The following is a 55,233-nucleotide window of genomic DNA, read 5'->3' as shown; positions in this document are numbered from 1 at the left end:
CATCGAGCGAGACGCCATAGGTCGAACCGCGATACTGGTTCAGCAGCGAGACGCCCTTGGCGCCGTTCACATAACCACGCTCGGGATCGTCCCATTCCGGCTTGTGAGCCGCGACATAGTCGTCAAGCTTGATGATCCCTGCGGTTTCAGCGAGGTCACCGAGGCGGTTCCACTCGACGGCATAGATGTCGAATGCCCCACCCTTGGTGGAGATATCCTGCATCGTCTTGGTGAATTCCTGGCCGTTGGGGACACCGACGATATCAAGCTTGATACCGGTTTCCTTTTCCCAAAGATCCTTGATCGATGGCGCACCGGCCGGGAAAGGCTGGGTTAACTGGCCGATCGATCCATCCGAAAGGCCCAGCACGATCCGCTCCGGCGCCTTGTCGGCCGCCTTCAGCGCCTTGGCCGCCTCGATGGCACGTCCCTCGGGTGTTTCCGCGCCGTACTGATAGCGCTCGGCGCCATCAAATCCGGTCGGCCCTCCGATCATTCCCGGCGCCAGGGCATCGGCCGCAAAGGCACGGCCAGGTCGAATGAATTGCGGCGCAATACCGACTGCAGCCGTCAGTGCAAAGGTTTTTGCACCAGCGGCCAGCAGGCCACGGCGCGAGACCGTAAAAGTGTCGCTCATTGATATATCCTCCCTCGTCGACAGGCCTCCACACCTCGTCAACGTGAGGAGTAATGACGTTACGTTTGATTTATGTCAACATCAAAACACATCATATTACGTCTTTTGGCCGGACTATTTGAGCATTCTGTTGTTGGGAGCGCAGAAATCAAGTTTAAATGACGAAACTTGATGGCTTTAGGCCACCCTAGTTCGTTTTCTGAGGATAATAAGGAAGAAGCTCGGGGAAGCCCTTGTATTTGACCACCATCGAAATACATCATTTCCCATCATTTTGAGAAAGGACATGCCTTGCGTTCGACTTTGATGGACATTGCACGCGAAGCCGGCGTTTCCTTGGCGACGGTGGACAGAGTCCTCAACAATCGGGAGGGTGTGCGCGAGCGCACGCGCAAGGTCGTGCTCGAAACAGCCCGCAAGCTGGGCTACGTTTCGGAGCCGGAAAACCAGCCCGCCGGCGCGGATGCGTCCCTTCGGCTGGACTTCGTCCTGCCAGCAGGAACGAACACCTTCATTGCCAAGCTGCTAGAGCAGATCGCCAGCCAGGGCGAATTGCAGGAGGGTATCGATGTCCACACGCATTCGATCGAGGGCTTCAACCCCGACAGCCTTGCAAGACAACTCGATGCCCTGAGTGGCATTACGCAAGGCGTGGGCGTCATTGCGCTGGACCATCCGACGGTGCGCGAGGCGATGCGGCGGCTAGCGGCTTCAGGCGCCCCCATCGTGACGCTCGTTTCCGATATCCTGCATGTCCCGAGGCTCGGCTATGTCGGCATCGACAACCGCGCCGCCGGGCGGCTGGCGGGCTATCTGCTCGGGCGCCTTCTCGGCAGGGGAGCAAAACGCAAGATCGCCCTCTTTGCCGGCTCCCTCTCCTATCGAGGCCATGAGGAACGGGAGATGGGTTTCCGCCATGTCATCGCCGAGGAATTTCGTGATCTGGAGGTCGTCGAACTGCGCGAGATTCGCGACGACCGAAAGCGCGCCTTTGAAGAAACGAGGTCGCTGTTAAAGCGTCACCCTGATCTTTCAGGAATCTACAATATCGGAGCCGGCAATGCCGGCATCGGGCAAGCGCTACAGGAAGCGGGGCTCGCCCAGTCCGTCATTTTCGTCGGCCACGAATTGACCGAAAGCACCAAACGTTTCCTGCTTGACGGCACCATAGACGCCGTCATCGACCAGAACCCGCGGGTTGAAGCGCGAGAAGCGCTGTCTATGCTGAAAAACACGCTTTTGGGCCGAAAATTCGACTACCATCCACCACGCCTGCAGGTGATCTTCCGGGAAAACATACCGGAATTTTGATTCAGGCGATAACCTTGTAACGGCCTGCGGCATCCGCGATTACAAGAACCGCCGATCGGATGCGAATTCAACGACCTGTGAATCGGTGCGATCAAGATCCAAAATGCAGCTCTATCCTCAATCGACCTCGCCCCCCCCTTTCCGGCCAGACTCAATCTCGGATTTCAGAAATTCCTCCTGCTCTTCCATCGCGACCGACTCCTCGGCAATTTCGGCGACATATTCGCGCGGAATCTCCATAACCGCCTCGCTATCACCAAAGATGATGTCGCGTGGATAGGCCGCAAATGCCGCCGCAGGCGATCGTTGCCAATCCAGCGCGTCCCGGAGGGAGCTGCTAGCCAAGGGGACCGTCAACTTTCGGGAAGTCGATCTATCAGTACAAACAACCCACATGCAGGTGCGAAGCGGAAATAATTTCCGCTTTCAGTGCCGGCGGGTATGGGGCCGGGAGCGGTCACGCAGCCTTCCGCAAAAATAGGTGGACCTGACTCTAGCAGGTCTAGTTTGCGCAAAAGCTTGGCATTCAGTTAAAGCATTTCTGATGCTTCCGGCAGCCGCGTGTCCGGCGCTCGATGCTTTGGCGCATCGCTCAATCTTCAGTGATATCCCATCTGTCGTCTGGATTGAATGTCCGGATTCCTGCGGCGACCTCCTCGGTCTTGTCTCCGAGATCCGCTTGGCGGACCGTTCCGTTGGCGTTTACGGTAAAGGTGTGAACGCCAATTTCTCTATATCGTATCGGCATCGCGATCAGGGCGAAGTCCTCACTCATGTTGCCGTTAATCTGACGCGACAACTGCTTCAATATTGGCCGAACTCATTGTGGCCAACTTCGCGCAAAGGCGATGACTATGGCTACTCGCATTGGGAGCCAAACTATGCTCCTCCTACAACTTGAAACCGCTAAAAATGCCGAGAACAGGCCGAGGTCAAAAGGCAATCCGCTATAGAAATCAATCAGCAGCAACTCTTGGTTATCATGCGTCTCCTAATATTTCATAGAGTTGTTATATGCCGCAACCCTAGCTGGGTCGCGGCTGTTCCATCCGTCTTCGGCAAGCCTTCTTTATCGACTGCGCTTTTGAGCGTGAACACGGGAAATGGTGGTCGCTGAGCTTCGGTTATCTTCAAGGTCCCTCCAGTTGAGCTCGCAACGTCGCGTTTTCAGTTTCCAATCGCTGCAGTCTCTCACGAAGAGGAGCGACTGCGTGTTCAACCTCCTGTTCGGTGTAGCGGGGGGTGATGTGCTGAGGGCAGTTCCAATCGTACGCCTCAAGCCGAAGCCTGAAAATCGCCTCTGCCCTGCCTTTGTAGCTGTTATCGGACACGAGTGCGCTGAGACCCTCGTCAACACCGAGTGCGAGCCGCTCAACATGGACATATATCTTGAGCCGGGCCCGTCGCACGTAGTCCATCAAAAAGAGACAGGCCCGATCGTTGGTGGCGAAATTGCCGACACTTATATACTGACGATTCCCCCTGTAATCAGCAAAGGCCAATGTTTGCTGATCGACGACCTTGAGGAAGCCGACTTTTCCTCCACGATGTTGAACATACGGCCAGCCGGTTTCGGAGACGGATGCGATATAGAAGCTGTCACGTGAGGCAATAAAGGCGATTTCTTGTTCTGTGAAGGTCTCGGAAGGGCGGTTCTCTGCGCCCAACCAGATCTGGTCCACGCCCATTGCGGCCTGAGCGGCTCTGACGCTCGGCGTCACAGCAACCTCAAGGAAATGATAGGGCATGTCTGATCTCCGTGCTTCGTCAGGCCCGCGTCGGTGTCTCCCGGTGCGGGGCCTGATCTATCTTGGGCTGGCCGAACTCAATACCAGGAAAATTTCTAATTCGCGAAAAGCGGGCATTAGTCCTGCAATGCCCAGTCTGCGGCTTGCCAACGCATCTCCCCGCGATCTGCAGCGACCCGTCCCAGCCCGGGGAAAGGCATATGCGTGGCGGCGATGAGCGCACCCTCGGACGCTGCAAGCGGAAAGAAACGATCCCGCATAGCTTTAGCAGCGGCCTGGTCCTGCTCGAACAGGAAGAATACATCGGTTGCGGCCGGATGTACGACAGGGAAAATCATGTCCGAAACCATGATCAGGCTTTTGCCGCCATCTTCGATCCGCACACCGATATGGCCGGGCGTATGGCCGGTCAGGTCGACAATCGAAATGCCCGGCGATATCTCGCGCTCACCGTCGATCGCTTGCAGCCTCGGATACAACCGCACGACATCCTCCGCCATCTTGAAGCTGGGCTGCAGAAAATCAGGCGCCCCGTTTCGCTTTGCCGGATCCGTCCAGTGGGTGACGTCGCGACGATCGATATAGACCTCAGCGTTGGGATAGTTGTTTTTGCCTCCGAGAACCAGCCCGCCCATGTGGTCCTGGTGCATATGCGTCACGATGACAGCGTCGATCTGATCAGGCTTCAAACCAAGTGCGGCGAGTGCCTGGGGCAGTTGCCCCGTCTGCCCGATCGAACCCGCCGCCCCGGCATCGATCAGGACCCGGCGTTGACCATCCTCGACCAGATACTGGTTGAAGAGGAAGCGAACCCCACTTGGCCGAGCGGTAAACTGCGCGTTCGCGGCCTTTTCGACCTCCGGGGCTGAGCGTCCCGGAAAGTAGTCGTATGGCATATCAGCATATCCGTCCGTCAACGCCGTGACAGTGAAACGACCGATGCGGATCTGCGCAAACGGGGTTACCTCAACAGGCGCAGCGGCGGCGGCCTGCGTTGCAGCACGGGAGGAAGCGCTGCCTAGCAGGCTTCCACCAAAAACACTTCCTCCGATGAGGCCGAGAGGCAAAGCGCCGGCAAAAGCGCGGCGTGAGAGCTGAGGCATGACGTCATCCTTATGATCGATTTGTAATATCGTCAGCTTGCGCTTCTTCGGTCATATGCCGGCGCTCAAGCGCTGCTTCAGGCTATGGGTAGGTTGGTTCAAGCCCGCCCGCAATTGGGATCTAGGTCACAGGCAACTAGCCGAATGCACTGTAAAAATAGACTTTCGTCTATCAATCTCGCCTAACGCCTCGGCGAGAAAAGGCGTAGTTTCCGGTCAGTTGCAGGCGACGCGAATATCTGAGGGGATTGACTTGGAAAAACAGAGGGACTTCGACGCGATCATCGACCTGATCCCTGCAATGGCATGGTCGACAACGTCTGATGGTATGCTCGATTTCGCCAATCAGCACTTTCTTGAATATATCGGCATGCCGCTTGCCGAGATTGCCGGTGAAAATTTCTACCGGCTTTTTCACCCCGATGATGTCAGCCACCTGGGCTCAGAGTGGCGAAGCATCATGGTTTCCAAGATAGGAAGGGAAGTTGAAGGTCGGATCCGTCGTGCCGACGGCGACTATCGCTGGTGTAGCCTTCGACAGAAGCCTCGGCTCGATACTGAGAGAAACGTCGTGAAGTGGTATGGGGTCGTCCTCGATATCGAAGACCGAAAACAAGCCGAAAATGCCCTAAAAGAGACCAAGTCGGCACTTGCCGCCAGTGAAGAGAATCTGCGGCTCATCATCAATTCGCTTCCTGTTCTCGTATGGTCTGCGCGCCCCGATGGGAGCGCTGACTTCGTGAACCAGAGTTGGCTGGATTATGCCGGGCTACCGGCCGACAGTATCCTCGAATGGGGCTTTCTCGACCTTTACCATCCCGACGACATTCCGGAGATGGTGGAAATCTGGAAGCGCGACCTCGAACATTCTGACCACACTCACCTGAAAGGTCGCATTCGCGGTCGAGATGGGCGATACCGCTGGTTCTATTTCTCAGGCCGCAAGCTCACCGATGCCAACGGCATTGTTCGCTGGTTCGGCGTCAACATCGACATTGAAAATCTGCAGTACGCCGAAAATGCTCTGCGGGCGAGTGAAGCAGCTCTCAGAGAAAGCGAACACAAGCTCAACCTCATCATTAATACCATCCCCGCCATGGCCTGGTCCTGCACGCCGGATGGGCAGCTGGAGTATTGGAACAAAATCTTTATCGATTTCGTCGGCCTGCCTATCGAAGAGCTCCAGGGCTTTGGTTTTTATCGCGTATTTCATCCTGACGACGTCGAACGTATGCGCATAAGCTGGGAGGAGATCGTTGCCGCCAAACGCCCCGATCCAGTAGACGCCCGCATCAGGCGGTTCGACGGTGAGTACAGGTGGTTCAATCTGCAACAAAGCCCCTTGCTTGACGCTGAGGGAAATGTCGTAAGGTGGTACGGCGTTGTCGTTGATATCGAGGACCGAAAACGTGCCGAGGAATCCCTACGACAAAGCCAAAGCCACCTCGCGCAAGTCACCCGCGTTACAACGATCGGCGAACTGGCGGTCTCCATCGCGCACGAGATCAATCAACCTCTCATGGCAGTCGTGACCAATGCCGGGACATGTCTGCGTTGGCTGCAGGAAGGGCATATCAATCTCGATCAAGCCCGATTGGCTGCGGAGCGCGTCGTAAATGATGGGCACCGCGCCGGCGAAATCGTCGCCAGCATACGTGCAATGGCCCAAAAATCTCCTGTACGAATGGAGAAAACCGACTTCAAAAAAGCGTTTGGCGACGTGCTTTTTCTTTTGCGGGAAGAGCTGCAGTCCCGAGGCTTGCAGGTCGTAACGGATATCACGCCGGAAACTGTCGATGTCCTTGGTGATCGCACTCAGCTTCAGCAGGTTCTCCTCAATCTGATCATGAACGGCGCCGAGGCAATGCGTCGAGGCGCAGACGCAGTGATCAAGGTCGGCTGCGCGCTCGGCAACGAGGGCGAAATCGAGGTCAGTGTTTCCGATACGGGGCAAGGAATACCGCCCGAACAGCTCGACCGGGTATTCGAACCCTTCTTCACCACGAAGTCCGATGGGATCGGGATTGGCCTCTCTATCTGCCGTTCCATCATCGAAGCTCATGGAGGGCGCATCTGGGCAACAACCAATCATCCTAGCGGAAGCTCGTTCAGGTTCACGCTTTCTCGCTTCCAGGAGACAGCCGTTGATTGATGACAAGAAGAACAGGCGGCCAACTGTCATCGTGATCGATGATGACCAAAGCGTCCGCGAAGCTCTTAAAGGGCTGTTCGAGTCCGTGGGATTAATCGCTGAGACACATGGTTCTGTCAGAGAATTTCTGGAAGCAGATGATCCTGAGAAGGCTGGGTGCATCGTTCTTGACATACGCCTTCCCGGGCAAAGCGGGCTTGAATTTCAGGAGGCATTGGTAAAGAGCAATCTCCCTCGGTCCGTCGTTCTCATCAGCGCCCATGTCGATGTGCCGATGGCGGTACGGGCAATGAAAGCAGGCGCAATTGACGTTCTCACCAAGCCGGTTCGGGAGCAGGATTTGCTGGAAGCCGTCAACCGCGCGATCGCCAATGACGCCGCTCGTCGAGAAGAGCGAACCGCGAAAGCTGCCATTCGTTCGAGATACATCACGCTCACGGAGCGTGAGCGGCAGATTATGAAATTGGTGATCACCGGCAAACTGAATAAGCAAATTGCGACAGAGCTGCACCTTGCGGAGCCCACAGTGAAACTTCACAGGGGCCACATGATGGGGAAGATGAAAGCCACATCGGTCGCCCATCTGGTCAAAATCGCTGATGGCCTGTTTTAAGGGCTGCTCCAAGGGGAAACCCGGAAGTCACGGGATTAACACAGGGAGGCAAGCGTTTAGGGCCTTGTAGGACACGCGACACGCTCAGCGTCGCTTCAATCGGCAACTGATTATCTGGCGAAACATCATCTTGGGCGAACGTCCGTTGGATCGCCGCTACGCATGTAAAAGCAGCCTCTCATGGGTTGTGAGAGGCTGCGCTGGTTATTTTTATGCAGCCAGGGCGTGCATCTCGCGAATGAGATCGGATTTCCCCTCGAAGCCGATGCCCGGAATGTCAGGCATCATGATGTGGCCGTCCTCAACCTTCACCCCATCTGGAAAACCACCATAGGGTTGGAACAGGTCCGGATAGCTTTCGTTTCCGCCAAGGCCGAGGCCGGCTGCGATGTTGAGCGACATCTGATGACCACCGTGCGGAATGCAGCGCGAGGGCGACCAGCCGTGGGCCTTCAGCATGTCGAGTGTGCGCAGGTATTCGACCAAACCGTACGAAAGCGCGCAGTCGAATTGCAGCCAGTCGCGATCGGACCGCATGCCGCCGTGGCGGATAAGATTGCGGGCGTCCTGCATGCTGAAGAGGTTTTCGCCCGTGGCCATCGCACCCGGATAAAACTCGGCAAGTGCCGCCTGGAGCTGGTAATCGAGTGGATCGCCAGCCTCCTCGTACCAGAACAGGGGAAATTGGCGCAGCATCTTGGCGTAAGCGATCGCCGTCTCCAGATCGAAGCGACCGTTGGCATCCACGGCGAGTTGCGCTTGCGAACCGATCTCCTCAAGCACGGCTTCGATGCGACTGGCGTCATCGTCCACAGAGGCGCCGCCGATCTTCATCTTCACGACGTTGTAGCCGCGATTGAGGTAGCCGCGCATCTCCTGCCGCAGGGCCGAATTGTCTTTTCCGGGATAATAGTAGCCACCGGCTGCGTAGACGAACACCTTGGGATTGGCCTCGCGCCCTGCCCGTTCCGCCAGCAGACGAAACAGCGGCTTTCCGGCGATCTTTGCGACCGCATCCCACACCGCCATGTCTATGGTCCCGACGGCGACCGATCGCTCGCCATGACCGCCCGGCTTCTCGTTGGTCATCATCGCGGCCCAGACCTTCTCGGGCGAAATGTTGTCGCTGGCTTCGTCGAGCAGCGTTTGCGGATCGGCGCCGGTGATACGATCGGCGAAGCGCTCGCGGATCAGCCCTCCCTGGCCATAGCGGCCGTTGGAATTGAAGCCATAGCCGACGACCGGCTTGCCGTCGCGGATGACGTCAGTGATCACGGCGACCAGGCTTGAGGTCATTTTGGAAAAGTCGATATAGGCGTTGCGGATGGGCGACGAGATAGGCTTCGTCACCTCCCGGATTTCCACGATACGGGGCATTGATAAACTCCAGAGTGTCAGAAATGTAATGCCGATTACTCGCCGGCGTCGCGGCCGTCCTTGTGCCAGAAGACCAGTTTTCGCTGGATAAGGCTCACGGTACCGAACATGGCAAGGCCGAGCAGGCTGAGGTAGAGGATGAGCGCAAAGACGCGCGGCGTGTGAAGCTGCGATGCCGCAACGCGGATCATCTCGCCGAAACCCTTGCCTCCGCCGAGAAATTCACCGGTGATCGCGCCGGCCATGACGCCGAGCGACGCAATCTTCAGTCCGGTAAAGACATGCGGCAGACCTGCCGGCATTTTCATGTGCACCAGCGTCTGCCAGCGTGATGCACCCATGGTGCGGAAGAGGTTCAAGGCACTGCGATCGGCGCTGTTGAGGCCAGCCGCCGTGCCTACGAGGATCGGGAAAACGGAGACGAACGTGGCGAGTGCGACCTTCGAGGAGATGTCGAAACCGAGCCAGGCAACGAAGAGCGGCGCGAAGGCGATCTTCGGCATGGTGTCGATGGCAATGAGATAAGGCATCACGGCGCGTTCGCCAAAACGCGTCTCTCCAACCAGAACGCCAAGGCCTACGCCGATCAGCGTGGCGAGCACGAAGCCGATAAGTACCTCTTGCATGGTCACCCAAAGGGCCGCCAGCATGTAGCCCCCGGTCACGAGATTGGTGCCGACGAAAACAATCTCGCGCCATGTTTCCAGCGGCGACGGCAGGATGATGTTGGAAACCACACCGGTTGCCGTGGCAAAGTGCCAGATCAGCACGATGATGAGGCCGAGCCCGAGAATGGCGAGCGGCCGCGGTATGCTGTCGATCAAGGAAATCTCTTCCTTCCAGACCGTGCTTTCCACAGGAGCACCGGGGCCGTGCGCGTCAAACGTGCTCATGATTGGGATCCCTGGCTAAGAAGGTTGCGGATATGGATCACATAGCGGCCAAAGGCGGGGCTGGTGACCATGTCGAGCGTGCGAGGCCGCGGCAGGTCGATATGAACAGCCTCGATAATCCGGCCCGGCCGCGCGCCCATGACGAACACGGTATCGGACAGGATAACGGCTTCCGCGATCGAATGCGTTACCAGGAATGCGGTTGCCTCGCGTTCCATGCAAATGCGCTGGAGTTCCATGTTCATAAAATCGCGCACCAGTTCGTCGAGCGCGCTGAACGGTTCGTCGAGCAGCAGCACGGCGGGTTCGGTGATCAGCATGCGGCAGATTGCAGCGCGCTGCGCCATGCCGCCAGATAGCTCCGAAGGATAGGCCTTTTCGAAACCCTTAAGGCCGACCAAGTCAAGCAAGGCCTGGGCATCGTGCACCTTGGCGCGGGCAGCCATCTTGCCATCACGGATGCGGATCGGCAGCAGGATGTTGTCGATGGTCGTCAGCCATGGAAAGAGTGTGGCTTGCTGGAACATCATGCCGATATCCCGGCGTGGCCCCATGACCGGCTTGCCGGCCAGAACGACACTGCCCGCCGTTGGCGAGGTCAGTCCCGCCATGATCTTGAGCAGAGTGGACTTGCCACAACCGGACGAACCGATGACCGAGGAAAAACTGCCCTTGCGCAGGTCGAGGTTGACGTTTTCAAGGGCGACGAGACTGCGGCGCGCATAGATCTTGTCGACGCTCCGGAGACTATAGATGGAGGGCGCCAATGGCGCGCCCTCTTCCTTTACAAGTGGAGCCACCATCATTTCGCGTTCCAGGCTTCGACGAAACGGTTGGTGTAGATTGCCTCGAGATCCGGCAACGGCGCCTTGAGTTCACCCGAGGAAACCAGGCTCTCCTGCCACGCCTGCCAGGCCTCAAGATCCTGATAGCCATAGCCCTTGGCCAGATCGAACGGGGTCTGGCGAACGACGATCTGCTCGATCAGGGCCTTGGAGAAATCACGGTCTTCGCCCTCCTGCGGGTTTACGGCAGCAGCGTGATCGATGACCTTGTCGATATTGGCGGGATCGGTGGCAAAGTGCGCGCCTTTGACAACGGCCTTGCCGAAGCCCTCGATGACATCCGGGTTCTTCTCGATGTAGTCGGCCATGGCCGCAAAGCCGTTGCCAAAGAAGACGCGGAATTTCTCGGGCGTGATGTTGCGCAGCTTGAGGCCGCGGCTGTTGAGAATGGCCGCATCGCTGGTGGCAGCGACATAGGCGTCGATATCGCCACGCATGAAGCCGGCCGTCGCGAGACCGCCGTCACCGACGACGAGGAACGAATAGTCCTTGCCTTCCTCCATGCCAAGATCGCCAAAAACCGAGCGGGCGAAGGATGCTTCCGCACCGTCGGCCGTGCCGATGCCGATGACCTTGCCCTTCAACTCCTCAGGCTTCTGCGTGGCCGCTTCCTCCTTCACGACCATGCTCAGCGAGCTGTTGGGATTGAGACGGTAAATGAAGGTGATGTCGATGCCACGCGCGCGTGCGCCAAGGAACGGCCCGGCTGCGGGATTGCCGATCTGCCCCTGACCGGCGGTCAGCGCCTGCAACACGGCGCCAGAACCGTTGAGAGCCTCGACCTTAACGTTCAAACCCGCTTCGGCGAAGTACCCCTCTCCCATGGCGACCGCGACCGGGATGATGTTAACGGCCGAGGGATTGGCAATGACGAAGGTCACGTCTTTGGCTGCCTGAGCAGCGGCTGACGCCGCGCCCGATAAACCGATGATGGATGCAGCGAATAGGCATTTTACAAATTTCAGAGCGCGCATATTATATCCTCCTCCTTGATGTTCACAAATAATGTATTATGTGACTCAATGAATGTCAAAATGCATTTTTGACATTTTACGCGTATGTCTAGGGTAACCATGTCCAGAACCAACCAAGCAAAAACTGCCCCTCGTCCTGCCGGCGGCAAGATCACCGCAGCATCAGCCGTATTCGCGGCCATCAGGCTCAGTATTCTCTCCGGCGCCTTTCCGCCGGGATCGCGGCTGCGTATCGACTCGCTTTGCCAGATGTATGAAGCGACCATCAATCCGGTGCGCGAGGCCCTGAACCGCCTGACATCCGAAGGATTGGTGGTGCTGGAGGATCAGCGCGGCTTTTCAGTCGCGCCGGTCTCGATAGAGGAATGGCGCGAAATCGTGCGGAGCCGCTGCTTGATGGAGGCTTGCGCCCTGCGAGAAGCCATGCGCAACCGCACTGAACCTTGGGAGGAAGGGATAGTGCTCAGCCTTTACAGGCTTTCGCGGACCCCACGCTTTCTGGAGGGGGAAACGCAGACGCCAAACCCGGAATGGGAGCCCCGCCATCACGCCTTCCACAATGCGCTTCTAGTGACCTGCAACTCCCGTATCATATTGGAATTTTGCGAGGAATTACGCGAGCGCTCGGATCGTTACCGCCACATCGCCTCGATCTCCCCGCAGGCGCGACAGACCTATAGCGCCGAGCACAGCGAGATTGCGGATGCAGTTCTGGATGGAGATGCAGAAAAGGCGACGGCGCTTCTGACCGCGCACTATCAGCGCACGCTGACGGTCGTTGAGGCCTATTTCGAGAAGGCCGGCTGAACCGGCCCTTTCGGGCCGGCCAGTTTCTTGGATTTGGATCAGGCCGCCGCGACGACGCGGTTGGAGAGCGTCGGAATACCCTCGATTTCGATCTCGATAAGATCGCCGTCCTTCATGAAAACAGGCGGATTGCGCGCGAAACCAACGCCTGACGGCGTACCGGTGGCGATAACGTCACCCGGCTCAAGCGTCATGACCTCAGAGGCATAGGAGATGATGCGCGCGACGCTGAACATCAGATCTTTGGTATTGCCATCCTGCATGATCTGGCCGTTCAGGCGCGAGCGGATGGAAAGACCAACGGCGCCTGCCGGAAGTTCATCCGCCGTCACGATGACCGGGCCGTAGGGACCGGTCGCATCGAAGTTCTTGCCGGCCGTCCATTGGGTGGTACGGCGCTGGTAATCGCGCAACGAGCCGTCGTTGAAAGCGGTGTAGCCATAAACGCAATCCAATGCCTCGGCCTCCGAAACATTGTGAGCCTTCTTGCCGATAACCACCAGCAATTCCGCTTCGAAATCTAGCTTTTCCGAGACTTTCGGCAGAACGATCTCACCACCGGGAGGCAACAGACTGGTCTGAACGCGAAGGAAGAGGGTCGGGTAATCTGGAATGTCTCGGCCACCTTCTTTGACGTGTTCGAGATAGTTGAGGCCCATGCAGATGAACTTGCCGGGGCGCTCGATCGGCGAAAGAACCCTTACATCGTCTAACGCAATGCCCTCTGAACCAGTCAGAGCGGCATGCGCCTGTTCCAGCAGGGCTGGTCCAGCTTCCAGGACAGCGATCATATCGCCTGACGTTCCGGGCACCAGCATGGCCAAATCATACACTTTACCCCCGTCCACAATGCCTACGCGCGCTTGACCCGCTGTCTCAAACCTCAAAATTTGCATGCTTTTCTCCTCAAAATGTCTCCCGACAAGGAGTAAAACATTATGGCATCCATATCAACAAATAATGTATGATTTAATTACGCCCCATTCGGATCTACGCCTAGCTGCCAACAGGAGGCGCAGATCACGAGTTATCCTCTATGATCTGCCTATGAAAGATCCTGACCTTGCGAACAAACTGGATGCCGACGGCAGCACAGGCCCAATTCCTGCGACACGTTCCAGATACCGGATCGGTTACCAATTAGGTGCTGAAGCGCGACCCATACTTTCAAAATAGGCAAATCGTGGAAATATCTAAACCAGAGACGTCGCCGTAATTATAGAACGGTGTCGAGTTGATGTTCCGCCTTGCGCTTCGATAAAGCCATTTTATCACGTACGATGAGAGGTAGTATTCCCCCGGCTTTCAGCGTCTCCACCTCTGCCATTGTCTCGATTGCGGCTGTTGCGACGAAGGAGAGAACTCCGCGGCCAACGCGCCGGATCGTCACACGGATCGCGCTCCGGGGGAAAACGCGATCGATGTCCGCGTCGATTTCCAGAGTGTCTCCGGATTTAAGATCAAGCATCGATGGTCCGAACTCTGGAGCGAGCCGCAGCGGCAATATACCCATGCCAATAAGATTAGAGCGGTGAATGCGCTCGAAACTCAGGGCCAAGACGGCACTGACACCGAGGAGCGAAACTCCCTTGGCCGCCCAGTCCCGTGAAGAGCCCATTCCGTATCGATCGCCTGCAACGATGAAGACGCGCTGGCCTTCCACGGCATATCGCTGTGCCGCATTCCACAAGGGCAGGATTTCCTGCGATGGCCAGTGGATGGTGGAACCGGGTGGAATGTCATCTCCCAGCCTGTTTCGCACAGCCCGGTTGGTGAACAGTCCGCGGACCATGGCTTCCCAGTGGCCACGCCTGGAGGCGTAGACATTCAGGTCCTTCGGATTGTCGCCCATCGCGGTTAGATATCTGCCCGTTTCACTCGCGGCCGGGATCGCGCCGGCCGGAGAGATATGATCCGTCGTAATATCGTCGCCGAGGACGAGCAGTGGGTGGGCCGTGTAGTGTCCGAGCAGGCTGCCTTTGCCGAAGCTGGCAAAGGGAGGCCTGCGAATGTAGGTCGATTTGTCATCCCAGGGGAACAGCGTTGTTTCGGGCGCATCGAGGTCCCGCCACATGCGGCTGGCCTCTGCTTCGGCGTAGGCCGGCGTGACATCGTTGCTGTCGGTTGCAAGTGCGACTGCCTCGTCGATCTCCGCACTTTGCGGCCAGAGCATTGCCAGCGTGACTGCTTCGCCATCCGGCGAATAACCGATGACGTCGCTCATGATATCGATCTCGACGGTCCCGGCCAGGGCAAAGGCGATCACCATGGGAGGTGATGCTAGGAAACCGGCTTCGAGCTGGGGATGAACCCGGCCCGGAAAGTTGCGGTTTCCGGAGAGAACCGCAACAGGGAGGATGCCACGTTCACTCATTGCTTTGGTAACCGGTTCTGTCAGCGGGCCGGAATTTCCGATGCAGGTCGTGCAGCCGTAGCCGACGATGCCAAAACCGAGGGCTTCCAGATCCTCAAGCAGACCCACTCGGCGAAGATAGCGCTCCGCCGTCGGCGAGCCGGGCGCAAGCGAGGTCTTAACCCAGTGCGGCGGATGCAGACCATAGGCGCGGGCCTTTCGAGCAAGTAGCCCTGCCGCGATCACCAACCTCGGGTCGGATGTGTTGGTGCAGCTGGTGATGGCTGCAATCGCTACCGCGCCATCGTTTGGCTGGTCCTGAATGGAGATCGCATTCTTCTTCATCGAAGCGATGGCAGCTTTCGTGCCGCTCACCGGCAACCTGTCCTGCGGGCGGGTTGGCCCTGCCAAGCTGGGTTCGACACTGGCAAGATCGATCTCAATCGTGCTCGTGTACCTCGGCGCAGTGTTCGGATCGAACCACAGCCCGACCCGACGACAATAGCTCTCGACGAGATCAATTTGCTGCTCGGTGCGACCCGTTGTGCGTAGATAGGCAAGCGTCTTCTCGTCAACCGGGAAATAGCCGCTGTTGCCGCCGAATTCCGGCGTCATGTTTGCGACAACGGACCTGTCCCCAGCCGTCAGCGATGATACGCCCGGGCCATAGAACTCCACATACTTATCCTGCAGATCGGTCTTGCGCAGGATATGGGTCATCACAAGCGCAAGATCCGTTGCCAGCACGCCCTCTTTCAGCCGCCCCGTCAGCCGCACGCCCACCACATCGGGAACGCGCAGGGCAACCGGTTTTCCGAAGAAAACACTTTCGGCTTCCAAGCCGCCAACGCCCCAAGCAAGCACGCCGATGCCGTTGATCATCGGCGTATGGCTGTCGGTCCCGATCAGCGTATCCGGCATCGCCCAGTGCCGGCCGCCGCTGTCGCGGGTCGCCACCACCGTCGCCAGTTTCTCGAGGTTAAGGGTGTGCATGATGCCCGTGCCCGGCGGATGCACCCGGAAATCATCGAGCGTATTGGTCGCCCATTTCATGAAGCGATAGCGTTCCGCGTTGCGATGGAACTCGCGTGTCATGTTGCGCTCCAACGCCCCGGCTTCCCCGAACACATCGACACCGATGGAGTGATCGGTGGAAACATCGACTGGAACGACGGGGTTCAGAAGCGCCGGATCGCCGCCGGCTTCGGCAAGGGCCGAGCGCATGCCCGCGATATCCACCAGCGCAGGCCCGCATGTCGTGTCGTGCATCAGAACGCGACCGGGCAGGAACGGGATTTCCCGTTCGCTCGTGCCGGTTTCCAGCCAGTCAAGGATCGCCTGTTTCGCGGCACCCGCCTCCTGGCCTGCCGTGCGCAATACGTTTTCGAGCACGATGCGATGGATGTAAGGCAGGCGCGCCAGCGCATCTCCCGCCTCGGCGGGCAGGTCTATAATGTCGTAGCGTGAGGAACCGACGGTGATGTTGGCGATCGCTGTCATGGCGTCGTTTCACCCGCGCTCCGCGTCGAGACGCTTCGCGGCGATCAGAATGCCGTCGCTGTCGGCATAGAGATATTCGCCCGGCCGGAACGTGACGTTACCGAAGCTGACGGACACAGACACCTTGCCGACACCATCCTTTGACGACTTCTTGGGCGACACCGCGCGGCAGAAGACCGCGACATCCATGGCGTCGATCTCGGCGCTATCGCGCACCGAACCGTTGATGACGATGCCAGCCCAATCATTCTCCTTGAGGATCAGGGCGATCTGGTCACCGAGCAGGGCCAGCCGCGTGGAGCCTCCACCATCGACGACCATCACCCGGCCGCGACCCGGCTTCTGCAGCTCCGCCTTCAGAAGCGCATTGTCCTCGAAGCATTTGACGGTCTCGATCTCGCCCGAAAACAGTTTCTTCTGTCCAAGCTTGATGAAGGGCAGGTCGCAGAAGGAAACGTCGTCACCGAATGCATCGACCAGATCGGCAGTTTTCATGATTTAAGTCCTTCGCCGAAAACGGCTTTCAGTTCCTGAACATTGTCGTTTGTCAACATCCTGACGGGCGCACCGCGAAGAATGACCAGCAGAGCTTTACGGGCAGTTTCCCGAGGCACTGATCAAGTCCGCCGTGAACACTGGAGTAGCCGTCAAATGCAGGGGTCTTTGATAGAGACATCTGCTTGGCGAAATCGATCTGCGCGTTGACCTTGCCGTAGAAGATATCGAGAGCTTTTACGGGTGATTGCTCCATTGGTTGCTACGGACTTGAGGAGTTCCAGTGCGCTCGTCACTTTCGATTTACCTTTGCACCAGCAGCGCCATTGCTGCTGTGCTGTTCGATTAATAGCCATCCATTATTCACGGCTGGATCCGAAACAGAAACGCTGAAATTCCAAATCGTGGTTTCCAACGGCACGTCAAAACGATATGTTCCGTTTTTGTTCGAAGATCAAAATCTCTGCCGAAACCATTCCCAGCCAACCCGGAAGCATTATGGCACAAGCCTATCTGGAAAAACTCAACGACCAACAGCGCCGCGCCGTCGAGTATGGCGTTGGCCTGCCGAAAGCCCCGATCGCGGGTCCGTTGTTGATTATCGCGGGCGCGGGATCGGGCAAGACCAATACGCTTGCCCACCGTGTCGCCCATCTCATCGTCAACGGCGCCGACCCCCGGCGTATCCTTTTGATGACGTTCTCACGCCGGTCAGCGTCGGAATTGTCACGGCGGGTGGAGCGAATTTGCAGACAGGTGATCGGCAGCAATGCCGCCCTGTTGACAGACGCGCTTTCCTGGGCCGGAACCTTCCATGGCATTGGCGCGCGTCTGCTGCGCATGCACGCAGCACAGATTGGCTTGAATACCGATTTTACCATCCATGACCGTGAGGATAGTGCCGACTTGATGAACCTTGTGCGGTACGAACTCGGATTCTCGAAAACGGAAACACGGTTTCCCACAAAAGGAACCTGCCTGTCCATCTATTCGCGGACCGTCAATTCCGAGGCTGCGTTGGCCGAGGTCCTGCGCAACCACTATCCTTGGGTGTCGATGTGGCAAGAACAGCTGAAATCTCTGTTCAGTGCCTATGTCGAGGCCAAGCAGAAGCAGAATGTCCTCGATTACGACGATTTGCTGCTTTACTGGGCGCAAATGGTCGCCGATACAGAACTGGCCGAAGAAATCGGCAACCTTTTCGACCATGTCATGGTCGACGAATATCAGGATACCAACAAGCTTCAATCATCCGTATTGATGGCCTTGAAGCCGGGTGGTCATGGCCTAACGGTCGTGGGTGACGATGCGCAATCGATCTACTCGTTTCGCGCAGCCACCGTGCGCAACATTCTCGATTTTCCAGGCTCATTCAGCCCGGCCGCCAATATCATCACACTCGACCGGAATTACCGGTCGACACAGCCGATCCTTGCCGCCGCCAACGGGGTGATCGATTTGGCGCGCGAGCGTTTCACCAAAAATCTCTGGACCGAACGCCAATCTGAACAGCGCCCGAAGCTTGTCACCGTCAAAGACGAAATAGACCAGGCGAACTTCATCGTTGAGGAGGTCCTCGCAAACCGTGAGGGCGGCATGACGCTGAGGCAACAGGCCGTGCTGTTTCGCACATCGAGCCACAGCGGGCCGCTTGAGGTGGAGTTGACCCGCCGCAACATTCCTTTCGTCAAGTTCGGAGGTCTCAAGTTTCTCGACAGCGCCCATGTCAAGGACATGCTGGCAGTGCTGCGGTTCTCCCAGAACCCACGCGATCGGGTCGCCGGTTTCCGGCTTTTGAACATGCTGCCCGGGATTGGACCGCAGACGGCTGGCAAAATCCTCGATGCGATCGCCGCCGATCCCGAGCCGCTTGTTGCCTTGGGAGAGATCCCGGCTCCGCCGAGATCCTCAGAGGATTGGCCGTCGTTTGTCTCCATGCTTCAGACCCTGCGCAAAGCCGAAGCCGGCTGGCCTGCAGAGTTTGGCCTGGCGCGTCTGTGGTATGAGCCGCATCTTGGTCGCATCCATGAGGATGCAGAAACCCGCCTGGCCGACCTGCTGCAGCTTGAACAGATCGCTGCCGGCTACGCGTCGCGCGAAACCTTCCTGACGGAACTGACCCTTGATCCGCCGGATGCGACAAGCGATCAGGCGGGCGTGCCGCTGCTTGACGAAGACTATCTGATCCTGTCGACCATTCACTCGGCAAAGGGCCAGGAATGGCGATCCGTGTTCATGCTCAATGTCGTCGATGGCTGCATCCCCTCCGATCTTGGAGCGGGCACGACCCATGAACTCGAAGAGGAGCGGCGCCTGCTCTACGTCGGCATGACGCGAGCCAAGGACAATCTGGCGCTTGTGACGCCCTTGCGGTTTTTCACGCACAACCAGAACCCGCAGGGTGATCGTCACGTCTTTGCCTCAAGGACACGTTTCATTCCGGCCACCCTTCTGCAGTTTTTCGAGGTGACCCGATGGCCGATGGTGACACCCGATCGTTCCGGCCGCAGCGCACAACAGATCCGCATCGATGTGGCGGAAAAGATGCGGGGCATGTGGAAATAGCGCCCTGCGGCTGCAATCCTACATCAATGCTCCAAGATCGAGGAGGGATTGCGTTTGCTCTGCGGTCAGGTCTGCGTCGGTGTAAACACGAAAAGCGATGCCCTCGAATTTGAGTTGCTCTGCCCTCATCAATGCCTCGGAATAGGAAAGCTCCGGTTCGTCCCGTCGGTCTTCCCCGGCCGGGTCGAGCGCACTGAGGCAAACGATTTGAAACTGGGTCGTCATTGCAGGGCTTTCCTCTTAAATTGCCGCGAGCGGGGTTCTAGCCCTCGTTTCCATCCGATACGAAATTTTTGGAGACCGCCCGGCTTGCCTCCTCCAGCGACGAAGCGGTGTCGAGCCATCGCGTTTTCACGACGTCATGAACGGCACGCGCAATGTCACTCGTTGGCCAATCCGCGTTTTCCATCTCCAGCACGAGTGCCGTTATCTTTTGATCGATAATTTCGTGGAGATCGTCAGTCTTTTCTGTGTGGGTCGTCTTCATTGGAACCTGCCTCCGTCACTTTCCCAAAACGATTGCGCGCGAAGTAGGTTCCCTCGTGGGGCTGCTTTGCCCGACAATCGCAGCAGCCATTTCCCGGCCAATGCATGGCCGGTCAGCGCTTAACGGGTATTGGGCCGGACTGGCTTGCTTTCAACCGGAGCCGGGCAGCGCGCAGGCTCTCCGTCTTCAGCCGGTCTGCCGCTCGCTGGTCTTCGATCATCGCCGTTGCGACTGCTTTCGACTGCTCGAACTCTCCTCTTGGAGAGGAACCACGGTGGCGCTTTCCATTTTCCATCTCAACCTCCAAACGCTTGCAAAGAATAGCCGGTGCCCGATCCGGCGCAATTAACTATGACACTTGGGGACCGATTGACGTCCGGCAACGCGACGGAAATCGAGGCGCTCGTCGAAAGAGCAGTGCCGCCACGGATAACAACGCAGGCCTCCCCCTAAGAGGTACCCTTGCCCTTGCTTTGCGAAACGCAATCAGCGCCGGGTGGCACCGAACACAGACCAGTCGGTTTTCGACGTCAGAATTTCGAGGCCGAGGGTTCCAAGCCAGCTGTTCCCCATGGGATCCAGCGCGGGTGACCATACGGCAATGGATGCCTGGTGGGGAGCGATCGCAAGAATTCCACCGCCCACGCCGGATTTTGCCGGAAGGCCGACGCGATACGCAAAATCGCCGGAACCGTCATACTGACCGCATAGCATCATGATCGACAAAATGCGGCGTGCCCTGCGTGCAGCCTTGAGTTTGACGGTGTTTCCGCTCGTGCGATCTCCAGGAATGAGAAAACGGCCAGCCTTGGCAAGCCCGCAACAGTCGAGTGTGATGGCGCATTGATGAATGTAAGCGTCCATTACCTTTTCTACAGGATGCTTGAGGTTACCGTGATGTCTCGCCATGAACATCAGAGATCGATTGAGATCCCCTCCGGTGCGGTCGCTGTCCATGACGCCTTGGTCCAGCGTCATTGTCTCATCGTCCAGCATTCGTTCAACGAACCTTAGGACGTGCTTGTTTGGCCCCTGACGCCCACCGATACCGGCAAGGATGTCGCAGACGACCAGTGCGCCTGAATTGATGAACGGGTTGCGCGGCACGCCCTTTGCGCGTTCCAGATCGATGATCGAATTGAACGGGTCGCCGGACGGATCACGGCCAACGCGCTCCCAAACTCTCTCACCAATCGCATCAAGAGCGACCTCAAGCGCGAAGACCTTGGAAATCGATTGGATTGGAAAGGGTGTCTTGGAATTGCCAGCCGCCGCCATTTGCCCGTCCTGCAAGAACACAGCGATGCCGAATTGCTCGAAGTCCCGTTTAACCGGCGCCACTTTACCGGCTACATCAGCCTTTGCGGCTGCCTCTTCCAGGAGGTCTGGTGTCGCTTTGCGTACACGGGCCACAACGTCCTCAAGGATTGCCCTGAGAGTATTCTTATCCTTTGCGGTATGCGCCACGATTACGAACCGCCCTGCTTCGGCTGGCTGCCCGCCGACGGCCAGCCGTTCGAGGGTTCGGCGTCGAGGTCGGTGCCGCTATCATCCGCCGGGTCTGGATCACGATCATAGGCTTGGCGCAGAAAAACGGCCTCCTGAATGATGATTTCAATGACATCGCCCGCCCGTGCGCCTTTGACGACGAAAGTGTCGACGAAATCTTCAAGCCTCTCACGGACATCGTTGTGCAGGTCCCCGGCCATGTTTGCCTCCACCATACTTGCCTCCATTGCTTAATGACGTCCTGTTTACCCGCAGAGCAACCAGACGTGCCTGGCCGCCACGGGCTTTCCGCACCCGCAGGTATGGTCCTGCTCCAGCGTCAGCGATGCCCACCCTACGAACAGCGAAAAACACAGAATACTCCCCGAAAACACATGCGAAGCGACAATGTTCCGCCAGTCACGGCTCCGACGTTCGCTCTAACGCGGTGCAAGCAGAACTATGCTTCAGGGGCGCCGCGATCCGACCCCGACCTTCGCCCACGTGGTCCTTGCAGGAACCTCTCACGGGAACAATTTGTGCGGCGTCGAGTTTGTTCTCGCACACGAAAGTAATCAATGGAGGAAGCAATGGATCATACAAACCACGTCCGCCTCGCGGCTGGCGAGCTCACCGCCGACATTCTCGAAGGCGCCACAGTCTATGGCGCGGACGACTCTAAGGTGGGCACGGTCGATCACGTACATGGTGCAGGCGCTGGTGGCACTGCGATCATCGATGTCGGCGGGTTCCTGGGTATTGGAGCAAAACCGGTTTCGGTCCCGCTGACGGATCTCGAGTTCATGCGGGATGACGATGGCGACGTCCATGCCGTTACCGGATGGACAAAGGATCAGCTGAAGGACATGCCGGAGCATCGGCACTAAGACCGAAACGGAGACAAGCGGCCGGGTCGAAATCCGGCAGCTTGTTGTTCTCTACGATAACGGCCTTGCCTGCCGCTTGATTGGCTTGCAACTCTTGGTTCTTTTACGAGTACTCGAACCAGCGACAGCGTGATGCGAACAAGCTCGTTGCGCCTTACGCCGACATTCCGTGGATCGCCTAACTGCCCCGGACCTTACAAACCTCAAAATTGCAACTGCACACACTTTTCATAGCCGCAAAGCTTGCCTAAAAGGCCGTGGAGCGCGTAGTCATATTTGAGATATCAGCAGCAAAAACTTTGTGACGTTCAGTTGGCAAGATAAGCAGCACCTTTGGCCGATCAGTCGAATCTTGCTACAGCGTAAACTCATAAAATTTCTTGGCATTTATCGGCCGCCGTGATTCAAGGCTTCGAAATAGGGAAGCATTTGATGACGCGTCGTCGCTACGAACTGACTGACCACGAATGGTCGATCATATCGCCGTTGTTGCCCAACAAGCCACGCGGTGTTGCCCGGGTCGATGATCGGCGGGTACTGAATGGCATCCTCTGGCGGTTTCGAACGGGCTCGCCTTGGGCGGAAGTTCCGGAACGCTATGGCCCGCCGACGACCTGTTACAACCGCTTCGTCCGCTGGCGCAAAGCCGGGGTATGGGATCGGCTTCTTGAAGCGGTGTCCAAGGCCTACGATGGCGACATCGTCATGATCGACTCGACCTGTGTCCGCGTTCACCAGCACGCGGCCACGGGAAAAAAAGGGATGGAGACGATGGTGGCATGGGACGTTCCCGCGGCGGGCTTACGAGCAAAATCCACGCGCTCGTCGATGCCGAAGGTCGCCCGGTCAATCTGCATCTGACCAGTGGACAGATCGCCGATTGTGCCGAAGCCGACGCGCTGACGGATGAGCTTGGCGAGGGGGACATCCTGCTGGCCGACAAGGGTTATGACACGAATGCCATTCGGGCTAAGGCCGCCGAGCGAAAGGCCTGGGCCAATATCCCGCCGAAGAGTAATCGCAAGGGCTCCTTCGTGTTCTCGCGCTGGGTCTACAGGCAACGCAATCTCGTGGAACGGTTCTTCAACAGGATCAAGCAGTTCCGGGGAATCGCAACCCGATATGACAAGCGCCCGGAAAACTACCTCGCCGCCGTAAGGCTCGTCGCAACAAGAATATGGTGCCAAAGTTTATGAGTCGACGCCGTAACATGGAGACAAACACGCTCTCTCTTTTCTCGCTTACTTTATAGCCGTTGGTCTGCGCCCCGGCCGGATATGTTCTTTGCCGCCTCTCAGGCTCAGTCGGACGGGGCTGGTGTAGGCTTCGTGCCACTATCGGCGTGATCGTTGGATATTGCATCCATTCGCTTCTGGTCGCTCTGGGGCGGGGGCAGGGAGAAATTATGTCCTATTCTTCTCGTACCGGGCTTCAACCTCGAGGCCGATCTCTGGAATGACGTCGTGCCGAGCTTGGCGGACTTTGGCCCGATTGTACATGCGGGCCTTTCGAGGGATGCCTCCATACATGACATGGCTCCACTCCTTCGAGGCTCGATGACCGCAACGCGGCGCCAACCTGACGCCTCGCCATTGCCTTTTACGGAGAAAAGATTCAGACATCTACTGTGGCGCGGCCTCAAGGCGCTGCTTCAGAAGCCAATCCCAAAGTTCCGGATCGTTCAGAGCAGCCCACTCGACGCCCGCGTGATCCGCGCCTTCCAGAACGCTCAAACGAGCATTCCGCTTCAGACCGACTAAGCGTTCGTAAAGCACTACTGAATCCGACAAGGGAATGACGTCATCGCTTGTGCCATGGAACGCCCAGAAGGACGCCTTCTCATTCGTCCTGCTCAGGTAGTGACGATTACCGCCGCCGGCGATCGGGACGAAAGCGGCAAACTTTTCGGGAAACTGTTCCGCCATCGCCCAAGTGCCGAAGCCGCCGCGGCTAAAGCCCACGACATAGACCCGTGTGCGATCGACACGATACTTCGACATGACCTCGTCGAGCGCAGCTTCCACTTTCTCGATCGGATACAGCAATTCTTCACTTGGGTTCTGGGGTGAAAACACCAGGAAGGGAAATTTCTTGCCATCTTCGATCAATTTCGGAATGCCGCTCGATCTCACCTTCTCGATATCTGTCCCGCCCTGATCGCCGCCGTGAAGCCACACAACAAGCGGATACGCCTTGTCGGACGACGCATAGTCGTCGGGCGTGTACATCAGATAATTGAGATCGTTCTTTATGCTGGTGGTCGATCTCACTGCCATCTGCTCGGCATGCGTCACTCCAGCACTGCAGAGTCCGCAGACGACGGCAAATACCAGCGCCATGATGTTCCGCGTCATTCGATCACCTCCTCCGTGATGTTCGGCGTATGGGCAGATCAAATGGAGCACAGGTCCTAAAACTCAAGCTTTGGCGGCCAATTGGAATCTCAAAAAATTTTGCACCGCTCGGGAACTTTCAACCCTTGTTCAGGTTGTCCGGTCACGAGCTCTCGAAAATGTGATGGAGATGTCATGGCTGCCGAAAAGACACTGAACGATCTGTTTCTCGATACCCTCAAGGACATATACTTCGCAGAAAAGCAGATATTGAAGGCTCTTCCGAAGATGGCACGTGCCGCCCAGTCGGAAGACGCCAAATCGGGTTTTCTTCACCATCGAGATGAAACCCAGGGCCAGATCGAACGTCTCGAACAGGTGTTCGAAATCCTTGGCAAGTCTGCCCGTGGCAAAACCTGCGAGGCGATCCAGGGAATCATCGCCGAAGGCGAAGAAATCATGGAGGAATACAAAGGCACCGCAGCACTCGATGCGGGCCTGATTTCGTCCGCCCAAGCCGTCGAACATTACGAGATCGCCCGCTACGGGACACTGAAATCGTGGGCAACACAGCTGGGACTAAAGGACGCCGTACCGCTTATTGATGCAAACTTGCAGGAAGAAATCGCGACCGATCAGAAACTCACCGCCATGGGTGAAGCGTCCGCCAATCCTAAAGGTGCACAGAAAAAGGCCAGCTGAATCACCATCACTGCATTTGGGCCGCCCTTCCTGGCGGCCTTTTGTTTTGAGCGTCAGTATGAAGCAGAACCTCAAAGATCAGGAGCTTACTATGGCGAAGAAAATCACGGCACAATCCCCTCCGTTGAAGCGGCCGGTTGCAACCATTCACGACCAGAAGCTTGGCCGCGGCGTAGGCGGTGAACTGCACCAGATAGCAGAGGGCGACGCGACGGTTTTGACGACGGCGCAAGGCGGGCCGGTTGCAGACGACCAGAACTCGCTGCGTGTCGGCCCGCGCGGCCCGCTGCTCGTCGATGATTTCCATTTCCGCGAAAAGATTTTCCATTTCGACCACGAGCGCATTCCCGAGCGCGTGGTTCATGCTCGCGGTTACGGGGCACACGGCTACTTTGAGACCTATGACTCCCTCGCCGCTTACACCAAAGCCGATCTTTTTCAGCGTGCGGGCGAAAAAACCCCGGCCTTTGTACGGTTTTCGACCGTTGCTGGCAACAAAGGTTCGGCCGACCTTGCGCGCGACGTACGCGGCTTTGCAGTCAAGCTCTACACGCAGGAGGGCAACTGGGATCTTGTCGGGAACAACATCCCGGTGTTCTTCATCCAGGATGCGATCAAGTTCCCTGATCTGATCCATGCCGCCAAGCAGGAGCCGGACCGCGCTTTTCCGCAGGCGCAGACGGCCCACGACACCTTCTGGGATTTCATCAGCCTGACGCCGGAAAGCATGAACATGGTCATGTGGATCATGTCGGATCGCACTATTCCCCGCTCCTTCCGCTTCATGGAAGGGTTTGGCGTACACACCTTCCGGTTTATCAACGCCAAGGACGAATCCACCTTCGTCAAGTTCCACTGGAAGCCGAAACTCGGCCTTCAGTCCGTCGCCTGGAACGAGGCGGTTAAAATCAATGGTGCCGATCCGGACTTCCATCGCCGCGATCTCTGGCAGGCAATCCAATCCGGAAACTTTCCCGAATGGGAGTTGCAGGTCCAACTTTTCGATCAGGCTTTCGCCGATAAGTTCGACTTCGACATCCTCGATCCGACCAAGATCATCCCGGAAGAAGTCCTGCCACCCGAACCGGTTGGCCGGCTCGTTCTCGATCGGATGCCCGACAATTTCTTCGCAGAGACGGAACAGGTCGCCTTCATGACCCACAATGTTCCGCCGGGTATCGATTTCAGCAACGATCCGTTGCTGCAGGGACGAAACTTCTCCTACCTCGATACGCAGTTGAAGCGGCTCGGCGGACCGAATTTCACTCACCTGCCGATCAATGCGCCGAAGTGTCCTTTCGCGCACTTCCAACAGGACGGCCATATGGCAATGCGCAACCCGGCCGGCCGCGCTAACTATCAACCGAACTCGTTCGGCGAAGGCCCACGCGAATCTCCGACACGGGGATATCGTCATTTTCCGGCCGACGAACAGGGAGCCAAGGCTCGCCTGCGACCTGAAAGCTTTGCTGATCATTACAGTCAGGCAAGGCAGTTCTACATCAGCCAGACGGTGCCTGAACAAGGCCACATTGCCGCAGCACTGACCTTCGAACTCAGCAAGGTGGAAACACCGGCTATCCGCGAGCGCATGGTATCGCATCTTTTGAACATCGATGAGACGATGGCAACGACTGTGGCGCAAAAGCTGGGCTTGCATTCGATGCCAAAGCCCGCGGATGCCGCCGTGCCGCCCCGGCAGGACCTGGAGCCTTCCCCGGCGCTTAGCATCGTCGAACGCGGGCCCAACCGCTTCGAAGGCCGCAAACTTGGCATTGTTGTTACCGACGGTGTCGATGCCAAACTGCTGAAAGGTCTGACCGCGGCCATCGTCAAAGAAAAGGCTGTGGTTGAACTGATCGCGCCGAGAGTCGGCGGCGTCACCGCGTCCGATGGAAGCCTGGTGGAAGCCAAGCATATGATCGATGGAGCGCCGTCCGTGCTGTTCGACGCCGTTGCTCTCCTGACTTCAGCTGAGGCAATTCAAGACCTGGTGAAGGAAGCAACTGCGCGTGATTTCGTTGCCGACGCCTTCCAGCATTGCAAATTCATCGGGTACGACCGGTCCGCGATGCCGCTCCTGGACAAGGCCGGGATTATTGATGCGCTCGACGAGGGGATCGTCGCTCTCCCCGGCGACAACGGGCTGGCCACCTTTGTTTCCCGACTTGGTGAATTGCGGGTTTGGGCGCGAGAACCGTCTGACTAAACCGGCAGGGCAACACCGCAGGTCGATTGCCGGGCAGCAGGAGGCGCAGCATACGGCGCTGCGCTGCCTGCTGCCGGTAAAAGCACGAGTTGTGGATTAACGAACAGTCCTTGGACCGGAAGCAGCCTGGAAATTCAGCAATCCGCAACCCAACAACCAGTGAGGCCATGCAACCTGTGAAATCGCCGGCATAGGATGGCCCATACGAAGGACGTGATGGATTGCAAAGATGCGTTAGAGCGTAAAGTCGAGCAACCGATCCAAGAGGCATTCCGCGCGGGCTGGGCAAAGGCGGAAATTGCAAACGCCCTGGTTGCGATTTCCAGGGCAAGGCGTTGCTGTCAGGGGCCGAACCAAACACCCAAACCTCGTAATCCTCTGGCACCCATTTCGCCCTCCTATACCGCGTAGATCCGTCGTGATTTCGCATCGATTGCGACGCGATCGAAGTCCCCGCCCCGGCGGCAGAGAAGATCATAGCTCATTCATCCCTGGCGGCTGCTCTAACGCTTTTATCCGGGCGCTCGACAGCCAAAAACCATGCGCGGCGATGCGAGGACTTTGGTCCCCTGGCTTCTCCATAGCGGAGCCTGATCGGATCAATGCACCGGTCGGGCTGGTCGAAAATGCACGGGATGCACAGACCCTGGGGCTTTCCGTCATTTTAGAGTTCGCGGCTTGAGCGCTGAGATAATACCCTAGGTTTCTGCCGACAGATCGATCAGTGCAATACCCAGACTTTCGTCTTTCCTGCGGCGAAGATTGGCGGCTGTTTCCCGCACGATCACCTCCAATGTCGGCCGCACACTGCCGCTGATAAAGTGGCCGCCACGCGTACTGCCATCGGATAGCCCAAGAACCACGTGCAAGTGCAAACTGGCCTTGCCGGCGTCGTCAACCGCGATGTCGCCGATCATGCTCAAGACTTCGGATTGCTCAACGACCGGAATTTCACGGTACGTCTTGGCGTCAAACTCGAAAAAGGCGACAGTCGCCTCACGAAACGCGCCGATCGCCGTCACGGAGGCAGCCGAAATTTCGTTCTTTTCCGCAAAGGCCACAATGCTGGTGAGCGCTTCATCGCCCTCGTCCAGTACGAGAATGTATGTCCTCTCGCCACCGGCGGAGGTCAGAATTTTCTCTTTCACGATGCTTCCTTTCTTCGATTGAAAGAAGTGAAAGAGCTGGGAGGTGCCAAGTGTTCCCTCCCGTCAGGAACAATGTGCATCTGCTGCCGTTACGCTTCCTTCACATGTGAAAGGAATTGTCCATGGCAGATGCGCGCTCCCCCGATCTTCCGGTCTGCAATATCTCGCTTTCGATTAACGGCGAGAGACAGAAATTTACCCTCCACCCGTGGACAACGCTGCTCGATCTTCTGCGTGGTCCCCTTGAGCTCAGCGGCACAAAAAAGGGTTGCGATCATGGACAGTGTGGCGCCTGCACGGTTCTTGTCGATGGCGAGCGCATCAATTCCTGCCTGAAGCTCGCCGTATCTCTGGATGGCGCCGGCATCATCACTATCGAAGGCCTCGGTTCGCCAAACGGGCTGCATCCGATGCAGGAAGCCTTTGTCGAACATGACGCCTATCAGTGCGGTTATTGCACCCCCGGGCAGATCTGTTCCGCCGTGGCCCTGGTCAAAGAAGGCCACGCCCGGTCCCGTGCTGAGATCCGCGAACTGATGAGCGGCAATCTGTGCCGCTGCGGCGCCTATACCAATATCGCCGATGCCATCGAGGAGGTCATGGACACGCAAAGAATCCGGCCCGTCAAGGAGGCTGCGGAATGAGACCCTTTTCTTTCAACCGCGCTGAAACCGTAAAGGAAGCCATTGCGGCGCTTGCACAAAACCCGGATGCAAAACTACTTGCCGGCGGCACCAATCTGATCGATCTGATGAAATACGAGGTCACGCATCCGGGCATGATCATCGATATCAACCGCCTGCCCTTGAAGGAGATTACCGATCTTCCCGATGGGGCCTTGCGCATCGGAGCCCTCGCCAGCAACTCGGCTGTCGCGTACGACGAGCGCGTGAAAGCTCGCTTTCCGCTACTGTCCAGCGCCATCCTTGCCGGCGCGTCGCCGCAGCTTCGAAATGCGGCCACGACAGGTGGAAACCTGCTCCAGCGTACCCGCTGCTACTATTTCTACGACACTGCTGCGCCTTGCAACAAACGCGCTCCCGGGTCGGGCTGTTCTGCAATTGGCGGTGTGAACCGCATCCACGCCATTCTCGGGGCTAACCCGGCTTGCATTGCTGTTCATCCTTCAGACATGTGTGTTGCGCTCGCTGCACTCGACACGGTGGTTGAGGTCGAAGGGCCGCAGGGCGCGCGAGAAATCGCCTTTCTTGATTTTCACCGGCTTGCAGGCGATGAGCCGCAACGGGACAACACCTTGCAGACCGGCGAAATCATTACTGGCCTGCGACTGCCCCCCAATCCTTTCGGCCAGAACCACACCTATCTGAAGATACGCGACCGCCTGTCCTATGCCTTCGCGCTCGTTTCCGTTGCCGCAGCCATCGAAATCGACAAGGGCCGCATCATCGATCTTCGTGTTGCGCTTGGCGGCGTAGCCCACAAGCCTTGGCGGGACACGCTTGCGGAGCGCGAATTCGCCGATCGAGCGATAGGCGAATCCACGTTCCGGGAAATCGCCGAGCGGCTACTGATCGGCGCCAAGGGCCAAGGGCAGAATGATTTCAAGATATCGCTCGCCCGCAACGCGATCATCCGGGCGCTGCGCCAAGCTGCGGCGGGAACGCCGCAGGACCAGACCGTAAAAGCAATACAATAACCGGGAGCCCAGACCATGCTCAATCCATCCAAAGTGGTCGGCGTGCCGACAGCCCGCATCGACGGCCCGTTGAAAGTCAGCGGCTGCGCGCCCTATGCTGCCGAGCACTATGAGCCATTTATGCTCTTCGGGTATGTCCTGCCGGCGACCATCGCCACGGGACGAATTCTTGCGATCGATGCGACCGATGCCGAACGTTTTGGAGGCGTGATCAAGGTCTACACCCACGAAAACAGGCCTGATACGGCATGGCGCGACAGCAAATGGAAAGATGAAGTGGCCCTCCCCGGCCATCCTTTGCGCCCCTTGGAAAGCGACCGCATCCTCTTCGACGGTCAGCCGGTTGCCTTTGTGGTCGCCGAAACCTTCGAGGCGGCGCGCGATGCCGCGGCCCTTATCAAGATCCATTACGCGGCCGCTCGTCCGCACACGGATTTGCGCAACGAGCTCTCCAACCGTTATGCGCCCCCGGTTCCGCGCATGAAGCAGCTCGTACCGCCGCCGCCGCGCGGGGACGCCGAAAAGGCATTTAAGGAAGCGCCGCATCGCATCTCGTCCGATTACGAGATGAGTGGCGAATATCACAACCCGATGGAGCTTTTCGCCACAACGGTTCTGTGGAAAAAGGACGGCGAACTGACGATCCACGACAAGACCCAAGGGTCGCAGAATTCGCACGAATATATCTGTCAGGTCTTTGGTCTCGATCCGGATAAAGTGGTCGTCAAGAATGCCTTCGTCGGTGGCGCCTTCGGGCAAGCCCTCCGGCCAAAGCACCAGCTCTTTTTCGCGGTTATGGCCAGTCTCGATTTGAAGCGATCGATCAAGGCCGAGATGAGCCGTCGCGAGATGTTCTATCTGACCTGGCGCCCATCAAGCTTTCAGACCGTCTCTCTTGCAGCCGATGAGGAAGGGCGTCTGACGGCCGTCATGCACGACGCGGTCCATGCAACGTCGCGCTACGAGGATTATCAGGAGAACGTCGCCAACTGGTCGGCGCTCGCTTACAAATGCGACAACGTCAAGATCAGCTATGAGATAGCCAAGCTCGATGTGTCAACGCCAGGAGATATGCGCGCACCTGGTGCAGCAACTGGGGTAACGGCGCTGGAAACAGCAATGGACGAGCTGGCCTACGTCTGCGGCATCGACCCGCTTGAGCTTCGTGTCAAAAACTTCGCTCACCGAGACCAGATGCAGGACAAGGAATTTACCTCGAAGGCTCTGCACGCCTGTTTCCGCGAGGGGGCAGCCCGCTTCGGCTGGTCGAGACGTTCCCTCGAGCCGCGATCCATGCGTGAAGGACATGAGTTGATCGGCTGGGGCATGGCAAGCGGCATATGGGAGGCCACGATGTCGCCGGCCGAAGCCAACGTCCGGCTTTCCGGCGATGGCAAGGTGACGGTATCGGCGGCGGCCTCAGATATTGGCACGGGGACTTATACGATCCTCGCCCAACTGAGCGCCGATGCGTTCGATATTCCGCTGCGCGATGTGACAGTCCGGATTGCCGAATCCACCCTCCCGAAAACGGGAGTGCAGGGCGGCTCCTGGACAGCAGCCTCGACAGGTTCGGCGGTACAGGCAGCCTCCAAAGCGGTGATTGCCACGTTGCTGAAACATGCGCAGAAACTCGAAACCTCTCCACTCGCGAAAGCCAAGGTAGAACAGGTTGAAATCGCCGATGGCCGGCTGGTGCTGGAGGCGAACCATCAGATCGGCATGCCCGTTTCAGAGATCATGGAACGCGCGGGCCTTTCCGGTATCGAGGAACATGCCAAGGTGGGTCCCGATATGATGACCATGCGCAAGTTTGCTGCCTACACCCATTCGGCGGTCTTCGTGGAAGTCCGGGTCGACGTTGAGCTGGGCGTGGTGCGGGTGACCCGGGTGGTCAGCGCCATTGCCGCCGGGCGCATCCTCAATCCGAAGACGGCTCGCAGCCAGATCCTGGGTGGCGTCGTCATGGGCATCGGCTCTGCGCTACATGAGGAAGGCATGGTCGATCACCGCACCGGCCGCATCATGAACCACAATATCGCCGAGTATCATGTTCCAGCCCACGCCGATATCGAGGATATTGACGTGATCTTCGTGGATGAGGACGACGACAAGGCAAGCCCGATCGGCGTCAAGGGTCTTGGTGAGATTGGCATTGTCGGCGTCGCGGCCGCCGTTTCCAACGCCATCTTCCACGCGACGGGCAAGCGCATCCGCAGCTTTCCGATTACGCTGGACAAAATTCTTACAGAACGGACAGACCAATGATCAGCAAAATGCCCGTCACACCTCTTCCCTTTTCGCCTGATGTCGAGGCTCTTCAGCCGGACGAACCTGAAACAGCGCGTGAACTGGCGACGACCATGTTGTCAATTTCGGAAAAGACCTATGCCGACAGCGGTCATGCCATGCGCTCGGTCCATGCCAAGAGCCACGGACTGATCGAAGCAAAAGTTGAAATCCTCAACGACCTGGCGCCGGAGCTGGCGCAGGGCGTGTTTGCAAAGCCCGGTACACATGCGGCCATCATCCGTCTTTCAACGACACCCGGCGACCTCCTGCATGACAGCGTTTCGACGCCGCGTGGCATGGCGCTGAAGATCATGAATGTCGATGGCGAGCGGCTGGCCGGTTCTGAAGTCTCTACAAGCCAGGATTTCGTGATGGTGAACGGCAAGGAGTTCAATTCCCCGAGTGGAAAGGCCTTCCTGAAAAATCTCAAGTTGCTCGCCGCCACGACCGACCGCCTGGAAGGCACGAAGGAAGTTCTTGCCAGCATCCTGAAGGCGGTCGAAGGCACACTTGAAACGCTTGGCACCGAAAGCGCCTTGCTCAAGGCGCTTGGCGGCAATCCCGAGACGCATATTCTCGGCGATAGCTTCTTTACCCAACTACCGCTGCGCCACGGCCGCTACATCGCCAAATACGCTATCGTTCCTGCCTCGGACAATCTCAAGGCCCTGGCTGACCGCAGAGTTGATACGTCGCAAGACGCAGATGTCATACGGCACGGCGTCCAGGCGTTTTTTGAAAGCGAAACAGCCGTGTGGCATCAGCGGGCGCAACTCTGCACTGACCTCGACAACATGCCGATCGAAGGTGTGGATGCCTGGGATGAGGCGAAGAGCCCATTCGTCACCGTCGCTCGCATCGTTGCAGGGCCGCAGCCCGCGTGGAATGAGCAACGTGCGGGAGCTGTCGATGATGGCATGCGCTTCAGCCCCTGGAACGGCGTTGCAGCGCACCAACCTCTGGGCTCAATCATGCGGCTCAGAAAGCTGGCCTACGAGAGATCTGCAGCATTTCGCTCTCAACGCAACGTCACTCCGGTGACGGAGCCGGTGAGCTGCCCGTTTGGACACGGTTGACCAGCGTCAGAATCGACGACGCGCCACGCCGGCCCAAGCTGAACTGCAAAATCAGCTCCTCACGCGTCTCTGCTCGTGATCGACGTGGCCGCGGCAACGATTTTCTGCGGTGCACCGACAACGCATTTTCTTCATCCGGCTGACGCGGGGCTCTTTATCGTGGGTGAGCCGAAAGCTCCTTCGATCGGCCTCAACACATGAGCAGTCGAGGATGTGTTCCTGATCTGGGCGGCGCGCACGCAAGTACCTTGGGCCGAGGAGATGCTTCTGGTTTGCGCTGGCAGTCAGAGGCTGCCGCTTCCTTCGAAGTAACCCGGGTACTGAACCTCCTGAGGATCAGGCTTGTTCGGCTCGGGTTTTTGCCGCTTGCCCTCCTCTGGCTCGACTGCGTCTGCCGGTTTTGTATCGGACTTCGCTCCCATTTCGGCCAGCAAGGACCTTGCATAGTCTTCGATTGACATGATTTGCTCCTTCCTTTGGGAGGCGAACGATCATGGATCGCAATGGTTCCCGGCGAGCTGGGTTTTGTAAGGCACCTTGCCCTCGGCTTGCGCCGCTCCATATCGGAAAGCTTAGAAGGTCGAACACAAGGGGAGGCTCCGACAATCCTGCGATATCTCCTCCCCTTCACCGCACTCATTCTGGTAGGCTGCGGCGGACAACAATCCGCCCTCGATCCCTCCGGAGAGGAGTCGGAAGCGGTCTATCGCCTCTTTATCGTCATGGTTATCGGCGGCGTTGCAATCTGGCTCGGCGTCTCGGCTCTCTACATTTACGCGGCGCGGCATCGACAAACATCGTGGCCGCCGGCACAGGCCAGCGCCCTCATCGGTTGGGGCGGCGTCGCCTTTCCAGTCGTCGTGCTTCTCGCCCTGCTCGGCTACGCGGTCTGGTTGATGCCGGTCGTTCGTCCATGGAATTCGCTCGCGGGTACGGATGGGGCAATCGAGGTGACTGGCGAGCAGTTCTGGTGGCGCATCCGATATCCTGGCGTCAACGGCAATCCAGCGTTCGAGACCGCCAACGAAATCCGGCTACCCGTCGGGCAGCCGGCGACGTTTTCACTCGATGCGACAGACGTCATTCATTCCTTCTGGATCCCCGCACTCGGCGGCAAGATGGACATGATCCCCGGCAGAACCAATTTCCTGACACTGACACCGAAACGCACCGGCATCTACCGCGCGCCCTGCGCCGAGTTCTGCGGTACGTCCCACGCCTACATGGCCTTTTCCGTCGTTGTCATGGAACAGGAGGACTTCGAAGTCTGGCGCCGCCGCCAGATTTCCGGCCACGAAAGATCCGCCGATCAAGGCTGGGAACTGATGCTACGGCACGGCTGTCTCGGCTGTCATTCTCTGCGCGGCGAGAAAATCGGCGGAGCAACCGCGCCTGACCTAACCCTGATCGGCGCTCGCCACTCGATCGGCGCCGGCACGCTTGCCAATACGGCGGAGAATATCGCCCGCTTCATCCGCTCGCCTGTCTCGGTCAAGCCCGGCGCAAAAATGCCGGCCTTCGACATGCTGCCTCAGCGCGAGATCGACGACATGGCCCGCTATCTCGGGGGGCTCAAATGACGAACGCGGCATCCTCGGAAAGAACAGCCGACGTGCAGGAGGAGGACCTGCGCCGCGTCTGGGCCAATCCCACAGGATGGCGTTACTGGACTTCTGTCAACAACACCCAGATCGGCCTGTGGTATGGATCGGCCGCTTTCATCTTCATGCTTTTTGCGGGCGTACTTGCTCTTCTGGTCCGACTGCAACTCGCCGTGCCCGACAACGACTTCCTGTCCGCGGACATGTTCAATCAGGCCTTCACCCTGCACGGCACCGTCATGATGTTCCTGTTTGCCGTGCCGATCTTCGAGGCTGTGGCGATCTTCCTTTTGCCCTCCATGCTGGGGGCACGCGAATTGCCCTTCCCCAGGCTCTCCGCCTTCGGTTTCTGGAGTTTCGCGCTTGGGGGAGTCTTCGTCTGCGGATCGATCTTTTTCAATGCGGCCCCCAATTCCGGCTGGTTCATGTATCCACCGCTTGCGACCGACAAGGAATATTCCGGCATCGGCGCCGATATCTGGCTGCTCGGCCTCTCCTTCATCGAGGTCGCCTCGATCGCTGCAGCAGTCGAAATCATCGTCGGTATTATGAAGTGCCGTGCGCCCGGCATGCGCATCAACATGATGCCATTGTTTGCCTGGTATCTGCTGATCGTCGGGGGCATGATCCTTTTTGCGTTTCCGCCGCTGATCGCCGGCGACATCCTGTTCGAAATGGAGAGGATGTTCGACTGGCCGTTCTTCGATGCGAAGCGCGGCGGTGATCCCCTGCTGTGGCAACATCTTTTCTGGATCTTTGGCCACCCGGAGGTCTACATCATCTTCTTACCCGCCATCGCCCTCATGGCGATGATCGTTCCGACCTTCGCCCAGCGTCCGATCATCGGCTATTCCTGGATCGTTCTTGCGGCGGTTGGCACCGGTTTCCTAAGCTTTGGTCTCTGGGTGCATCACATGTTCACCACTGGCCTGCCGCAGATCTCGCTCGCCTTTTTCTCGGCTGCGTCTGAAGCGGTCGCCATTCCCACGGGCGTGCAAATCTTCGTTTTCATCGCCACCATGCTGGCTGGCCGGGTAATCTTTTCCTTGCCGATGCTGTTCGGTGCAGGTGGACTTGCGATCTTCGTCATCGGTGGGCTGACCGGCGTGATGGTGGCGCTCGCGCCATTCGACTGGCAGGCGCATGACACATACTTCGTCGTCGCGCACCTGCACTACGTTCTCATTGGCGGTATGCTTTTTCCAGTCTTGGCGGGCATCTATTATTATTATCCCCTGATCAACGCGCGCAAACTTTCCGACAGACTGGGCAAAATTGCCTTTTGGCTCATGTTCATCGGCTTCAACGTCGCCTTCTTTCCAATGCACCTGACCGGCCTGCGCGGCATGCCGCGCCGGGTCTTCACTTATCCCGCCGAGGTCGGCTGGGACCTATTGAACCTGATCTCCACCGTCGGCGCCTTCATCTTTGCCACCGGTGTCGCCCTCGTCGTCATCGACATCTTGCGCCCCAAGCACCGCGAACCGAAGGGGAAGATGAACCCGTGGAATGCCGGAACGCTGGAATGGATCAGCGAGCCGGAGGAAAACTGGGGCGTCCGCTCCATCCCGATTATCAAGAGCCGCTACCCGCTCTGGGACCAGCCGGGACTGATCGACGACATCAACAAGGGCCGCTTCTATCTTCCGGACACGCAGGATGGCCGGCGCGAAACGCTTGTGACATCCGTGCTCGATGCCGACCCGGTGCAATGCCTGCGCGTTGGCGGCACATCCTACCTCACGATAATCTCGGCGCTCTCGCTTGGAGGCGTCTTCATCGCGCTCACGTTTCATTGGTGGCTGCTGACAGTGCTGTGTGGAATCGTGACACTTGGCGCAATCTTGATATGGCTGTGGACGGGAACAAGCGAAATCCCCAAACGGAACGAGAGAGATATAGGGCTCGGTGTCACCTTGCCGCTTTATGTTTCCGGCCCGGCCTCCGTCGGCTGGTGGGCGATGTTCATCACCATGGCCGGGGATGGCACGGCCTTTGCCAGCCTGATGTTCGGCTATTTCTTCTACTGGACGATCCATCCGGATTTCACCGCAGGTCTGCCCGGCCCGGGTGCGGGCTGGCCGATCGTGGCGGTCGCGCTCTTCGCCCTTGCCTGGCTCGCCATGCTGCTTGCCCGTCATGCCAATGCGAACGATCGGGTGTGGATGGCGCGACTATCGCTTCTCGGTTCTGTCCCTATCACGCTTGCGGCCTGTCTCGCCGGGCTGGCCGGGCCCTACCTGCATGACATGCAGCCGACTGTCCATGTCTATCCCGCAATCGTCTGGGTCATTTCCCTGTGGACCGTTCTGCACGGCCTCGTCGCCATCATCATGCAACTTTACTGCCTGGCCGGGAGCTTTGCCGGGCGGCTGACGGCGAGCTACGATGCCGATCTGCGCAATGTCATGCTCTACTGGCACTTCCTCATGATCACGGCAATGATATCCTTTGGGGTGCTCGGCCTGTTTCCGGAGGTGCGGTGATGCGCCTGATCCCCAGGGAAGTAGAAACGCTGTGGACGCTGTTTACCGGGCCGGTCGTCTGGGCGCTGCATTTCCTTGCCTGTTATGCAGCAGCGGCAATTTATTGCGCGAAGGCATCAGAGGCTCCTTTCTCCTTTGACGCGCTTCGCCTGAGCCTGTTTGCCATAACCGTCGTGGCACTGGTCGCCATTCTCGCCGCAGCCTGGCTTTCGTGGCGGCAATGGGGCTTTGGCAGTGGTGATCCGCCCCATGACGCGCCCACACGCCACGACCGATTGCTGTTTCAGGGTTTTGCAACGCTGTTGCTCTCCGGCCTCAGTTTCATTGCGGTCATCTTCGTTTCGGTTCCGCTGCTGTTCATCGAGGTTTGCGCCCGATGAAAACAGCGCCTCTCACAGCAGGCATAACCGCCCTGTTGCTCGCCCTTGTGCTTCTTACACTGAGCTGGAGCAGCGGCTCGCTGGTCGCCCACATGATCGTGCACATGACGACCGTTACCATAGCAGCGCCATTCCTGGCCGTGGCGATCAGCGCCACCCGGTTTGATCCGACCCCACATCTCGGTCGTTCCGGACCGATCCTCGCTTCGCTAATCGAGCTGGTGGTGGTCTGGGTTTGGCATGTGCCAGCCATGAGAAAACTGGCAGAAACCCGCGCTGATGCCATGATCGCGGAGCAGGCTAGTTTCCTCCTCGCCGGTATTCTGCTCTGGGCGGCGTGTTTCCGGCCGCAAGCTGAGGGGCCTCGGCGGCTCGCGGGCATTGTCGGCCTGCTGTTCACCTCGATCCATATGACATTGCTTGGCGTCCTTTTGACACTTGCGCCTCGCCCCCTCTATGGCGCAGGCGATGTCATTTGTCTGGGGATCACGCTCAGCCGGGAAGCCGATCAGCAACTCGGCGGCGTGATCATGCTGATGGTCGGCGCCGCCGCCTATCTGATCGGAGCCGTCATTCTGCTTGCCGATATTCTGAAGCCCACATCCTCGGAGCACTGCCGATGATTTTGGATTGGAAGCGGATCATCGCCGCAATTCTGGCACTGGCCGCAGCCGGCATGCTCTTCGCATGGTCCGGCCTTCTCGATATTCGCGCCAGCACCGGGCATTGGCGGGTCACGGACTGGTTCCTGCACTGGGTCATGCGATCATCGGTACGCACTGCCTCGCTTGGAACGGAGCCTCCCGCCTTCACGCCGGCCATGTTGCCGCTTGCCGCCGGTCATTACGAGATCGGCTGCGCCGGCTGTCACGGCTCCCCCGCCATGCCGCGCCCGGCCGCGGCTGCAAACATGCTACCACCGCCACCAGACCTGAAAGATGTCGCCGGAAGCTGGAGCGATGCAGAGCTATTCGAGATTGTCCGGCATGGCGTACGCTATACCGGCATGCCCGCCTGGCCGGCAGTGGGGCGGGAAGATGAGGTCTGGGCGATGGTGGCCTTCGTGCGGGCCTACCCACAGATGAACACTACTACCTATCGCCGCCTTGCCGCCTTCTCCGCCACCCAGTCTCGAGACTTTGCACATCTCATGAAAACCTGTGAGGGCTGTCATTCATCCGAACGGCTAGACCAGACCAGTCTTATCCCGCAGCTTACCGGTCAATCTGAAACCTATCTTCGCGACAGCCTCAAGGCATTTGTCTCACGAAAACGGCCAAGTGGGGTCATGCAGGCCGCGCTGTCGCAGACATCGGATGAGGACCGTGGAAACCTGGCTGCCTATTTTGCCCGCCAAACCACGCCGGAACGGTCCGGACCATTTTCCGGGACAATCGATCGCGGCAGAACGCTTGCGGAAGTAGGAGATAAGGCTCGGGGTATTGCCGCCTGTGCCGCCTGTCACGACAGAGCCGACATCAATCCCGCCTACCCCCGTCTTGCCGGGCAGCCCGCAGCCTATCTCGAAAACCAGCTCCGCCTCTTTAAAGCTGGAATCCGTGGCGGCGGCCCCTTCGCTGACGTCATGACACAGGCGGTGGCGGGCCTGAGTGGCGAGGATATCCGGGCGCTCGCAGCCTATTACGGCGCCAGCCGGAATTAACGCATCCCCTTGGAACAAATCGGCTTCTCAACCGTATGGCTGGATCGGTTCCGATTGCGCGGGGGATATCCATGCAACGCTCGCAGACATACTCCAGAGGCTATCCGCTTCAGCGATTGTTCGTTCCTATCCCCTTGGTCAGTTTCGCGCTGGCACTCGCGACCGATATCCTGTTCTGGCAAACGGTTAATCTCATGTGGCAGAACTTTTCCGCGTGGCTGCTGTTTGCGGGGCTGATCGGTGGGGCGATTGCGATCATCGCGGGCCTCATCGATCTCCTGCGTCCCTCGACCCGCCTGCTGCGGCCGCGCTTACCGGAGATCCTCGGTTTTCTGGTTATTCTCGCGCTGGCCGTTCTCAACGGTCTCGTCCATGCCGGCGACGGTTGGACGGCCGTCGTGCCGAACGGTCTGGCGCTCTCGGCCGCAACGTTTCTCATCATCTTGCTGACGCTTGTCTTCGCGGCCCGATCGGAACGCGCTTTGAACTGGAGAATGCCATGACCCACCTTTCGCTCCGTTCATCGATCCTTCTCCTAGCCGCTTCGACAATGGCACTTTCTGCCTGCAACCAGGCTCCCGAGGCGTTCGATACCGCCCAGCAAATCGGTGCCGATCCCGTTCTTCCCGAGCCGTCTTCCGAGCTTTTACCGGATATGAAAGTGGCCGAGGTCATCGGCTGGAGGCAAGACGAGACGCCAACGGTACCAGCCGGTCTGAAAATTACAGCCTATGCGAAGGATTTCGCCAATCCGCGGACGGTTCACACTTTGCCGAACGGCGACGTGCTAATCGTTCAATCTCGCGCGCCGCAGGGTGAAATTCAATCACGGCCTAAGGATTTCCTCCGCGGCTGGATCATGGCGATGGCCCATGGCGGAGGCGGTGAACAGAAGGAAAGCAACATTGTCACGCTGCTGCGCGATACCGATCGGGATGGTGCGGTCGATGAACGCTATGATCTGCTGAAAGCGCTCAACTCACCCTTCGGTCTCGCCTGGATCGATGACACGCTCTACATTGCAGCGAGCGACGCAATTCTTGCCTATCCTTACAAGCTTGGCGAAACCGCCATCACCGCCGCGCCGAAGGTGCTTGCCCCGCTTCCGGGCGGCCCGATCAACCATCACTGGACCAAGGATCTTGCCTTGAGCCCGGACGGCCGATTTCTCTACGCGTCGGTCGGTTCGAACTCCAATATCGTCGAGAACGGCCTGGAGGCGGAAAAAGGCCGCGCCGCGATCTGGCAGGTGGATCGCCAGACGGGTGCTGCCCGCGTCTTTGCCTCAGGCCTGCGCAATCCGAACGGGCTTGCGTTCAACCCCGAAAGCCGGCAGCTTTGGGCGGTCATCAACGAGCGTGACGAGCTCGGGCCTAATCTCGTCCCTGACTATGCGACTTCGGTCAAGGAGGGCGGCTTTTATGGCTGGCCGTGGAGCTATTACGGAAATCATGTCGATGCCCGCGTTCACCCGCCGCGGCCCGACATGGTTGAGAAGGCAACCAAGCCAGACTATGCGCTCTCAAGCCATGTGGCGGCGCTGGGCCTCACCTTCTCCCTGAACTCCGCCCTGCCCGCGCCTTACGCCAACGGTGCTTTTGTCGGCGAACATGGCAGCTGGAACCGTCACGCCTTCAACGGCTACAGGGTCACTTTCATTCCCTTCGAAAACGGAAAACCGGCCGGCAAGACGCAAGATGTCGTCACCGGTTTCATCAACGGTGATCAGGCCAGAGGCCGTCCCGTCGGCCTGGGTATAGACGGCACTGGCGCTTTGCTTATCGCAGACGATGCCGGCAACACCGTCTGGCGGGTTACAGCTGCAGATGGCGCGGTGACGCCTCAACCCGTCGGGACCGATCAAATGCCCGGCGCTGGCACGATGATACAAGGCCCCGCAAACGGAGATACCACTTCGTCTTCGACACCATCAGATGACGGGCGACAGGCTGCACCTTTGCCGCAACCGGCTCAAACAGAAATCGCGCCCGCTGCAGAGCCGAATTAGCTGCGTATCGGAAGATCGAACGCGCGTGGCTGTGACTTCCCGGTCGGCGTTCCAGACGTCGTCTCAGGATAGGAGGGCGAACCGTGCCATTCCCATTAGGCAACAGCAGAGATCTAAACCCCCAAATACGCTACTGTGATCGCACAGTACCCGATCCTGCGACCTCACGCACATAACTAACGGAGCAGAAGGAACACATATAGACTTTGAACGTTTCGCCTCCACCATTGGGGGAAGACATGGAAGAAGCGATTCAGGCGTTTGATTGGAACCGGATGCTGGTGGGCGACGCTCCGCTCGAGTTCTTATTTGAAATCGCATTCCGAACCATCATTATCTACGTTTACTGCCTTGCCCTTCTGCGCTGGCTGGGCAGTCGAACGATCGGTCAACTTTCAACAATTGAATTCCTGCTGGTTATCGCATTGGGATCGGCCGTGGGCGACTCGATGTTTTACCCGGACGTCCCGCTTCTTCACGCATTGCTTGTCATCACGATGGTGGTCTTGGCGAATAAAGCGCTGGATCTGTTCATCGCGAAGAGCGCGCGGGCCGAGACTGTGATCGATGGCGTGCCAGAGGAGGCCATCCGTGATGGTGTGGTTTGCAAGGCGTTTATCGCGAGCACGACGTTTAGTCAAAGCGAGCTTTTCCAGCAGCTACGTAGGCAGGGCGTAGAAAACCTCGGTGAGGTCGCCCGCGCCTATGTCGAAACCAATGGCGGTTTAAGCATATTCTTGGCAAAGAATCCCAAACCGGGATTACCCATCGTTCCGCCTTGGGAAATTGATCCGCCGAAATTGGTTAAACGGGGCACGACCCTTGAAGGGTCTGTTGGGTGTAAGCAGTGTGGAATGGTGACGGAGGTTCCCACCGATTGTTGCTTCCATTGTGGCTACGACGTCTGGGTTGAGATCAACAAGTAAACGTTAGGGACAGCAGGAGATTGGCAGTCGTCCTCGATAGCAATCCGGGGATGGAAAGGCTCCGCCGCACCATTCTTCAACGGCCTGACCAGCGAGCGGGAAATCTCGATGATACCATCTCGCGATGCGGTTGGATCCTCCATCTTCCACGCGACCCTCTTGCCGATCCTGAAATCCACTCCCCTCACCTTTAGAAGCTCTAAGTTTCGGTTGGGAAAATCCTTCGTCCATTGCGGGCAAAGCCGATGCCAAGACCGGCCGATATGCATGCGCAAATCCTGGGCCATATCTGTCTGCACTTTTGCGGACGATCCTAACCGTCTTCGAGGTCGATCCAGGCGGGCGCATGGTCGCTCGTGTGCGCCCAGCCGCGAACATGTTTGTCGATGCCTGCAGCACTCAGTCTTTTCGCCACATCGGGGCTGATAAGAAAATGATCGAGCCGAAGACCGGCATTGCGCCCATAGGCGTTACGGAAATAGTCCCAGAACGTGTAGATCCGCTCTGAAGGATGAAGGTGGCGCAACGCATCAGTCCAGCCCATTGCACCGAGTTTGTGAAAGGCTTGGCGCACCTCGACCCTGAAGAGCGCGTCGTCTCGCCAGCGCTCCGGCTTATAGACGTCCAGGTCCGTCGGGATGATGTTATAATCCCCTGCAAGGATGACAGGTACATCCAGTGCGAACAGTTCGCCGGCATAACGGCTAAACCGGTCAAGCCAGCCAAGCTTGTAGTCGAACTTCGGGCCTGGCGCCGGATTGCCGTTCGGCGCATAGATGCACCCGATCACCATACCGCTTATCGCCGCTTCAATGTAGCGGCTTTGCTTGTCATCGGCGCCGCCGGGAAGTCCCTGCCGGGTCAAAAGCGGCTCCCTGTCCTTGCAAAGGATGGCGACGCCATTCCATGATTTTTGCCCCTGCCAGACCGCTCCATACCCGGCTCTTTCAAGCTCTTTTGCGGGGAATTTTTCATCGGGCGCTTTCAGCTCCTGCAGACAAGCGACATCCGGTGCCGCCTCCTCAAGCCAGCGCAGGAGGACGTCGAGACGGCCGTTGACGCCGTTCACATTGTACGTGGCGATCTTCAACATGGCCCCGATGTCTTGGGATGAATGATCCTGACTGAAAACCCGCAACGGTCCGCAATGTTCCCGCCGCGCCGTTGCTCCAAGAACCAAAACAGTAGCCGGCGCCATCAATCCACAGAAGCGCCGACCGTATCGGCGACGTATGCACCCCGGCTTCCCATCGGCATTGGGGGTCCAGTCGTCGTATCGCGGGCGGTCTGGTGCTCGAGTTCCGCATTCAATTCGGCCCCGACGATGACGATGATTACGGAAATCCACGTCCAGATCATGAAGCCTATCAGCGCGCCGAGCGCGCCATAGGTTGCGTCATAGTTGGCGAATGTCGTCAGATAATAGGAAAAGAGGATCGAAGCCAGCAGCCAGAGGAGCGTGCTGAACACGGCTCCCCACGTTAGCCAACGGGCCTTTGCAGGCTCGCGGCTTGGCCCGAAATGATAGACCAATGCAACGGCACCTGCGATGACGGCAAGGACGACCGGCCAGCGAAGAACGCTGATCAGAGTTTCCTGCCAGCGATCGAGCCAGACATACGAAAGTGCGGCGGGAACACCACCCAGCGCCGCGATAAAGAAAGCGGCGAGCACCAGGCCGATCCCCGTAAAGGCAAGCGAGATCAGGTTGAGGCGGACGATACCGCGCTTTTCTACTTCGCCGTAGGCGATGTTCACCGCGTCGAACAATGCCTTGATTGCACTGTTGGCGCTCCAGATGGCGATCGCCAGGCCGCCAAGGAAACTTACGCTCAAGGTGGACGTCTTGGCCTGAACGAGAATGTTGAGCTGTGTGAGGATGATGTCGAAGGCCCCGGGAGGCAGGATGTCCGCAACGAAGGTGATATGCTTGGCCATCGTGCCGGGATCGGCGATGAAGCCATAAAGCGATACCAGGGCGCCAAGTGCGGGGAACAGAGACAGCAAGATGTAAAACGTCACACCGGCCGCAATAAGGGTTACACGGTCTTCCAAGACTTCAGTGGATACGCGCCAGAAAACATCCCGAAGTCCCCTCACCGGAATTTCATTGGGGGTTTCGGCATCGCGGCCACGGCCAGGTTCGTTCTTTTCGACGTCCGACACTGATGGCATTATCCCGGTTTACTCCATGCTCTGTCCTGTTCCCTTGTTCCAGATAGCGCGGCTCGCAATGATGGCTATCTGTTGGGAGCGGGTAATTTCTGAAAATCTCCCCGCCCTTGGCCATAGGATGTTGGCGACCTTAGCGGGCCCCTGGGAACAAACGTCGGCATGGGACCTGCCCAGATTGTTCTGTTGCCCGTATCGACGAGGGAACAGTGTGGCGCCGGATGCGTTTGGTGTCGCGGACCTGCCCCGCCGATATTCTTTTGGCAGCGAAGGGAAACCCAATGGCATTCAAGCGATACCTGATGGCAGCGATGTCGTCTCTTTTGTTGGCCGGTCCAGCGCCGGCTCAGACCGTCGAAGATCCGGCAGTGACCGCTTGCAGGTCGACCGGTCTTGTCGCCCTGCAAGCACAGTCATCAGAGATTACCGGCCTGGTTTTCGACGCCGAAAGTCATGCGATCAGCGCAGCTGACACCAAGGTTGAGGACGTTGCTGTCAAAACGGTCATTCTGGGGGAAGCCTATATCGAGCGGAACGGCGCTGCCGGAAAGGCCGATCGGTTCGTCTGCCTCGTCGGGGAAAAGGGAAAAGTGCTTCTGACGTTCTTCACCACCAAATAGCTTGTCCGGTGACGTCCCCCACGAACGCGCGGGAACCGGGCGGCTGGCGGCGCGTTGTGGGCAAGAGCTGTTTGGAGATGGTTTCCAAGGCCCGGAGGCGACCACATGAAACTTTCCGCAATCAGTGCCTTTGGGCTGACGCTATTCCTCACTTTCACGCCGGCTTTGGCCGATGAAGCACAATTCTTGAAGTCGATCAGTGGGAACTGGTCCGGCAGTGGCTCGGTGACGACCGCAATCGGCTCACGGCCGCTCAACGTCAAATGCACGTTCGACAGCAGGGCGCGTGGCACGTCTCTTTCCATGTCGGGTCAGTGCCGTGGATTGGTGGTGGTCAGGCGGGCCGTCTCCGCCGACATCAAGGCCAGCGGCACGAGATACAGTGGCACCTATGTCGGACCGTCGGGCCGGCCATCCCAATTGACGGGCTCGCGCACCGGCAACGCAATCAACTTCACCGTGCGTTGGAGCCGGGTGATCAATGGCGACCGAACGGCGCAGATGACCATCGAAAAGATCGGCGCCAGGGGCCTAAGATTGAAAACGATCGACAAGGACCCAAAGACCGGCCGCCCGGTCATAACAAGCGATATCCGGCTGTCGCGGTAGGTCTATCTGGAGAGCAAACGCCACAAACGCCCGAACACAGGAAACGATCAGACGGGATCGGAATTCCTTGTTTTGGTGGCATCGCCAGGACTTGATGCAGGTTTGTCAGCCGCGTCGTCCGATGGTTTGAAACTCGCCGTCATCCGCAACGTCAGGAAAGTCATGATCGACAGGACGAGCGCGATATCGTAGGCGCCCAATCCAACAGCGGTTCCAATTGCGCCCGTAGCCCAAAGACTGGCGGCCGTCGCGGTTCCCCGGACACTTTTGCTTACCACCAGGATCGCACCACCGCCGATGAAGCCCATTCCGGTGATCAATCCTTCGACGATACGGGCGGTCGCTTCTGGATTGCCTGCCGTCAGGGTTTCCGTCGCCTGGATAAAGCCGCAGCTGGCGATCGCAACGAGAGGGAAGGTACGCAAACCGGCGCTCCGTTCACTCTTTTCGCGATCCCATCCGATCGGCAGCGCGAGGAGATAGGCAGTAACGAGCGCACCGAGATGCGGCAGCGCGTCGAAGGACTGGCCGATGGCAGAAATCTGGTCGATCATTGGCTATTCCATCGATGGATGCACTGTCCCGTTTGCACATGGAACGGGACTGCCAGACGGGAGCGGTTCGCTGCACGGAAAACGAGGCCAGAAAACCAGGCTGGGGCGAGCTCGAAGCCCGCCCCAGCCTGCCCGGACCGTTACTTCTTCAATTTCGAATAATCGAGCTTGGGGGCATTCGAGAGATCGTCCTTCGTGGTGTCGACAAAGGCTTTCCAGGTTCCCTCGACTTCGGCAAGGGCAACGGATGCCGGATCGAGGACCACATAGCTCTCGCCGATGCTGAGGAAGCCACCGACACTGGCAACGATACCAATGACCGACTTTCCGTCGCCGATAACGACATCGGAGATCTCACCAATCGTCTCATTCTGCTTGTTGTAGATGTCGATGCCGATCAAACGCGAGGTCATCAGGTCGGTATCCTGAATGTTCACGTACTTGAGCGGAATGGTGGCGGCAGTGCCCATCGTTATGCCAGGGCCGGTGAGCGCGGCGTCAGCTCCGGATGCTGCGGCAGTCTGCGCGACAGCGGCGCCTGCGAGAAGAGAAAAAACAAGGCCGGCAGCGATCGGACGAAGATTCATAAAAAAGCTCCTGAAAGTGAGTTGGACCGGCAGCAGGGGAACCAACTATCCGGCGGCTTTAAACACACAGCAGACCGATTGGTTCCCAGTTATCTCGACGCAGAGCGACGGAACAAACATTAGCATTTTGAGTTATTCGAGCAGCTCTGGGAGGAGCATCAAAATGATTATCGAAACAGAAATGAACTGCAGCAACATCAGCTGGGCGGAGCCCGTGCGGGTCCGTATCGGACACGGCATCTCCGTCGACATAGGCGGTCCGCAATCGGCTTTGAACACCATGACGCAACGGTGGCCGAAGGAACGCGGCGAACACTTCGAGCGCGCACGAAAGCTCTGCATGGCAGCACTTGGTAGGCGGGTCTCCGCCGCGGCCATTCGCGACGACTTCATTGCGGCATGCGTGGAAGCCGACATCCTCGTTACATAGCCAATGACAGAGATCATTCGCATCAATCTTCGAACAAGATGGGAGTATTCCGTCCGCGTGATCGCAGCCGATGGGCGGATAGACACCATCGTTGGTCCTGGAGATGCGCTGGCTTTCCTCGTGACGCGCTGGAGAGGCCTTAAAGGGCCGTCCTACAAGATAGCCCGCAAATCCTGCCAGGACGCCCTGCGCGGGCATGTCGGAACGGCACTATCCCGTGCGCATTTCATCACGGCTTGCCTCGATGCGGACATCCTCGAATGAGGCACAGCGGTTTCCCGCTGACGGACGCGGCAGCGTGGCTTCGATCACGCATTGTTATACAAGCGAACAATTCGGCCAACAATGTGCATTGAAAGACCCCTAAAAATCTGTTGGTATATAAGCGCTGACGAAAATGCATTATCTAATGCAGTTTATATTTGAGGCGCGCATAATTTAACCGTGTTTGCGCCGCCATCTGGAAACGGATGGCGGCTTTTTTCGAGAAATTCGCTCTCAGATTTTTCATTTTTGATGAGACACGTCCGTTGACAGGCAGGCGAAGACCGCGCGCTTGGCACCAAGCGGTTTTCGCAAAAGCCTATCAAAATCGTTCCGCTATGCTCGGAAATGGTCAAAAGCCGTCAGGCGCTTGATTGGCGGGGCAGCGTCCGGATATCGACAGATCGCTGCGAAGAAAACGAAGCTCATCTTCAAGCGCGTTCTCCCCTACTTCAGTCCACAGCACTTCGAGGGCCCGTCGCTCCCATCTGACCAGCGATAACCTCTGGCTTTCAGAGCATCCTTCATGTCGAACGGGCTGTTTTCTGCAAGAACCCGGACGCGCGATGTCTGACTTTCCTGGTAGAGCTCGGCAAAAGCCGTGGCCGCGCACCCGCTCGTCTTGGCCGCCAAAACCCCGAGCAGCGCGAAACAGTCGTCGATGGCACGATGCCGTCATGGAAATACCCCCCATGGCCGATCAGGCAACCGAGTTTCGTGCTTTCGTAGCCACGGGATTTCCAGTCTATGTCGGAGTTTGGGCAGGCCTAGGCCGCCCGGCAAATCCATCAGCGAATGCCTCGCAAAAGGGCCGGTCGAAGCTAGTATTGTGGGCGATGATCAAGTCAGCCTGGTCGATCAAGCCTCGCAACGGCGTTATGTCGATGACCGCCTTCGACCATCTGGTTGCTGATACCGGTAAGCCGGGTAATTTCTGCCGGGATGAGACGAGAGGCCTAGCGAAGGCCGCCATGGATGCCAATCACGTCACCAATTGTGCCGTAATCGACGAAAGTGAAGGCGACGTCGGTTTGAGATCGCGATCCGGTCCCGCCGGGATATCATCCGGTTCATTCGAAAACATGTCGATCTGTGTTGCCATGGTTCCTGTCTACTGCGGCATCGCTTGTACTCAATAGCCCCTACTACCACATGCACGCGTTGATCGTCCGGCTCCGCCAGAAATATGCGGGAGGTCACTGCGCGCCATCCAAAGCCAGGCCCCGGATACGAACCAGCATCATTGACGTCGCTTCCGCAAGCCCTCACGATAAGGGATGTCGTCAAGTGCAAGTTTTGTCAGTGAACTCTACGCGGCTGCAAACCACGTGGCTAAGCTGCCACCGTCCGAGCGCCGCAGATTGATTGAACGTGCCCTTGAAACGATCGCCGGCCAGCGGGAAATCGTGCAAAAACAGGGTAACGTCGCACCTCTAACGGCCGCATCTCTCGCGCAGATCACGCGAATGATGAAAGAGCTCGACAACGGGCACGATCTTGTTGCAGCGCACCTGCTTTTTGAATGCGCAGATGAAATCCGCAGGCTTCAAACCTTGGCGAAAGACAATGAAGCCTAGTTTTGCCATGAGCGAACACTGATCGATGGGCAAAGAGCATATCGGAGAACCGAGCATAGCGGTGGCATAGCCACGGTTCGGGAATTCGCGCATGCAACTCCGGTTCCCGGGACAGCCGCAGGAGATTTAGCAAAGCGCCGCCGAGACGGCGGAAATCGGGATCGACTGTCCCCGGAGTTGCATTCCATACGGGGCGATCACGGGGAGGATGGCGGCCGCTCGACTCGCCGTCGGCGCCGCGGCTCCGTTTGTCTTTTCCACCGCGATGGAGAACCTCGGTATCGGTGTCGCCCTGTTCGCCAACGCCTTGTTTGGCGTTCTCGGTATTCCGTTGTTCGTCGCCGTCGCGACATCGTCGAGACGGCCCGTGACGGCGGCGAACTAAACCTCAAATAGATTTCAGCGAGACCCGCTGCTCGAGCTTGGCGGCATCCTCGACGCGCTCGCTGTAACGATCGGTCAGGTAGGAGGACGCGTCCCTTGTCAGGATGGTGAACTTCACCAGTTCCTCGCAGACATCCACGACACGGTCGTAATACGACGACGCCTTCATCCGACCGTCGGCGTCGAACTCCTGATAGGCTTTCGCGACGCTGCTCTGGTTCGGAATCGTGATCATCCGCATCCACCGGCCGAGGATACGCATCTGCCCAAGGGCGTTGAAGGACTGCGATCCTCCTGACACCTGCATCAAAGCGAGTGTCCGTCCTTGCGTGGGGCGCACCGAACCGACGGCGAGCGGTATCCAGTCGATCTGCGATTTCATCACGCCGGTCATCGCCCCGTGACGCTCCGGACTGACCCAGACCTGGCCCTCGGACCACTCGGACAGCGCGCGCAATTCCATCACCTTCGGATGCGTTGCGGCGGACTCGTCGGGTAGCGGCAAACCCTTCGGATCAAAGACCCTGACATCGCAGCCGAGGCGTTCGAGCAGTCTTCGAGCCTCATGAGCAAGAAGCCGGCTGTAAGACACCTCCCGAAGCGAGCCGTAGAGGATCAGGATGCGTGGCTTGTGCGTTGAGAAGGCTGGCCGCAACGCTTCGACATCGGGCTGATGGAGGTAATCCTCCTTGAGTGCCGGGAATGTCTCAGACAATGCGCTTGCCCTCCCGATCGATAACCTGTTCGCCATCTTCCTTGGTGAAGGGACCCTTCAAGGTGTCGGGCAGGATGTCGAGCACGGCTTCGGACGGCCGGGCGAGCCTCGTGCCGAGGGGCGTCACGACGAACGGTCGATTGATGAGGATCGGCTCCTTCAGCATTGCGTCGAGCAGTTGGTCGTCTGTCAGGCTCGGATCGTCGAGGCGAAGGTCCGCGTACGGCGTCCCCTTTTCGCGGATCGCCTGCCTGACCGTCAGTCCGGCATCCGAGATCATCTTGACGAGTTCCTCGCGCGTCGGCGGGGTCTTCAGATACTCGACGACGGTTGGCTCGATGCCCGCGTGGCGGATCATGGCCAGCGTGTTGCGCGAGGTCCCGCAATCGGGGTTGTGATAGATGCTGACGTCCATGATCAGGTCCTTGTCGTAGCAGTGTTTCGGGAGACGGCGGGCGCAGCTTCGTACCAGCCCTTGGAGCGGTTCACGATCCAGACGACCGAGAGCATCACCGGGACCTCGATGAGGACGCCGACCACGGTCGCCAGCGCCGCCCCGGATTGAAAGCCGAAAAGGCTGATAGCGGCGGCGACAGCCAGTTCGAAGAAGTTGGAAGCCCCGATCAGAGCCGAGGGGCCGGCAACACAATGGCGCTCCCCGGCAATCCTGTTGAGAATATAGGCGAGCCCGGAGTTGAAATAAACCTGGATCAGGATCGGAATAGCCAGGAGGGCGATGATCGTCGGCTGCGCGATGATCTGTTCGCCCTGGAAGCCGAACAATAGCACCAGCGTCGCCAGAAGCGCGACAAGCGACAGCGGCTGGAGCCTCGAGAGAACGGCGTCGAGCGCGCGCTCCGTGCCACCAGCCGTAAGACGTCCTCTAATGACCTGTGCGATTACCACCGGGACGACGATGTAGAGCGCGACCGAGATCGCCAGCGTGTCCCACGGCACGGTGATCGCAGAAAGCCCAAGGAGCAGTCCGACGACGGGTGCAAATGCGACGATCATGATGGCGTCGTTCAGCGCGACCTGTGAGAGCGTGAACAGTGGTTCGCCCTTGGTGAGATTGCTCCAGACAAACACCATTGCCGTACAAGGCGCTGCCGCCAGGATGATCAGGCCCGCAATATAGGCGTCGATCTGGTCGGCGGGCAGATAGGGCCGGAACAGCCATCCCACGAATAGCCAGCCAAGCAGGGCCATCGAGAACGGCTTGACCATCCAGTTGATGAAGAGCGTCACCCCGATGCCGCGCCAGTAGCTACCGACCTTGGAGAGCGAACGGAAGTCGATCTTCAGGAGCATCGGGATGATCATCAGCCAGATGAGGATCGCCACGGGAATGTTGACCTTGGCGATCTCTGCCGAACCGATGGTCTGGAATACACCGGGCATCAGATGACCGAGAGCGATCCCGACGACGATGCACAGGCCGACCCATACGGTCAGGTAGCGTTCGAACATGGACATCAGACTGTCTTCCCCTGTGTTCCGGTCGAACCCTCCATCCGGCCGATCTGGCGGAGCTTCTGCTCAAGCGCCATTCTGTCGATGGAGGTCAGCGGCAGGCTGAGGAAGGCAGAGATGCGGTTCTTGAGGAATCTCGCGGCCTGCGCGAAGGCGCGCTGCACCTCGGCGTCCGATCCTTCGACGGCCGCCGGGTCTTCGACACCCCAGTGGGCTGTCATCGGATGGCCGAGCCACACCGGGCAGGCCTCGCCCGCAGCGCTGTCGCAGACGGTGAAAATGAAATCCATCTGGGGCGCGCCGGGTTCTGCAAAGACGTCCCACCTCTTCGACGAGAAACCCTCGGATGGATAACCGAGCGCCTCGAGCTCGCGAAGAGCATGTGGATTGACTCCGCCCTTGGGATGGCTGCCAGCGGAGAAGGCGCGGAAGCGGCCTTTGCCCTCATGATTGAGAATGGATTCGCCGAGTATAGAGCGAGCGGAATTGCCCGTGCAGAGGAACAGCACGTTGTAGGTCTTGTCGGTCATGGTCGTGTTCCGTTGTTAGGTCGGTGGCCTGGTAAGCTTCATGATGGTCGCAGAGGCCGGGCAGATGCCCGAAAGCTGGCGGGTCGAGAGAACGGCGGCGGGAACGTCAGGTCGGGCCACGACGGAAAAGCCCAGGATTTCGAAGAACCCGGAGGCTGTGGTGGTCGCGAGATAGACAGTCGATGCCTCTCCCGCTTGCTCAATCGTCATGTGTACAAGGATTCTGCCTAACTCTCGGCGACGGTATTCGGGCAGAATGACCAGCGACCTGAGGAGACAGGCGGCGCCGCAGTCCTCGATACCGGAGTAACCGACGATCGCGCCATTCTCCGTTACGGCCCTGTAGAACGAGCGGCCATCCTCGCCGATATCATCGGTCGGCAGATGCGCCTCGATCAGAGCCGCCTTCAATCCGGGGTCGTCGCCTCCGACAGGCTCAAGCTTGATCGACGTCATGACGGCCTCGCGGCAGGCGCGCAACAGGGCGTGAGTTCGGCGATCAACGGTGCGCACAGTTCGGCCGATCCTCCGCAGCAGTCCTTCAGCAGGAACAGTGTCAGGTCACGGAACACGTCGAGATCCGCCCGGTAGATAATTGAACGGCTCTGGCGCTCGCTTTTGATGAGCCCTGCCCTCGCCAGCGTGGCAAGGTGGGCTGACATTGTGTTCTGTGGAACGTCGAGCATCCTCGCAAGCTCGCCGGCGGGCACACCTTCCGGTTCATGACGAACGAGAGTCCTGAAGGTTTCGAGCCGGGTCGCCTGGGCAAGCGCCGAGAGCGCGCTGATTGCACTGTTGTTTTCCATATATCCAGAATAACGGATATATAAGATGTGTCAACCGCCCGGAGGATGGTCGGAGTTGGGCTTTCCGATAGGTCGGCCCGGCAACACGGAAGATATCGGCGACCTCGATCGAGGTACGCATGGCTCAGTCGTCGGGCGTCTTGCCTTCCATAAGTGCCATCAGCCGGTCGAGCGGCCCAGCGACCGCGTGGATCGTCCGGGTAGAAACCTTGGCATAGAGCGCGGTCGTCTCCAGCTTGCTATGTCCGAGCAGAACCTGGCTGACACGGATATCGGTGCCATCCTCCAGAAGGTGGGTGGCAAAGCTGTGCCGTAGGGTGTGCGGACTGACGCGCTTGTGTATACCGGCGACCTCCGCAGCTTCCTGAACAGCGCGATGCAGTTGCCGCGACGAGATCGGGTCGGTGCGACTGCGTCCCGGAAACAGCCAGCCATGAGGTAGCATCACGCCGCGCCGCTTTCCTTCGCGCCACCACAGTCGTAACAGTTCAAGGAGTTGCGGGGAAAGCAGGGCATTGCGATCCTTGCGTCCTTTGCCTTGTTCAACGCGGATCAGCATGCGTGTCGAGTCGATGTCATCGACCTTGAGATGCGCGACCTCCGAGACGCGCAAGCCCGCGCCATAGGCTACCCCGAGCGCCGCTTTGTATTTGATGCCTGGTGCCGCCTCGAGCAACCGTGCAGCTTCCTCCATGCTCAGCACATCGGGTAGCTTGCGTGGATTGCGGGTAATCACCAGCGCTCGCGCCATATCCCGCCGTTTTAGCGTCACCGTATACAGAAAGCGCAGCGCTGAAACCGTGCTATTGATCGTCGCCGGGCCTACACCGTTCTCATGCTGATACAACTGGAAATGCCGTATGTCAGCGACCGTTGCGGTGTCAGGGGCACGCCCAAGAAACGTGGCGAAGCGCCGGACATGACGGATGTAATCCTGCTGAGTGTGGGATCCCAACCCCCGCATTACCATGTCTTCTTGCATGCGTTGGCGAAGCGGTGTGGTCCGGGTATTGTTGGAGAAGCTGGCCATTGAACGTTCCTCTCGTTGAAGGGAACTCCATGGTCAGGCAACACCAACCGCCTGCCTAGAACTCAGATAATCACACTAACCTCACCGCGCACGCCCTCCCGCGAAGCGGGTTCGTGCATGGGGGCGCGAAGCAGCGGTTTGGGCGCTGCTGCCCTCTGGACAGGTGGCAGGCCGCGCCACGCAGCCTGAGCAATTTTAATTACCTTGCTTAGTTGGCTGGTATGCCGCATGGTCTTTTTGTCAATGGCATTTGAAGCGGGCGCCATTGCGTAAAGGTTGAATACCTTCGCCCCAACAAAAGGAGGACAGCAATGTCTTCCAACACTCCCCACGACTATCTCGAAACATCCCATATCCAGATGCTTGATCGCGTGCTTCAGCGTGCTGGCTTTTTCGGTCCGGAGTCCAAGGTTGACGTAGGTGTCGCCCGAGAGGCCGCGCAATACTTGCTCAAACTGTTTCAAGGCGGAATTGACGCTGAGGAAGATCTCGTGGTTGCCCTCGATGCACGCGGGAAAAGTCATGCAAATGGGGGCGATACTCCGCGGCAGGTGCGATTGGAAGCAGTCAATCGATGGGCAGATGACGGAGGTTGGAGTGGCAATATGCAAGCTCGCGATTAAGCCACTCATTATGCCCCCCGACTTGAGGACGGCGCTTTGCCCCGGCACTGGAACGATACGGTTATCAAAGTGTTGGAAAGTAGGCTCCTCGGTTTCCGAGCATAGGGGCTCACCTGCCGCCACGCGGTGTGCCCTTGATGCGA

At 58.4% G+C, this 55,233-nt stretch carries 58 protein-coding genes and 5 pseudogenes (1 of these 63 cut by a window edge); 27 read left to right on the top strand and 36 right to left on the bottom strand.

Going from position 1 to position 55,233, the window contains the following annotated elements:
- Positions 1–637, bottom strand: partial view of an extracellular solute-binding protein gene (locus ASD36_RS08055; RefSeq protein WP_060509766.1) — the 5' portion only. 980 nt of this gene lie to the left of the window's left edge; only the first 637 of its 1,617 coding nucleotides appear in the window; it begins with the start codon at positions 635–637; its stop codon lies beyond the left edge, outside the window.
- A 291-nt stretch (positions 638–928) separates the two neighbouring features.
- Here ASD36_RS08055 and ASD36_RS08050 point away from each other — a divergent pair, with 291 nt between their 5' ends.
- Complete coding sequence (locus ASD36_RS08050) at positions 929–1,948, top strand: LacI family DNA-binding transcriptional regulator (protein WP_060509764.1); 1,020 nt, start codon at positions 929–931, stop codon at positions 1,946–1,948.
- Positions 1,949–2,089: 141 nt separating this feature from the next.
- On the opposite strand, the pseudogene ASD36_RS31295 reads toward ASD36_RS08050, so the two are convergent.
- The 5 genes and pseudogenes from ASD36_RS31295 to ASD36_RS08030 all read right to left on the bottom strand — a co-directional run.
- Positions 2,090–2,233: pseudogene (locus ASD36_RS31295) on the bottom strand (ribonuclease activity regulator RraA); the annotation flags it as partial.
- 307 nt (positions 2,234–2,540) lie between these two features.
- A complete protein-coding gene (locus ASD36_RS08040) occupies positions 2,541–2,756 on the bottom strand; it encodes a DUF2950 family protein (protein ID WP_060509760.1) in 216 nt (71 codons plus the stop codon).
- A 210-nt stretch (positions 2,757–2,966) separates the two neighbouring features.
- Positions 2,967–3,076 (bottom strand): annotated as a pseudogene (locus ASD36_RS31290) (DUF1348 family protein); the annotation flags it as partial.
- Between the two features lie 2 nt (positions 3,077–3,078).
- Positions 3,079–3,696, bottom strand: a complete 618-nt coding sequence (locus ASD36_RS08035) for a pyridoxamine 5'-phosphate oxidase family protein (RefSeq protein WP_060509758.1) — start codon at positions 3,694–3,696, stop codon at positions 3,079–3,081.
- Positions 3,697–3,812: 116 nt separating this feature from the next.
- Positions 3,813–4,799: an MBL fold metallo-hydrolase gene (locus ASD36_RS08030; RefSeq protein WP_060509755.1), complete on the bottom strand. Its 987-nt coding sequence runs from the start codon at positions 4,797–4,799 to the stop codon at positions 3,813–3,815.
- 253 nt (positions 4,800–5,052) lie between these two features.
- Between ASD36_RS08030 and ASD36_RS08025 the strand changes: the two genes are divergently transcribed.
- Complete coding sequence (locus ASD36_RS08025) at positions 5,053–6,951, top strand: PAS domain-containing sensor histidine kinase (protein ID WP_060509753.1); 1,899 nt, start codon at positions 5,053–5,055, stop codon at positions 6,949–6,951.
- A complete protein-coding gene (locus tag ASD36_RS08020; RefSeq protein WP_060501576.1) occupies positions 6,944–7,564 on the top strand; it encodes a response regulator in 621 nt (206 codons plus the stop codon). Before ASD36_RS08025 ends, ASD36_RS08020 begins: the two co-directional genes overlap by 8 nt.
- A gap of 210 nt (positions 7,565–7,774) precedes the next feature.
- Here the strand turns inward: ASD36_RS08020 and ASD36_RS08015 are convergent, their stop codons facing one another.
- Genes ASD36_RS08015 through ASD36_RS08000 form a run of 4 tightly spaced genes read right to left on the bottom strand, consistent with a single transcriptional unit; the run spans position 7,775 to position 11,653 of the window.
- Complete coding sequence (locus tag ASD36_RS08015; RefSeq protein WP_060509751.1) at positions 7,775–8,941, bottom strand: mandelate racemase/muconate lactonizing enzyme family protein; 1,167 nt, start codon at positions 8,939–8,941, stop codon at positions 7,775–7,777.
- Positions 8,942–8,976: 35 nt separating this feature from the next.
- Positions 8,977–9,834 (bottom strand): ABC transporter permease, encoded by an 858-nt coding sequence (locus ASD36_RS08010; protein WP_060509749.1) that lies wholly within the window; start codon positions 9,832–9,834, stop codon positions 8,977–8,979.
- The gene (locus ASD36_RS08005) at positions 9,831–10,640 is read right to left on the bottom strand and encodes an ABC transporter ATP-binding protein (RefSeq protein WP_244489761.1); all 810 of its coding nucleotides are present in this window, start codon (positions 10,638–10,640) and stop codon (positions 9,831–9,833) included. Before ASD36_RS08005 ends, ASD36_RS08010 begins: the two co-directional genes overlap by 4 nt.
- Positions 10,637–11,653, bottom strand: coding sequence for an ABC transporter substrate-binding protein (locus tag ASD36_RS08000; RefSeq protein ID WP_060509747.1), 1,017 nt, complete (start codon positions 11,651–11,653; stop codon positions 10,637–10,639). The genes ASD36_RS08005 and ASD36_RS08000 overlap by 4 nt, the downstream gene beginning before the upstream one ends.
- A gap of 99 nt (positions 11,654–11,752) precedes the next feature.
- Here ASD36_RS08000 and ASD36_RS07995 point away from each other — a divergent pair, with 99 nt between their 5' ends.
- Positions 11,753–12,460, top strand: a complete 708-nt coding sequence (locus ASD36_RS07995) for a GntR family transcriptional regulator (RefSeq protein WP_060509745.1) — start codon at positions 11,753–11,755, stop codon at positions 12,458–12,460.
- Between the two features lie 38 nt (positions 12,461–12,498).
- Here the strand turns inward: ASD36_RS07995 and ASD36_RS07990 are convergent, their stop codons facing one another.
- The 4 genes from ASD36_RS07990 to ASD36_RS07975 all read right to left on the bottom strand — a co-directional run bounded on the left by ASD36_RS07990 (position 12,499) and on the right by ASD36_RS07975 (position 17,064).
- Positions 12,499–13,356: a fumarylacetoacetate hydrolase family protein gene (locus ASD36_RS07990; protein WP_060509744.1), complete on the bottom strand. Its 858-nt coding sequence runs from the start codon at positions 13,354–13,356 to the stop codon at positions 12,499–12,501.
- Positions 13,357–13,676: 320 nt separating this feature from the next.
- A complete protein-coding gene (acnA, locus tag ASD36_RS07985; protein ID WP_060509742.1) occupies positions 13,677–16,313 on the bottom strand; it encodes an aconitate hydratase AcnA in 2,637 nt (878 codons plus the stop codon).
- A 9-nt stretch (positions 16,314–16,322) separates the two neighbouring features.
- Positions 16,323–16,808: a ribonuclease E activity regulator RraA gene (gene rraA, locus ASD36_RS07980; RefSeq protein ID WP_060509740.1), complete on the bottom strand. Its 486-nt coding sequence runs from the start codon at positions 16,806–16,808 to the stop codon at positions 16,323–16,325.
- 52 nt (positions 16,809–16,860) lie between these two features.
- On the bottom strand, positions 16,861–17,064 hold the full coding sequence (locus ASD36_RS07975) for a hypothetical protein (protein WP_060509738.1): 204 nt from the start codon (positions 17,062–17,064) through the stop codon (positions 16,861–16,863).
- A gap of 242 nt (positions 17,065–17,306) precedes the next feature.
- Here ASD36_RS07975 and ASD36_RS07970 point away from each other — a divergent pair, with 242 nt between their 5' ends.
- Positions 17,307–19,373, top strand: a complete 2,067-nt coding sequence (locus tag ASD36_RS07970) for an ATP-dependent helicase (protein ID WP_060509924.1) — start codon at positions 17,307–17,309, stop codon at positions 19,371–19,373.
- An 18-nt stretch (positions 19,374–19,391) separates the two neighbouring features.
- On the opposite strand, the gene ASD36_RS07965 is transcribed toward ASD36_RS07970, so the two are convergent.
- The 5 genes from ASD36_RS07965 to ASD36_RS07945 form a co-directional block, all read right to left on the bottom strand.
- Complete coding sequence (locus tag ASD36_RS07965; protein ID WP_060509736.1) at positions 19,392–19,598, bottom strand: hypothetical protein; 207 nt, start codon at positions 19,596–19,598, stop codon at positions 19,392–19,394.
- A gap of 37 nt (positions 19,599–19,635) precedes the next feature.
- Entirely contained in the window at positions 19,636–19,860 is a 225-nt protein-coding gene (locus ASD36_RS07960) for a hypothetical protein (RefSeq protein ID WP_060509733.1), read from the bottom strand.
- A gap of 112 nt (positions 19,861–19,972) precedes the next feature.
- Entirely contained in the window at positions 19,973–20,155 is a 183-nt protein-coding gene (locus ASD36_RS07955) for a hypothetical protein (RefSeq protein ID WP_060509731.1), read from the bottom strand.
- Positions 20,156–20,346: 191 nt separating this feature from the next.
- The gene (glsA, locus tag ASD36_RS07950; protein ID WP_082562705.1) at positions 20,347–21,273 is read right to left on the bottom strand and encodes a glutaminase A; all 927 of its coding nucleotides are present in this window, start codon (positions 21,271–21,273) and stop codon (positions 20,347–20,349) included.
- A 56-nt stretch (positions 21,274–21,329) separates the two neighbouring features.
- The gene (locus tag ASD36_RS07945) at positions 21,330–21,569 is read right to left on the bottom strand and encodes a hypothetical protein (protein WP_060509922.1); all 240 of its coding nucleotides are present in this window, start codon (positions 21,567–21,569) and stop codon (positions 21,330–21,332) included.
- A 369-nt stretch (positions 21,570–21,938) separates the two neighbouring features.
- On the opposite strand from ASD36_RS07945, the gene ASD36_RS07940 reads away from it, so the two are divergent.
- Both ASD36_RS07940 and ASD36_RS29810 read left to right on the top strand, forming a co-directional pair.
- Positions 21,939–22,235 carry a PRC-barrel domain-containing protein gene (locus ASD36_RS07940; protein ID WP_060509727.1) on the top strand — a complete coding sequence of 99 codons (297 nt, stop codon included), beginning with the start codon at positions 21,939–21,941 and terminating at the stop codon, positions 22,233–22,235.
- Positions 22,236–22,667: 432 nt separating this feature from the next.
- Positions 22,668–23,431, top strand: a protein-coding gene (locus ASD36_RS29810) for an IS5 family transposase (protein WP_112834711.1) whose coding sequence is annotated in 2 segments (ribosomal slippage) — positions 22,668–22,995 and positions 22,995–23,431 — 765 coding nt in all. Because the reading frame shifts where the segments join, the coding sequence is not laid out codon by codon here.
- 426 nt (positions 23,432–23,857) lie between these two features.
- Here ASD36_RS29810 and ASD36_RS07925 read toward each other — a convergent pair.
- A complete protein-coding gene (locus ASD36_RS07925; RefSeq protein ID WP_060509920.1) occupies positions 23,858–24,574 on the bottom strand; it encodes a prolyl oligopeptidase family serine peptidase in 717 nt (238 codons plus the stop codon).
- 189 nt (positions 24,575–24,763) lie between these two features.
- Here ASD36_RS07925 and ASD36_RS07920 point away from each other — a divergent pair, with 189 nt between their 5' ends.
- Positions 24,764–25,270, top strand: a complete 507-nt coding sequence (locus tag ASD36_RS07920; RefSeq protein ID WP_060509721.1) for a ferritin-like domain-containing protein — start codon at positions 24,764–24,766, stop codon at positions 25,268–25,270.
- Positions 25,271–25,361: 91 nt separating this feature from the next.
- Entirely contained in the window at positions 25,362–27,479 is a 2,118-nt protein-coding gene (gene catE, locus ASD36_RS07915) for a catalase C (protein ID WP_060509918.1), read from the top strand.
- Positions 27,480–28,177: 698 nt separating this feature from the next.
- Here the strand turns inward: catE and ASD36_RS07910 are convergent.
- The gene (locus tag ASD36_RS07910; RefSeq protein WP_060509719.1) at positions 28,178–28,627 is read right to left on the bottom strand and encodes a PPC domain-containing DNA-binding protein; all 450 of its coding nucleotides are present in this window, start codon (positions 28,625–28,627) and stop codon (positions 28,178–28,180) included.
- Positions 28,628–28,749: 122 nt separating this feature from the next.
- Here ASD36_RS07910 and ASD36_RS07905 point away from each other — a divergent pair, with 122 nt between their 5' ends.
- The 4 genes from ASD36_RS07905 to ASD36_RS07890 are packed head-to-tail and all read left to right on the top strand — an operon-like array spanning position 28,750 to position 33,652.
- Positions 28,750–29,271 (top strand): 2Fe-2S iron-sulfur cluster-binding protein, encoded by a 522-nt coding sequence (locus tag ASD36_RS07905; RefSeq protein ID WP_060509718.1) that lies wholly within the window; start codon positions 28,750–28,752, stop codon positions 29,269–29,271.
- A complete protein-coding gene (locus tag ASD36_RS07900) occupies positions 29,268–30,284 on the top strand; it encodes a xanthine dehydrogenase family protein subunit M (RefSeq protein ID WP_060509713.1) in 1,017 nt (338 codons plus the stop codon). Before ASD36_RS07905 ends, ASD36_RS07900 begins: the two co-directional genes overlap by 4 nt.
- A 15-nt stretch (positions 30,285–30,299) precedes the next feature.
- Entirely contained in the window at positions 30,300–32,552 is a 2,253-nt protein-coding gene (locus tag ASD36_RS07895; protein ID WP_060509712.1) for a xanthine dehydrogenase family protein molybdopterin-binding subunit, read from the top strand.
- Complete coding sequence (locus ASD36_RS07890; protein WP_060509710.1) at positions 32,549–33,652, top strand: catalase family protein; 1,104 nt, start codon at positions 32,549–32,551, stop codon at positions 33,650–33,652. Before ASD36_RS07895 ends, ASD36_RS07890 begins: the two co-directional genes overlap by 4 nt.
- Positions 33,653–33,936: 284 nt before the next feature.
- On the opposite strand, the gene ASD36_RS30505 is transcribed toward ASD36_RS07890, so the two are convergent.
- Entirely contained in the window at positions 33,937–34,113 is a 177-nt protein-coding gene (locus ASD36_RS30505) for a hypothetical protein (RefSeq protein ID WP_156393819.1), read from the bottom strand.
- A 42-nt stretch (positions 34,114–34,155) separates the two neighbouring features.
- On the opposite strand from ASD36_RS30505, the gene coxB reads away from it, so the two are divergent.
- From coxB to ASD36_RS07850, 8 genes are all read left to right on the top strand, one after another.
- The gene (gene coxB, locus ASD36_RS07885; protein ID WP_082562703.1) at positions 34,156–35,232 is read left to right on the top strand and encodes a cytochrome c oxidase subunit II; all 1,077 of its coding nucleotides are present in this window, start codon (positions 34,156–34,158) and stop codon (positions 35,230–35,232) included.
- Complete coding sequence (ctaD, locus tag ASD36_RS07880; RefSeq protein WP_060509706.1) at positions 35,229–37,739, top strand: cytochrome c oxidase subunit I; 2,511 nt, start codon at positions 35,229–35,231, stop codon at positions 37,737–37,739. The genes coxB and ctaD overlap by 4 nt, the downstream gene beginning before the upstream one ends.
- Positions 37,739–38,119 carry a hypothetical protein gene (locus tag ASD36_RS07875; protein ID WP_060509704.1) on the top strand — a complete coding sequence of 127 codons (381 nt, stop codon included), beginning with the start codon at positions 37,739–37,741 and terminating at the stop codon, positions 38,117–38,119. The genes ctaD and ASD36_RS07875 overlap by 1 nt, the downstream gene beginning before the upstream one ends.
- The gene (locus ASD36_RS07870) at positions 38,116–38,742 is read left to right on the top strand and encodes a cytochrome c oxidase assembly protein (protein WP_060509702.1); all 627 of its coding nucleotides are present in this window, start codon (positions 38,116–38,118) and stop codon (positions 38,740–38,742) included. The genes ASD36_RS07875 and ASD36_RS07870 overlap by 4 nt, the downstream gene beginning before the upstream one ends.
- Positions 38,739–39,782, top strand: a complete 1,044-nt coding sequence (locus ASD36_RS07865; protein WP_060509700.1) for a c-type cytochrome — start codon at positions 38,739–38,741, stop codon at positions 39,780–39,782. The genes ASD36_RS07870 and ASD36_RS07865 overlap by 4 nt, the downstream gene beginning before the upstream one ends.
- A 71-nt stretch (positions 39,783–39,853) precedes the next feature.
- Positions 39,854–40,285, top strand: a complete 432-nt coding sequence (locus tag ASD36_RS07860; protein WP_082562713.1) for a DUF2231 domain-containing protein — start codon at positions 39,854–39,856, stop codon at positions 40,283–40,285.
- Positions 40,282–41,790, top strand: coding sequence for a sorbosone dehydrogenase family protein (locus ASD36_RS07855; RefSeq protein ID WP_060509698.1), 1,509 nt, complete (start codon positions 40,282–40,284; stop codon positions 41,788–41,790). The genes ASD36_RS07860 and ASD36_RS07855 overlap by 4 nt, the downstream gene beginning before the upstream one ends.
- 239 nt (positions 41,791–42,029) lie before the next feature.
- Complete coding sequence (locus ASD36_RS07850) at positions 42,030–42,716, top strand: YetF domain-containing protein (RefSeq protein ID WP_060509696.1); 687 nt, start codon at positions 42,030–42,032, stop codon at positions 42,714–42,716.
- Positions 42,717–42,790: 74 nt separating this feature from the next.
- On the opposite strand, the pseudogene ASD36_RS31285 reads toward ASD36_RS07850, so the two are convergent.
- From ASD36_RS31285 to ASD36_RS07840, 3 genes and pseudogenes are all read right to left on the bottom strand, one after another.
- Positions 42,791–42,993 (bottom strand): annotated as a pseudogene (locus tag ASD36_RS31285) (LysR family transcriptional regulator); the annotation flags it as partial.
- Positions 42,994–43,029: 36 nt separating this feature from the next.
- Positions 43,030–43,806, bottom strand: a complete 777-nt coding sequence (gene xth / locus ASD36_RS07845; RefSeq protein ID WP_060509914.1) for an exodeoxyribonuclease III — start codon at positions 43,804–43,806, stop codon at positions 43,030–43,032.
- A gap of 107 nt (positions 43,807–43,913) precedes the next feature.
- Positions 43,914–44,891 (bottom strand): YihY/virulence factor BrkB family protein, encoded by a 978-nt coding sequence (locus tag ASD36_RS07840; protein ID WP_060509693.1) that lies wholly within the window; start codon positions 44,889–44,891, stop codon positions 43,914–43,916.
- Between the two features lie 278 nt (positions 44,892–45,169).
- Here ASD36_RS07840 and ASD36_RS07835 point away from each other — a divergent pair, with 278 nt between their 5' ends.
- Together ASD36_RS07835 and ASD36_RS07830 are read left to right on the top strand one after the other, a co-directional pair.
- The gene (locus ASD36_RS07835) at positions 45,170–45,508 is read left to right on the top strand and encodes a hypothetical protein (protein WP_060509691.1); all 339 of its coding nucleotides are present in this window, start codon (positions 45,170–45,172) and stop codon (positions 45,506–45,508) included.
- Between the two features lie 105 nt (positions 45,509–45,613).
- Positions 45,614–46,117 (top strand): hypothetical protein, encoded by a 504-nt coding sequence (locus ASD36_RS07830; RefSeq protein ID WP_060509690.1) that lies wholly within the window; start codon positions 45,614–45,616, stop codon positions 46,115–46,117.
- Between the two features lie 47 nt (positions 46,118–46,164).
- Here the strand turns inward: ASD36_RS07830 and ASD36_RS07825 are convergent, their stop codons facing one another.
- Positions 46,165–46,671, bottom strand: a complete 507-nt coding sequence (locus ASD36_RS07825; protein WP_060509689.1) for an MgtC/SapB family protein — start codon at positions 46,669–46,671, stop codon at positions 46,165–46,167.
- Between the two features lie 140 nt (positions 46,672–46,811).
- On the bottom strand, positions 46,812–47,258 hold the full coding sequence (locus ASD36_RS07820) for a PRC-barrel domain-containing protein (RefSeq protein WP_060501685.1): 447 nt from the start codon (positions 47,256–47,258) through the stop codon (positions 46,812–46,814).
- A gap of 163 nt (positions 47,259–47,421) precedes the next feature.
- Between ASD36_RS07820 and ASD36_RS30895 the strand changes: the two genes are divergently transcribed.
- Together ASD36_RS30895 and ASD36_RS07810 are read left to right on the top strand one after the other, a co-directional pair.
- Positions 47,422–47,688, top strand: coding sequence for a DUF982 domain-containing protein (locus ASD36_RS30895; RefSeq protein WP_060509688.1), 267 nt, complete (start codon positions 47,422–47,424; stop codon positions 47,686–47,688).
- Positions 47,689–47,745: 57 nt separating this feature from the next.
- The gene (locus ASD36_RS07810; protein WP_162252441.1) at positions 47,746–47,952 is read left to right on the top strand and encodes a DUF982 domain-containing protein; all 207 of its coding nucleotides are present in this window, start codon (positions 47,746–47,748) and stop codon (positions 47,950–47,952) included.
- A 336-nt stretch (positions 47,953–48,288) separates the two neighbouring features.
- Here the strand turns inward: ASD36_RS07810 and ASD36_RS31280 are convergent.
- Positions 48,289–48,977, bottom strand: a pseudogene (locus tag ASD36_RS31280) (3'-5' exonuclease); the annotation flags it as partial.
- A gap of 252 nt (positions 48,978–49,229) precedes the next feature.
- On the opposite strand from ASD36_RS31280, the gene ASD36_RS30500 reads away from it, so the two are divergent.
- The gene (locus ASD36_RS30500; RefSeq protein ID WP_156393818.1) at positions 49,230–49,529 is read left to right on the top strand and encodes a hypothetical protein; all 300 of its coding nucleotides are present in this window, start codon (positions 49,230–49,232) and stop codon (positions 49,527–49,529) included.
- A 187-nt stretch (positions 49,530–49,716) separates the two neighbouring features.
- Positions 49,717–49,914, top strand: a pseudogene (locus tag ASD36_RS30495) (MFS transporter); the annotation flags it as partial.
- Positions 49,915–49,917: 3 nt separating this feature from the next.
- Here the strand turns inward: ASD36_RS30495 and arsH are convergent.
- The 8 genes from arsH to ASD36_RS07760 all read right to left on the bottom strand — a co-directional run bounded on the left by arsH (position 49,918) and on the right by ASD36_RS07760 (position 55,099).
- Complete coding sequence (gene arsH / locus ASD36_RS07795) at positions 49,918–50,646, bottom strand: arsenical resistance protein ArsH (protein ID WP_244489766.1); 729 nt, start codon at positions 50,644–50,646, stop codon at positions 49,918–49,920.
- Positions 50,621–51,043, bottom strand: a complete 423-nt coding sequence (gene arsC, locus ASD36_RS07790; RefSeq protein WP_060509682.1) for an arsenate reductase (glutaredoxin) — start codon at positions 51,041–51,043, stop codon at positions 50,621–50,623. Before arsC ends, arsH begins: the two co-directional genes overlap by 26 nt.
- Positions 51,044–51,045: 2 nt before the next feature.
- Entirely contained in the window at positions 51,046–52,104 is a 1,059-nt protein-coding gene (gene arsB / locus ASD36_RS07785) for an ACR3 family arsenite efflux transporter (RefSeq protein WP_060509680.1), read from the bottom strand.
- A complete protein-coding gene (locus ASD36_RS07780; RefSeq protein ID WP_060509678.1) occupies positions 52,104–52,631 on the bottom strand; it encodes an arsenate reductase ArsC in 528 nt (175 codons plus the stop codon). Before ASD36_RS07780 ends, arsB begins: the two co-directional genes overlap by 1 nt.
- A gap of 15 nt (positions 52,632–52,646) precedes the next feature.
- Positions 52,647–53,087 carry an arsenic resistance N-acetyltransferase ArsN2 gene (gene arsN2 / locus ASD36_RS07775; protein ID WP_060509673.1) on the bottom strand — a complete coding sequence of 147 codons (441 nt, stop codon included), beginning with the start codon at positions 53,085–53,087 and terminating at the stop codon, positions 52,647–52,649.
- Complete coding sequence (locus ASD36_RS07770) at positions 53,084–53,437, bottom strand: metalloregulator ArsR/SmtB family transcription factor (RefSeq protein ID WP_060509672.1); 354 nt, start codon at positions 53,435–53,437, stop codon at positions 53,084–53,086. The genes arsN2 and ASD36_RS07770 overlap by 4 nt, the downstream gene beginning before the upstream one ends.
- A gap of 124 nt (positions 53,438–53,561) precedes the next feature.
- Positions 53,562–54,467, bottom strand: coding sequence for a site-specific integrase (locus tag ASD36_RS07765; protein ID WP_060509666.1), 906 nt, complete (start codon positions 54,465–54,467; stop codon positions 53,562–53,564).
- Between the two features lie 62 nt (positions 54,468–54,529).
- Positions 54,530–55,099, bottom strand: a complete 570-nt coding sequence (locus tag ASD36_RS07760) for a hypothetical protein (protein ID WP_156393816.1) — start codon at positions 55,097–55,099, stop codon at positions 54,530–54,532.
- Between the last annotated feature and the right edge of the window lie 134 nt (positions 55,100–55,233).

The organism is Rhizobium sp. Root1334 (genome assembly GCF_001426665.1).
GTDB lineage: Bacteria > Pseudomonadota > Alphaproteobacteria > Rhizobiales > Rhizobiaceae > Pararhizobium.
Note: the sequence above shows the minus strand (reverse complement) of the source record. Positions and strands in the feature narration are given on the sequence as shown.

Excerpts from the sequence above, each read along its gene's own strand:
- ASD36_RS08035 (WP_060509758.1), bottom strand. The coding sequence starts at position 3,696 with ATGCCCTATCATTTCCTTGAGGTTGCTGTGACGCCGAGCGTCAGAGCC.
- ASD36_RS08030 (WP_060509755.1), bottom strand. The coding sequence starts at position 4,799 with ATGCCTCAGCTCTCACGCCGCGCTTTTGCCGGCGCTTTGCCTCTCGGC.
- ASD36_RS08015 (WP_060509751.1), bottom strand. The coding sequence starts at position 8,941 with ATGCCCCGTATCGTGGAAATCCGGGAGGTGACGAAGCCTATCTCGTCG.
- ASD36_RS08010 (WP_060509749.1), bottom strand. The coding sequence starts at position 9,834 with ATGAGCACGTTTGACGCGCACGGCCCCGGTGCTCCTGTGGAAAGCACG.
- ASD36_RS08005 (WP_244489761.1), bottom strand. The coding sequence starts at position 10,640 with ATGATGGTGGCTCCACTTGTAAAGGAAGAGGGCGCGCCATTGGCGCCC.
- ASD36_RS08000 (WP_060509747.1), bottom strand. The coding sequence starts at position 11,653 with ATGCGCGCTCTGAAATTTGTAAAATGCCTATTCGCTGCATCCATCATC.
- ASD36_RS07995 (WP_060509745.1), top strand. The coding sequence starts at position 11,753 with ATGTCCAGAACCAACCAAGCAAAAACTGCCCCTCGTCCTGCCGGCGGC.
- ASD36_RS07990 (WP_060509744.1), bottom strand. The coding sequence starts at position 13,356 with ATGCAAATTTTGAGGTTTGAGACAGCGGGTCAAGCGCGCGTAGGCATT.
- acnA (WP_060509742.1), bottom strand. The coding sequence starts at position 16,313 with ATGACAGCGATCGCCAACATCACCGTCGGTTCCTCACGCTACGACATT.
- rraA (WP_060509740.1), bottom strand. The coding sequence starts at position 16,808 with ATGAAAACTGCCGATCTGGTCGATGCATTCGGTGACGACGTTTCCTTC.
- ASD36_RS07975 (WP_060509738.1), bottom strand. The coding sequence starts at position 17,064 with ATGGAGCAATCACCCGTAAAAGCTCTCGATATCTTCTACGGCAAGGTC.
- ASD36_RS07970 (WP_060509924.1), top strand. The coding sequence starts at position 17,307 with ATGGCACAAGCCTATCTGGAAAAACTCAACGACCAACAGCGCCGCGCC.
- ASD36_RS07965 (WP_060509736.1), bottom strand. The coding sequence starts at position 19,598 with ATGACGACCCAGTTTCAAATCGTTTGCCTCAGTGCGCTCGACCCGGCC.
- ASD36_RS07960 (WP_060509733.1), bottom strand. The coding sequence starts at position 19,860 with ATGAAGACGACCCACACAGAAAAGACTGACGATCTCCACGAAATTATC.
- ASD36_RS07955 (WP_060509731.1), bottom strand. The coding sequence starts at position 20,155 with ATGGAAAATGGAAAGCGCCACCGTGGTTCCTCTCCAAGAGGAGAGTTC.
- ASD36_RS07945 (WP_060509922.1), bottom strand. The coding sequence starts at position 21,569 with ATGGCCGGGGACCTGCACAACGATGTCCGTGAGAGGCTTGAAGATTTC.
- ASD36_RS07940 (WP_060509727.1), top strand. The coding sequence starts at position 21,939 with ATGGATCATACAAACCACGTCCGCCTCGCGGCTGGCGAGCTCACCGCC.
- ASD36_RS07925 (WP_060509920.1), bottom strand. The coding sequence starts at position 24,574 with ATGGCGCTGGTATTTGCCGTCGTCTGCGGACTCTGCAGTGCTGGAGTG.
- ASD36_RS07920 (WP_060509721.1), top strand. The coding sequence starts at position 24,764 with ATGGCTGCCGAAAAGACACTGAACGATCTGTTTCTCGATACCCTCAAG.
- catE (WP_060509918.1), top strand. The coding sequence starts at position 25,362 with ATGGCGAAGAAAATCACGGCACAATCCCCTCCGTTGAAGCGGCCGGTT.
- ASD36_RS07905 (WP_060509718.1), top strand. The coding sequence starts at position 28,750 with ATGGCAGATGCGCGCTCCCCCGATCTTCCGGTCTGCAATATCTCGCTT.
- ASD36_RS07900 (WP_060509713.1), top strand. The coding sequence starts at position 29,268 with ATGAGACCCTTTTCTTTCAACCGCGCTGAAACCGTAAAGGAAGCCATT.
- ASD36_RS07895 (WP_060509712.1), top strand. The coding sequence starts at position 30,300 with ATGCTCAATCCATCCAAAGTGGTCGGCGTGCCGACAGCCCGCATCGAC.
- ASD36_RS07890 (WP_060509710.1), top strand. The coding sequence starts at position 32,549 with ATGATCAGCAAAATGCCCGTCACACCTCTTCCCTTTTCGCCTGATGTC.
- ASD36_RS30505 (WP_156393819.1), bottom strand. The coding sequence starts at position 34,113 with ATGTCAATCGAAGACTATGCAAGGTCCTTGCTGGCCGAAATGGGAGCG.
- coxB (WP_082562703.1), top strand. The coding sequence starts at position 34,156 with ATGGTTCCCGGCGAGCTGGGTTTTGTAAGGCACCTTGCCCTCGGCTTG.
- ctaD (WP_060509706.1), top strand. The coding sequence starts at position 35,229 with ATGACGAACGCGGCATCCTCGGAAAGAACAGCCGACGTGCAGGAGGAG.
- ASD36_RS07875 (WP_060509704.1), top strand. The coding sequence starts at position 37,739 with ATGCGCCTGATCCCCAGGGAAGTAGAAACGCTGTGGACGCTGTTTACC.
- ASD36_RS07870 (WP_060509702.1), top strand. The coding sequence starts at position 38,116 with ATGAAAACAGCGCCTCTCACAGCAGGCATAACCGCCCTGTTGCTCGCC.
- ASD36_RS07865 (WP_060509700.1), top strand. The coding sequence starts at position 38,739 with ATGATTTTGGATTGGAAGCGGATCATCGCCGCAATTCTGGCACTGGCC.
- ASD36_RS07860 (WP_082562713.1), top strand. The coding sequence starts at position 39,854 with ATGCAACGCTCGCAGACATACTCCAGAGGCTATCCGCTTCAGCGATTG.
- ASD36_RS07855 (WP_060509698.1), top strand. The coding sequence starts at position 40,282 with ATGACCCACCTTTCGCTCCGTTCATCGATCCTTCTCCTAGCCGCTTCG.
- ASD36_RS07850 (WP_060509696.1), top strand. The coding sequence starts at position 42,030 with ATGGAAGAAGCGATTCAGGCGTTTGATTGGAACCGGATGCTGGTGGGC.
- ASD36_RS07840 (WP_060509693.1), bottom strand. The coding sequence starts at position 44,891 with ATGCCATCAGTGTCGGACGTCGAAAAGAACGAACCTGGCCGTGGCCGC.
- ASD36_RS07835 (WP_060509691.1), top strand. The coding sequence starts at position 45,170 with ATGGCATTCAAGCGATACCTGATGGCAGCGATGTCGTCTCTTTTGTTG.
- ASD36_RS07830 (WP_060509690.1), top strand. The coding sequence starts at position 45,614 with ATGAAACTTTCCGCAATCAGTGCCTTTGGGCTGACGCTATTCCTCACT.
- ASD36_RS07825 (WP_060509689.1), bottom strand. The coding sequence starts at position 46,671 with ATGATCGACCAGATTTCTGCCATCGGCCAGTCCTTCGACGCGCTGCCG.
- ASD36_RS07820 (WP_060501685.1), bottom strand. The coding sequence starts at position 47,258 with ATGAATCTTCGTCCGATCGCTGCCGGCCTTGTTTTTTCTCTTCTCGCA.
- ASD36_RS30895 (WP_060509688.1), top strand. The coding sequence starts at position 47,422 with ATGATTATCGAAACAGAAATGAACTGCAGCAACATCAGCTGGGCGGAG.
- ASD36_RS30500 (WP_156393818.1), top strand. The coding sequence starts at position 49,230 with ATGTCGTCAAGTGCAAGTTTTGTCAGTGAACTCTACGCGGCTGCAAAC.
- arsC (WP_060509682.1), bottom strand. The coding sequence starts at position 51,043 with ATGGACGTCAGCATCTATCACAACCCCGATTGCGGGACCTCGCGCAAC.
- arsB (WP_060509680.1), bottom strand. The coding sequence starts at position 52,104 with ATGTCCATGTTCGAACGCTACCTGACCGTATGGGTCGGCCTGTGCATC.
- ASD36_RS07780 (WP_060509678.1), bottom strand. The coding sequence starts at position 52,631 with ATGACCGACAAGACCTACAACGTGCTGTTCCTCTGCACGGGCAATTCC.
- arsN2 (WP_060509673.1), bottom strand. The coding sequence starts at position 53,087 with ATGACGTCGATCAAGCTTGAGCCTGTCGGAGGCGACGACCCCGGATTG.
- ASD36_RS07770 (WP_060509672.1), bottom strand. The coding sequence starts at position 53,437 with ATGGAAAACAACAGTGCAATCAGCGCGCTCTCGGCGCTTGCCCAGGCG.
- ASD36_RS07765 (WP_060509666.1), bottom strand. The coding sequence starts at position 54,467 with ATGGCCAGCTTCTCCAACAATACCCGGACCACACCGCTTCGCCAACGC.
- ASD36_RS07760 (WP_156393816.1), bottom strand. The coding sequence starts at position 55,099 with ATGAGTGGCTTAATCGCGAGCTTGCATATTGCCACTCCAACCTCCGTC.